The organism is Hafnia alvei (assembly GCF_964063325.1).
Taxonomy (GTDB): Bacteria; Pseudomonadota; Gammaproteobacteria; order Enterobacterales; family Enterobacteriaceae; genus Hafnia; species Hafnia alvei_B.
Genome location: NZ_OZ061315.1, coordinates 2242999 through 2300669, shown reverse-complemented (window position 1 = coordinate 2300669; position 57671 = coordinate 2242999). Strand labels below are relative to the sequence as shown.

Annotated in this window: 56 protein-coding genes and 1 other annotated feature (1 of these 57 running past the window's edge); of the genes, 26 read left to right on the top strand and 30 right to left on the bottom strand. The window is 48.8% G+C overall.

Annotation, left to right across the window (positions count from 1 at the left end):
- Nucleotides 1-501: 501 nt before the first annotated feature.
- Nucleotides 502-2877, bottom strand: coding sequence for a phosphoenolpyruvate synthase (ppsA, locus tag AB3Y96_RS10985; RefSeq protein ID WP_367299174.1), 2376 nt, complete (start codon nucleotides 2875-2877; stop codon nucleotides 502-504).
- Between the two features lie 528 nt (nucleotides 2878-3405).
- On the opposite strand from ppsA, the gene AB3Y96_RS10980 reads away from it, so the two are divergent.
- From AB3Y96_RS10980 to AB3Y96_RS10955, 6 genes are all read left to right on the top strand, one after another.
- The gene (locus AB3Y96_RS10980; protein WP_061554605.1) at nucleotides 3406-3753 is read left to right on the top strand and encodes a DUF3024 domain-containing protein; all 348 of its coding nucleotides are present in this window, start codon (nucleotides 3406-3408) and stop codon (nucleotides 3751-3753) included.
- 117 nt (nucleotides 3754-3870) lie between these two features.
- A complete protein-coding gene (locus AB3Y96_RS10975; RefSeq protein WP_367299173.1) occupies nucleotides 3871-4692 on the top strand; it encodes a pyruvate, water dikinase regulatory protein in 822 nt (273 codons plus the stop codon).
- 223 nt (nucleotides 4693-4915) lie between these two features.
- A complete protein-coding gene (locus AB3Y96_RS10970; RefSeq protein ID WP_367299172.1) occupies nucleotides 4916-7375 on the top strand; it encodes a type VI secretion system Vgr family protein in 2460 nt (819 codons plus the stop codon).
- The gene (locus AB3Y96_RS10965) at nucleotides 7372-7800 is read left to right on the top strand and encodes a hypothetical protein (protein WP_367299171.1); all 429 of its coding nucleotides are present in this window, start codon (nucleotides 7372-7374) and stop codon (nucleotides 7798-7800) included. Before AB3Y96_RS10970 ends, AB3Y96_RS10965 begins: the two co-directional genes overlap by 4 nt.
- 243 nt (nucleotides 7801-8043) lie before the next feature.
- Nucleotides 8044-8217: a hypothetical protein gene (locus AB3Y96_RS10960; RefSeq protein ID WP_367299170.1), complete on the top strand. Its 174-nt coding sequence runs from the start codon at nucleotides 8044-8046 to the stop codon at nucleotides 8215-8217.
- Nucleotides 8218-8330: 113 nt separating this feature from the next.
- Entirely contained in the window at nucleotides 8331-8780 is a 450-nt protein-coding gene (locus AB3Y96_RS10955; protein ID WP_367299169.1) for an NADAR family protein, read from the top strand.
- Nucleotides 8781-8871: 91 nt separating this feature from the next.
- Here AB3Y96_RS10955 and pnuC read toward each other — a convergent pair whose 3' ends face one another.
- Genes pnuC through AB3Y96_RS10940 form a run of 3 tightly spaced genes read right to left on the bottom strand, consistent with a single transcriptional unit; the run spans nucleotide 8872 to nucleotide 11068 of the window.
- Nucleotides 8872-9591, bottom strand: a complete 720-nt coding sequence (gene pnuC / locus AB3Y96_RS10950; protein WP_043493160.1) for a nicotinamide riboside transporter PnuC — start codon at nucleotides 9589-9591, stop codon at nucleotides 8872-8874.
- The gene (locus AB3Y96_RS10945) at nucleotides 9591-10343 is read right to left on the bottom strand and encodes a nucleoside phosphorylase (RefSeq protein WP_367299168.1); all 753 of its coding nucleotides are present in this window, start codon (nucleotides 10341-10343) and stop codon (nucleotides 9591-9593) included. Before AB3Y96_RS10945 ends, pnuC begins: the two co-directional genes overlap by 1 nt.
- A 23-nt stretch (nucleotides 10344-10366) precedes the next feature.
- Nucleotides 10367-11068, bottom strand: a complete 702-nt coding sequence (locus AB3Y96_RS10940) for a Crp/Fnr family transcriptional regulator (protein ID WP_367299167.1) — start codon at nucleotides 11066-11068, stop codon at nucleotides 10367-10369.
- A gap of 405 nt (nucleotides 11069-11473) precedes the next feature.
- Here AB3Y96_RS10940 and AB3Y96_RS10935 point away from each other — a divergent pair, with 405 nt between their 5' ends.
- The 10 genes from AB3Y96_RS10935 to AB3Y96_RS10890 all read left to right on the top strand — a co-directional run bounded on the left by AB3Y96_RS10935 (nucleotide 11474) and on the right by AB3Y96_RS10890 (nucleotide 21515).
- On the top strand, nucleotides 11474-12520 hold the full coding sequence (locus AB3Y96_RS10935; protein ID WP_367299166.1) for a 3-deoxy-7-phosphoheptulonate synthase: 1047 nt from the start codon (nucleotides 11474-11476) through the stop codon (nucleotides 12518-12520).
- 177 nt (nucleotides 12521-12697) lie between these two features.
- Entirely contained in the window at nucleotides 12698-14035 is a 1338-nt protein-coding gene (gene hutW / locus AB3Y96_RS10930) for a heme anaerobic degradation radical SAM methyltransferase ChuW/HutW (protein ID WP_367299165.1), read from the top strand.
- Complete coding sequence (hutX, locus tag AB3Y96_RS10925; RefSeq protein WP_367299164.1) at nucleotides 14032-14556, top strand: heme utilization cystosolic carrier protein HutX; 525 nt, start codon at nucleotides 14032-14034, stop codon at nucleotides 14554-14556. Before hutW ends, hutX begins: the two co-directional genes overlap by 4 nt.
- Nucleotides 14553-15170: an SDR family oxidoreductase gene (locus tag AB3Y96_RS10920; protein ID WP_367299163.1), complete on the top strand. Its 618-nt coding sequence runs from the start codon at nucleotides 14553-14555 to the stop codon at nucleotides 15168-15170. Before hutX ends, AB3Y96_RS10920 begins: the two co-directional genes overlap by 4 nt.
- A 113-nt stretch (nucleotides 15171-15283) precedes the next feature.
- Nucleotides 15284-15487, top strand: coding sequence for a hemin uptake protein HemP (gene hemP / locus AB3Y96_RS10915; protein ID WP_072307237.1), 204 nt, complete (start codon nucleotides 15284-15286; stop codon nucleotides 15485-15487).
- Between the two features lie 114 nt (nucleotides 15488-15601).
- Complete coding sequence (locus AB3Y96_RS10910; RefSeq protein ID WP_367299162.1) at nucleotides 15602-17719, top strand: TonB-dependent hemoglobin/transferrin/lactoferrin family receptor; 2118 nt, start codon at nucleotides 15602-15604, stop codon at nucleotides 17717-17719.
- A 110-nt stretch (nucleotides 17720-17829) separates the two neighbouring features.
- Nucleotides 17830-18867, top strand: a complete 1038-nt coding sequence (locus tag AB3Y96_RS10905) for a hemin-degrading factor (RefSeq protein ID WP_367299161.1) — start codon at nucleotides 17830-17832, stop codon at nucleotides 18865-18867.
- Nucleotides 18864-19703: a hemin ABC transporter substrate-binding protein gene (locus AB3Y96_RS10900; protein WP_367299160.1), complete on the top strand. Its 840-nt coding sequence runs from the start codon at nucleotides 18864-18866 to the stop codon at nucleotides 19701-19703. The genes AB3Y96_RS10905 and AB3Y96_RS10900 overlap by 4 nt, the downstream gene beginning before the upstream one ends.
- On the top strand, nucleotides 19700-20701 hold the full coding sequence (locus AB3Y96_RS10895; protein WP_072307233.1) for an iron ABC transporter permease: 1002 nt from the start codon (nucleotides 19700-19702) through the stop codon (nucleotides 20699-20701). The genes AB3Y96_RS10900 and AB3Y96_RS10895 overlap by 4 nt, the downstream gene beginning before the upstream one ends.
- Nucleotides 20694-21515, top strand: a complete 822-nt coding sequence (locus AB3Y96_RS10890; protein ID WP_367299159.1) for a heme ABC transporter ATP-binding protein — start codon at nucleotides 20694-20696, stop codon at nucleotides 21513-21515. The genes AB3Y96_RS10895 and AB3Y96_RS10890 overlap by 8 nt, the downstream gene beginning before the upstream one ends.
- 424 nt (nucleotides 21516-21939) lie before the next feature.
- On the opposite strand, the gene AB3Y96_RS10885 is transcribed toward AB3Y96_RS10890, so the two are convergent.
- The 3 genes from AB3Y96_RS10885 to AB3Y96_RS10875 all read right to left on the bottom strand — a co-directional run bounded on the left by AB3Y96_RS10885 (nucleotide 21940) and on the right by AB3Y96_RS10875 (nucleotide 25131).
- Nucleotides 21940-23382: a YdiU family protein gene (locus tag AB3Y96_RS10885; protein ID WP_367299158.1), complete on the bottom strand. Its 1443-nt coding sequence runs from the start codon at nucleotides 23380-23382 to the stop codon at nucleotides 21940-21942.
- An 87-nt stretch (nucleotides 23383-23469) separates the two neighbouring features.
- Complete coding sequence (locus AB3Y96_RS10880) at nucleotides 23470-24486, bottom strand: lipoate--protein ligase A (RefSeq protein WP_367299157.1); 1017 nt, start codon at nucleotides 24484-24486, stop codon at nucleotides 23470-23472.
- Nucleotides 24487-24666: 180 nt separating this feature from the next.
- Complete coding sequence (locus AB3Y96_RS10875) at nucleotides 24667-25131, bottom strand: NlpC/P60 family protein (protein WP_367299156.1); 465 nt, start codon at nucleotides 25129-25131, stop codon at nucleotides 24667-24669.
- Between the two features lie 227 nt (nucleotides 25132-25358).
- Here AB3Y96_RS10875 and AB3Y96_RS10870 point away from each other — a divergent pair, with 227 nt between their 5' ends.
- Entirely contained in the window at nucleotides 25359-25622 is a 264-nt protein-coding gene (locus tag AB3Y96_RS10870; RefSeq protein WP_040045005.1) for a DUF3811 domain-containing protein, read from the top strand.
- Here the strand turns inward: AB3Y96_RS10870 and arnF are convergent.
- From arnF to thrS, 18 genes are all read right to left on the bottom strand, one after another.
- Nucleotides 25619-26047: a 4-amino-4-deoxy-L-arabinose-phosphoundecaprenol flippase subunit ArnF gene (arnF, locus tag AB3Y96_RS10865; RefSeq protein ID WP_072307228.1), complete on the bottom strand. Its 429-nt coding sequence runs from the start codon at nucleotides 26045-26047 to the stop codon at nucleotides 25619-25621. The genes AB3Y96_RS10870 and arnF overlap by 4 nt on opposite strands.
- A complete protein-coding gene (gene arnE / locus AB3Y96_RS10860) occupies nucleotides 26047-26394 on the bottom strand; it encodes a 4-amino-4-deoxy-L-arabinose-phosphoundecaprenol flippase subunit ArnE (RefSeq protein ID WP_175421578.1) in 348 nt (115 codons plus the stop codon). Before arnE ends, arnF begins: the two co-directional genes overlap by 1 nt.
- Nucleotides 26394-28046 carry a lipid IV(A) 4-amino-4-deoxy-L-arabinosyltransferase gene (gene arnT / locus AB3Y96_RS10855; protein ID WP_367299155.1) on the bottom strand — a complete coding sequence of 551 codons (1653 nt, stop codon included), beginning with the start codon at nucleotides 28044-28046 and terminating at the stop codon, nucleotides 26394-26396. Before arnT ends, arnE begins: the two co-directional genes overlap by 1 nt.
- Nucleotides 28043-28963 (bottom strand): 4-deoxy-4-formamido-L-arabinose-phosphoundecaprenol deformylase, encoded by a 921-nt coding sequence (arnD, locus tag AB3Y96_RS10850; protein ID WP_072307225.1) that lies wholly within the window; start codon nucleotides 28961-28963, stop codon nucleotides 28043-28045. Before arnD ends, arnT begins: the two co-directional genes overlap by 4 nt.
- A complete protein-coding gene (gene arnA / locus AB3Y96_RS10845) occupies nucleotides 28960-30942 on the bottom strand; it encodes a bifunctional UDP-4-amino-4-deoxy-L-arabinose formyltransferase/UDP-glucuronic acid oxidase ArnA (RefSeq protein WP_072307224.1) in 1983 nt (660 codons plus the stop codon). Before arnA ends, arnD begins: the two co-directional genes overlap by 4 nt.
- Nucleotides 30942-31958 carry an undecaprenyl-phosphate 4-deoxy-4-formamido-L-arabinose transferase gene (arnC, locus tag AB3Y96_RS10840; protein ID WP_367299154.1) on the bottom strand — a complete coding sequence of 339 codons (1017 nt, stop codon included), beginning with the start codon at nucleotides 31956-31958 and terminating at the stop codon, nucleotides 30942-30944. Before arnC ends, arnA begins: the two co-directional genes overlap by 1 nt.
- Complete coding sequence (gene arnB / locus AB3Y96_RS10835) at nucleotides 31951-33099, bottom strand: UDP-4-amino-4-deoxy-L-arabinose aminotransferase (protein WP_367299153.1); 1149 nt, start codon at nucleotides 33097-33099, stop codon at nucleotides 31951-31953. The genes arnC and arnB overlap by 8 nt, the downstream gene beginning before the upstream one ends.
- Before the next feature lie 438 nt (nucleotides 33100-33537).
- Nucleotides 33538-34332 (bottom strand): vitamin B12 ABC transporter ATP-binding protein BtuD, encoded by a 795-nt coding sequence (btuD, locus tag AB3Y96_RS10830; RefSeq protein WP_367299152.1) that lies wholly within the window; start codon nucleotides 34330-34332, stop codon nucleotides 33538-33540.
- Nucleotides 34332-35357 (bottom strand): vitamin B12 ABC transporter permease BtuC, encoded by a 1026-nt coding sequence (gene btuC, locus AB3Y96_RS10825; protein ID WP_367299151.1) that lies wholly within the window; start codon nucleotides 35355-35357, stop codon nucleotides 34332-34334. The genes btuD and btuC overlap by 1 nt, the downstream gene beginning before the upstream one ends.
- Before the next feature lie 58 nt (nucleotides 35358-35415).
- Complete coding sequence (gene dsrB, locus AB3Y96_RS10820) at nucleotides 35416-35613, bottom strand: protein DsrB (protein ID WP_367299150.1); 198 nt, start codon at nucleotides 35611-35613, stop codon at nucleotides 35416-35418.
- A gap of 83 nt (nucleotides 35614-35696) precedes the next feature.
- A complete protein-coding gene (gene ihfA / locus AB3Y96_RS10815; protein WP_004089944.1) occupies nucleotides 35697-35993 on the bottom strand; it encodes an integration host factor subunit alpha in 297 nt (98 codons plus the stop codon).
- 4 nt (nucleotides 35994-35997) lie between these two features.
- Nucleotides 35998-38385 carry a phenylalanine--tRNA ligase subunit beta gene (pheT, locus tag AB3Y96_RS10810; RefSeq protein ID WP_367299149.1) on the bottom strand — a complete coding sequence of 796 codons (2388 nt, stop codon included), beginning with the start codon at nucleotides 38383-38385 and terminating at the stop codon, nucleotides 35998-36000.
- Nucleotides 38386-38399: 14 nt separating this feature from the next.
- Nucleotides 38400-39383 (bottom strand): phenylalanine--tRNA ligase subunit alpha, encoded by a 984-nt coding sequence (gene pheS, locus AB3Y96_RS10805; protein WP_025801267.1) that lies wholly within the window; start codon nucleotides 39381-39383, stop codon nucleotides 38400-38402.
- 217 nt (nucleotides 39384-39600) lie between these two features.
- Nucleotides 39601-39725 (bottom strand) — a sequence feature (Phe leader region).
- Nucleotides 39676-39720, bottom strand: coding sequence for a pheST operon leader peptide PheM (pheM, locus tag AB3Y96_RS10800; RefSeq protein WP_121626058.1), 45 nt, complete (start codon nucleotides 39718-39720; stop codon nucleotides 39676-39678). Its footprint overlaps the feature before it by 45 nt.
- A gap of 125 nt (nucleotides 39726-39850) precedes the next feature.
- Entirely contained in the window at nucleotides 39851-40207 is a 357-nt protein-coding gene (gene rplT / locus AB3Y96_RS10795; protein ID WP_004089950.1) for a 50S ribosomal protein L20, read from the bottom strand.
- A 42-nt stretch (nucleotides 40208-40249) separates the two neighbouring features.
- Nucleotides 40250-40447 carry a 50S ribosomal protein L35 gene (gene rpmI / locus AB3Y96_RS10790; protein ID WP_025801266.1) on the bottom strand — a complete coding sequence of 66 codons (198 nt, stop codon included), beginning with the start codon at nucleotides 40445-40447 and terminating at the stop codon, nucleotides 40250-40252.
- 98 nt (nucleotides 40448-40545) lie between these two features.
- Entirely contained in the window at nucleotides 40546-41088 is a 543-nt protein-coding gene (infC, locus tag AB3Y96_RS10785; RefSeq protein ID WP_025801265.1) for a translation initiation factor IF-3, read from the bottom strand.
- A complete protein-coding gene (thrS, locus tag AB3Y96_RS10780) occupies nucleotides 41084-43021 on the bottom strand; it encodes a threonine--tRNA ligase (RefSeq protein ID WP_072307217.1) in 1938 nt (645 codons plus the stop codon). The genes infC and thrS overlap by 5 nt, the downstream gene beginning before the upstream one ends.
- A 921-nt stretch (nucleotides 43022-43942) precedes the next feature.
- Between thrS and ompC the strand changes: the two genes are divergently transcribed.
- From ompC to AB3Y96_RS10765, 3 genes are all read left to right on the top strand, one after another.
- Nucleotides 43943-45091, top strand: a complete 1149-nt coding sequence (ompC, locus tag AB3Y96_RS10775; RefSeq protein WP_072307216.1) for a porin OmpC — start codon at nucleotides 43943-43945, stop codon at nucleotides 45089-45091.
- Nucleotides 45092-45622: 531 nt separating this feature from the next.
- Nucleotides 45623-45808 carry a GhoT/OrtT family toxin gene (locus tag AB3Y96_RS10770; RefSeq protein WP_072307215.1) on the top strand — a complete coding sequence of 62 codons (186 nt, stop codon included), beginning with the start codon at nucleotides 45623-45625 and terminating at the stop codon, nucleotides 45806-45808.
- A 187-nt stretch (nucleotides 45809-45995) separates the two neighbouring features.
- Complete coding sequence (locus AB3Y96_RS10765) at nucleotides 45996-46199, top strand: DUF1482 family protein (RefSeq protein WP_072307214.1); 204 nt, start codon at nucleotides 45996-45998, stop codon at nucleotides 46197-46199.
- Here AB3Y96_RS10765 and AB3Y96_RS10760 read toward each other — a convergent pair.
- Nucleotides 46196-47254, bottom strand: coding sequence for a methyl-accepting chemotaxis protein (locus AB3Y96_RS10760; protein ID WP_367299148.1), 1059 nt, complete (start codon nucleotides 47252-47254; stop codon nucleotides 46196-46198). The genes AB3Y96_RS10765 and AB3Y96_RS10760 overlap by 4 nt on opposite strands.
- A 315-nt stretch (nucleotides 47255-47569) precedes the next feature.
- On the opposite strand from AB3Y96_RS10760, the gene AB3Y96_RS10755 reads away from it, so the two are divergent.
- On the top strand, nucleotides 47570-47818 hold the full coding sequence (locus tag AB3Y96_RS10755) for a DUF1480 family protein (protein WP_025801259.1): 249 nt from the start codon (nucleotides 47570-47572) through the stop codon (nucleotides 47816-47818).
- 92 nt (nucleotides 47819-47910) lie between these two features.
- On the opposite strand, the gene mrdA is transcribed toward AB3Y96_RS10755, so the two are convergent.
- On the bottom strand, nucleotides 47911-49824 hold the full coding sequence (gene mrdA, locus AB3Y96_RS10750; RefSeq protein ID WP_367299147.1) for a peptidoglycan DD-transpeptidase MrdA: 1914 nt from the start codon (nucleotides 49822-49824) through the stop codon (nucleotides 47911-47913).
- A 345-nt stretch (nucleotides 49825-50169) separates the two neighbouring features.
- Nucleotides 50170-50559: a DUF805 domain-containing protein gene (locus AB3Y96_RS10745; RefSeq protein ID WP_040045017.1), complete on the bottom strand. Its 390-nt coding sequence runs from the start codon at nucleotides 50557-50559 to the stop codon at nucleotides 50170-50172.
- A gap of 293 nt (nucleotides 50560-50852) precedes the next feature.
- Between AB3Y96_RS10745 and AB3Y96_RS10740 the strand changes: the two genes are divergently transcribed.
- Genes AB3Y96_RS10740 through AB3Y96_RS10720 form a run of 5 tightly spaced genes read left to right on the top strand, consistent with a single transcriptional unit; the run spans nucleotide 50853 to nucleotide 55666 of the window.
- Nucleotides 50853-52442: an ABC transporter substrate-binding protein gene (locus AB3Y96_RS10740; protein WP_367299146.1), complete on the top strand. Its 1590-nt coding sequence runs from the start codon at nucleotides 50853-50855 to the stop codon at nucleotides 52440-52442.
- Between the two features lie 56 nt (nucleotides 52443-52498).
- Entirely contained in the window at nucleotides 52499-53452 is a 954-nt protein-coding gene (locus AB3Y96_RS10735) for an ABC transporter permease (protein WP_367300309.1), read from the top strand.
- Nucleotides 53452-54264 (top strand): ABC transporter permease, encoded by an 813-nt coding sequence (locus tag AB3Y96_RS10730; protein ID WP_367300308.1) that lies wholly within the window; start codon nucleotides 53452-53454, stop codon nucleotides 54262-54264. The genes AB3Y96_RS10735 and AB3Y96_RS10730 overlap by 1 nt, the downstream gene beginning before the upstream one ends.
- Complete coding sequence (locus AB3Y96_RS10725; protein ID WP_367299145.1) at nucleotides 54258-55076, top strand: ATP-binding cassette domain-containing protein; 819 nt, start codon at nucleotides 54258-54260, stop codon at nucleotides 55074-55076. Before AB3Y96_RS10730 ends, AB3Y96_RS10725 begins: the two co-directional genes overlap by 7 nt.
- The gene (locus AB3Y96_RS10720) at nucleotides 55076-55666 is read left to right on the top strand and encodes an ATP-binding cassette domain-containing protein (protein WP_072307209.1); all 591 of its coding nucleotides are present in this window, start codon (nucleotides 55076-55078) and stop codon (nucleotides 55664-55666) included. The genes AB3Y96_RS10725 and AB3Y96_RS10720 overlap by 1 nt, the downstream gene beginning before the upstream one ends.
- A gap of 174 nt (nucleotides 55667-55840) precedes the next feature.
- On the opposite strand, the gene AB3Y96_RS10715 is transcribed toward AB3Y96_RS10720, so the two are convergent.
- Together AB3Y96_RS10715 and AB3Y96_RS10710 are read right to left on the bottom strand one after the other, a co-directional pair.
- Entirely contained in the window at nucleotides 55841-56980 is a 1140-nt protein-coding gene (locus AB3Y96_RS10715) for an ABC transporter substrate-binding protein (RefSeq protein ID WP_367299144.1), read from the bottom strand.
- A gap of 184 nt (nucleotides 56981-57164) precedes the next feature.
- Nucleotides 57165-57671: the end of an HAAAP family serine/threonine permease gene (locus AB3Y96_RS10710; RefSeq protein WP_072307207.1), read on the bottom strand. 777 nt of this gene lie beyond the right edge of the window; only the last 507 of its 1284 coding nucleotides appear in the window; its start codon lies off the right edge, out of view; its stop codon occupies nucleotides 57165-57167.

Below are 57671 nucleotides of genomic sequence, written 5' to 3'. Positions count from 1 at the left end.
TATATTGCAACGGGGCCAATGGCCCCGTTTTTAATTAAGATTCCGCATAACGCTTATTTGCAACAGCAAGCGACACAATTAAGAATATCCTTAAGTTCTCTCTTAAATTAATCATAAATAAATATTTGTCTTTTTTATTTATGATTAATTTTCCAACCATTAGAGATTATTCTTAAATATGCCAAAAACAAACTATCGTAATAACTAAAAATGGGTTATATAATATAACCCATTCTGATTCAGATGATTCTTAAAGACGATCTAAGCCAGCATACCTATCATGTTCAGTAACTTAGATTGCTAAGTACCCCTAAAGGAGCCGCTTTGTTCAAGCGTAACTTCTTACCGAATTGCTGTGTGTAGTCTTTGCCCATCTCCCTATGATGGGCTTTTTTTTTATTATTTTCCCAGCCTAACAAATCATCAAAAACATCTTAAATTAAAAAAGCGACTGTATAAAACAGTCGCTCGATTTTAGATTCGTCTAATTTATAGCCGAATCTATTTCTCTGACAAATTAATCCAAGTTTGAACTACCGTATCTGGATTTAAGGATAAACTATCAATACCTTCATCCATCAACCAACGTGCGAAGTCTTCATGATCTGAAGGCCCTTGCCCGCAAATTCCAACATATTTCCCTTGAGCCTTAGCCGCTCTGATAGCCATGGAAAGCAATGCTTTAACAGCATCATTGCGTTCATCAAACAGCTCAGAAACCACACCGGAATCGCGATCCAACCCCAGCGTTAGCTGAGTCATATCATTGGAACCAATAGAGAAACCGTCAAAATGTTCAAGGAACTGATCCGCCAGCAGGGCATTTGATGGGATTTCACACATCATAATGACCTTAAGATCGTTCTCGCCGCGTTTAAGCCCTTCCGAAGCCAGCTGCTTAACCACCGCTTCGGCCTGCGCCACCGTACGAACGAACGGGATCATCACTTCAACGTTAGTCAGTCCCATCTCATTACGTACGCGTTTTACCGCTGCACATTCCAACGCAAAGCAGTCTTTAAAGCTCTCTGCAACGTAACGGCCAGCGCCACGGAACCCCAGCATTGGATTTTCTTCATGTGGCTCATAACGTTCGCCGCCAACCAGATTGGCATATTCATTGGACTTAAAATCAGACAGACGCACGATAACGCGTTTTGGCCAGAATGCAGCCGCCAGCGTCGCGATCCCTTCCGTCAAACGGCCGATGTAAAACTCGACTGGGCTATCATAGCCTTGCATCATCTGCTTAATTTCGGCCTGAGTCTCAGCGTCTTGCTGGTCAGACTCGAGCAGCGCACGCGGATGCACGCCAATCATGCGGTTGATGATGAACTCCAAGCGCGCCAGACCAACGCCCTCGTTAGGCAAACGAGCAAAGTCAAAGGCACGATCGGGATTACCGATGTTCATCATGATTTTCAACGGCAAATCGGGCATGGTTGAAACCTGAGAGCTATGCACCGTGAAGTCCAGCATATCGCTGTAAACATAACCGGTATCGCCTTCGGCACAGGAAACCGTGACTTTCTGGCCGTCACGCAGATGTTCCGTGGCATCACCGCAGCCCACCACCGCAGGAATACCCAGTTCACGCGCAATAATCGCCGCGTGACAAGTACGTCCACCACGGTTAGTGACAATGGCCGATGCTTTCTTCATGATCGGCTCCCAATCAGGATCGGTCATATCCGTCACCAGCACATCGCCCGGTTCAATACGGTTCATTTCACTGATGTCATGGATTACTTTTACCGGCCCAGCACCAATACGATGACCGATGGCACGGCCTTCGGTTAGCACTTCGCTGTGACCCGTCAGTTGGTAGCGCTCCATCACTTGTTCGTTGGAACGAACGGTCTCTGGCCGTGCCTGAACGATAAACAGCTTGCCAGTGTGCCCATCTTTCGCCCATTCAATGTCCATCGGACGGCCATAGTGCTGCTCAATCATCAGCGCCTGATGCGCCAACTGCTCCACTTCATGGTCGTTCAAACTAAAGCGATTACGTGCGTTTTCTTCAACATCTTCAATGCGAACCTGTTTGCCGTGCTCTTGGCTTGCGGCATACACCATCCGAATTTTCTTCGATCCCATCGTACGACGCACAATCGCCGGTTTGCCCTTTTGCAGCGTCGGTTTGTGAACGTAAAACTCATCAGGGTTTACCGCCCCTTGCACCACCATTTCACCCAGACCGTAGGCTGAGGTAATGAAAACAACCTGATCGAAGCCTGACTCGGTATCAATGGTGAACATCACACCCGCAGCCGCCAAATCGGAACGCACCATCAGCTGAACACCCGCCGAAAGCGCTACGCCGCGGTGGTCATAGCCTTGATGCACGCGATAAGAAATGGCGCGATCGTTAAACAGCGAGGCAAAAACATGCTTCACCGCGACCATCACCGCGTCGATACCTTGAACGTTGAGGAAAGTTTCTTGCTGACCGGCAAACGATGCGTCAGGCATATCTTCAGCCGTTGCAGATGAACGGACGGCAAAAGAGGCATCGGCATTGTCTTGTGCCAATTGCTGATAGGCACTGCGAATGTCACGCTCTAAGGCTGGAGTAAATGGCGTTTCTACTACCCACTGACGGATCTGTGCGCCCGCTTTGGCCAGTTGTGTCACGTCATCAATATCTGTCTTATCCAGCAAATCATAAATACGTTGGTTAACACCGCTTTGTTCCAGAAAATCATTGAATGCCTGTGCGGTAGTAGCAAAACCATTAGGCACCGAAACACCAAGTTCAGACAGATTGGTGATCATTTCTCCCAGAGAGGCGTTCTTGCCCCCCACCCGATCAACATCGTGCATGCCGAGCTGGTTGTACCAAAGCACGTTATGCAAGTCAGGGCCATTACTAGACATCGAGACAATCCTTTTCACATTCAAAGATGGGTACAGAAAATAATTGTGGCCGTAAATCCGGCGTTTTCAGACTAGCACAATGTGGGGTTTCGCCAAGACAGGTGAATCGATCCACCTATTGGTGAATATCATGAATTTTCTTCAAACCGCACTTTTATACTCAGGATGGCTGAAATCCGTCAGCAAAAAGCCATAGAAAGCTGAAGGACAATCGGTTTGATACAAGCAAACGATTTCCTTGGTTAATTAGTCCATATCCAAACAGATAAAACTGAAAAACCACAGGACAGATGGCTTTGGATAGCTATTAATCAATTTTAGTGTTAATTTACTGCGTGATTAGTCAATTTCAGTAATTAAACGCATTCAATAATTATCATCAGTGAATGAGTTCCTGACACGTTTTCCCCTCGAACGTTATCCTTCTGGCTGATCGGTCCGTCACCACCCGTATCTGTTTTTATCCCGTTCTATCGAGTTAGCTATTTAAACATCACAGCAAAAGATTTTACATTTAAGGTTATTGCCATGATTTTTACCGATTTAGAGCTCCAAGATATTAAACGCTGTATGGATTTATTTTTATCGAAGCGTCGCCCTGCAGAAAATTTGCGCCATGAAAACGACCTTTCATATCGGATTACGGGCCATGACATCGACATTTTTGAGCTACACGCCTCAGACGAAGGTAAAAAAACCAAAATGGTTGAACAGCCTTCTATAAAGGTGACCTATGTAGAAGACTCCAAACAATGGACCCTCTACTGGATGCGCCCTAATGCCGAGTGGCATCTTTATCAAGACGATGCCGTACCGTCTTTCAGCATTGCCATGCGTATTGTCGATCGCGATGAATTTGGCTGCTTCTTCGGTTAAAAGCCTCGCGCTAAAGCATGCTTTCGCACCCTGCAGTTTGAAATATAAAATATGTAAATAAAATGTGAGTGCGCTAGAGTAGGAACTACGTCAGAAAAGTCCCTACAGGAGCGCGGAGTGGAAAGAAGCGTATTTTATATTTCAGATGGTACGGCAATCACCGCCGAGGTTCTCGGACACGCAGTACTGTCACAATTTCCCGTCGACATCACCTCATTTACCTTACCCTTTGTAGAAACTGAAACTCGCGCCGAAGCCGTGTGCCAGCAAATTAACGATATCTACCAGCGCACCGGATCACGCCCGCTGGTGTTCTATTCCATTGTCTCACCCAAAATTCGCGAAATTATTCACAGTAGCAAAGGGTTTTGTCAGGACATCGTTCGGGCGCTGGTGGCGCCGTTGCAAGATGAACTAGGGATGAATCCGGTTCACGTCGCCAATCTCACCCACGGTCTGACTGAGCATAACTTATTAAAGTATGATGCCCGTATCGCCGCCATTGACTACACGTTAGCGCACGATGATGGCATTTCACTGCGTAATCTCGATCAGGCTCAGGTCATCTTACTCGGCGTTTCTCGCTGTGGAAAAACCCCTACCAGCCTTTATCTCGCCATGCAGTTCGGTATCCGCGCCGCAAACTACCCTTTTACCGCCGATGACATGGATAACCTCCAACTGCCGCCTGCAATTAAAGCCCATCAACATAAGCTTTTCGGCCTAACGATAAACCCTGACCGATTAGCTGCGATTCGCGAAGGCCGCCGAGAAAACAGCCGTTATGCCTCAATGCGCCAGTGCCGACTAGAATTAGCCGAAGTTGAAGCCTTGTATCGTAAAAATCAAATCCGCTACCTCAACACCACCAATCACTCGGTTGAAGAGATTGCCACCAAGATTCTCGATACGCTGGGGCTGAGCCGGCGGATGTATTAGTTCATCTATTCTATAAAAACGCCGAGGTTAGCTGCTCGGCGTTCCTGTCTTTGCCATCCCCTTCTTTAAATCTGTATTAAATAATCATTAATATTCATTACAATCAAATAGTTAAACTCATTAGCATAATTAATTAACTACATACAAAGCCCACCAAGCACGATATTTTCCCCCTCACGATTTTCTACTTCCCCAATAGAGTTTCTATAAGGAACGTTGCACCATGCCAATGGATACGGGTCTCTATTTTTCTTGTCAAATCGGCGACCTGCCGATTGAGACGTTTGACGTCGCTGAATTCAATTTGAGCGAGGGCCTATCTGAGCTGTTCACGCTCACCCTCACGTTGGTCAGCACGTCGGATAGCATCGATATGCAGTCACAACTGCTACAAAGTGCCGTGTTGACCATTACCGTAGATGGCGATGTTAAACGCATCGTCACCGGCGTGGTCACCAGCGCCGAACAGGGCGATTCTGGTTTTCGCCGCACCTATTATTATCTCACCGTACGCCCCGCCATGTGGGTGATGACGCTTGACCAAGACAGCCGCATTTATCACCAAAAATCCGTACCTGACCTGCTAACGGAATTACTCAAGCAGCACTGCGTTCAGGCCAGTTGCGTGATGATGAAGGATACCCATCCAGTTCATGAGTATGTGACACAAAAACGCGAGTCGGGCTTCGAGTTCTTCACCCGCATGGCAGCAGAAGAAGGTTTTGTCTTCTGGTTTGAACCCAAAGGGTTGTGCTATAGCGACAGCTATTTAGGCATGGTAACGGGCAGCACGCTGACCTATAACCCCCATCCCAAAGGCGCAGTTTCTGGCGATATCGTCTCTCAATGGCGCTTTGGGGCCCACATGCGCCCGCAAAAAACCGTGCAAAAAGACCGTAACTATCTCAACCCTGCCGACCGTTTGCAGCTCGATGGCTGGCCTAGCGGCAGCGCGCGTAAACCCACTTCGTTCTCAGTGTTTGAAAGCTATGGCCGTTTTCAAAACGACGGCGAGGCAACCCCGTTAACCAAATATCGTATTGAGCAGCTGCAAGCCGACAGCCGCACGGGAACCGGTCAGTCTAACTGCGCCGCCCTGATGCCCGGCGAAATCTTCACGCTTACCGAGCATCCCGTCGCTGCGATGAACGACAAATGGCAAATCATCGCCATTGAACATCATGGCAAAATGCCTGAAGCGCTTGAGCAAGATAACGGCGAGCGTCATCAAGGAACCACGCTGACGAATCATTTTCGCTTCATTCCGGGGAAAACTGATTGGCGCGCGCCCTACCGCTACAAACCCACCGCCGATGGCGATGAAGTGGCGACCGTGGTGGGGCCGGCCGGTGAAGAGATTTACGTTAATGAAGATGGCTGCATTCGCGTGCATTTTCACTGGGATCGCTACAACCCCGCAGATGAAAAAGCCTCGTGCTGGATACGCGTATCACAAGGCTGGAACGGCAGCGGCTTCGGCATGATGGCGATCCCGCGCATCGGGCAAGAGGTAATAGTTTCTTACCTTAACGGCGATGTCGATCGCCCTATCGTCACCGGGATGACCTACAACGCGCTCAATCATCCCCCGTATGCCTTGCCTGCCAATAAAACCAAAACGGTTTTGCGCAGTAAAACGCTAAAAGGCCAAGGCTATAACGAACTCTCTTTCGAAGATACCTCAGGCAAAGAAGAGCTCTATTTACGCGCCCAAAAAGACTTTCACGCCCGCGTTGAAAACGATGCGCAATGGCAAATTCTGCGCGACCAGCACCACAAAATAGAACGAGACCAGATCACCGAGCTAACCCGCGACCGCCATGAAATCATTCAAGGAGAAATGCGCAGCAAAATCAGCGGTGATGTTTCGCTTGAGATGGGGGCGAGCCTGCAACAACAAATCGGCAAATCACACATCGTGAAGGCCAGTAAAGAAATTCACTACAGCGCAGGCAGCAAAGTAGTCATTGACGCAGGAACCGAGTTAACCCTCAAAGCCGGTGGGAAATTTATCACGCTCAACCCGTCTGGGATCTATATGTCAGCAGGGGTACACATCGGCTCGGGCTCCGCGGGAAGCGGCTCTGCGCTCTCGATAAAATCCCCTCTCGAGGCGCTGAAATTAGCCGTGCCGCCACCGCTGACGCCGGCCCAGTTAGAAACATTTGAAGCCGAAGCCCCCTATTGTGAAGAGTGTAAGAATAGTGATGAGGATATTACTCAGTATGCGCAGAGCACCCCTAAAAAGGATGAGAGAAAATCATCAGTTATACTAATTACAACTTATGGCAGCTATGCTTTTATTGAAATGGCTGATCACTCAGCCCTTTATATATCAGTTATGGAGGATAATAAAATTAAGCAATATCTATACGACCCTGGCGGTAGTTATTTAGAAGGAAAAAGAGGTTCTGGAGCTATATTTTCAGATGAAGAAGCTGATATTTCTAAGTTTATTGCATACCATAAGCCTGTAAGTACAAAAGTAGAAAAAACCAATTTATCAGTGACCGATTCAGTTGCACAAGATATCTTGGACAGAGCCGTTGAGCAGGGTGAGCCAGGCAGCTTTAGTTGCGCAGAAAATGTTTCAACAGTACTAAGCACACCATATGGCATAAATATTTACAAAAAACCATCTAGTTTACACGATGCTGTTGAGGAAAAAGAGAAGGAAAAATGATGAAACTCAAGAAAGCTAGTGATGTAGTTTTTACACTTTTGATCCTGATTGCTATTTCCATCAATGGTATTTTCATTTGCATGGCAACAAAAACAACACAGTTTACTGCCGTTTATCATTTATATTGGTTTTCATTGCTTATATTCTCAGTGGTATTCTTCAAAGAGACTATTTTTCATAAGAACATCATTAAATTAATTATTATAGGAATAATACTAGGAGAAATTCTTTCTTTGATATCTATTAGCTTATCACTCTCTCATTTTCCACGTTGGAGAATGCTATACATGAATACAGTTGATCGTTATGGGCTTTGTTATTTCATATTAGACCAAATAACTTTATTTTGGGGTTGGTTGATAGCACCGTTAATTTTTCTATGGGTGAAGTTTGTTTTTATACGCCAACCGTCACAAAACAAATAAAATTAGTCCATTATTATCATATGGATAAGATTTATTCTTAGTGTTCAATAACACCTAAAAATATCAGAACTGAGCAGTGAATCAATATGTTGATTAAACTGAAACAACATATTTTCATCTTTTTTTTCTTATGTGTACTATCATCACAACCTCTAGCTGCGGAGGATGCCGGTATTGTAGGATTACTCATTATCGAAAATGATATGCAATCATTGATAACCACTAAAGAAATTAGTGCAAAAAATGACTCTATTACTTCAGATTATTCTTGAAAGAAAAATAGAGGAGTTTGCTCTAGAACAATTAGTTTGCTTTTTAGAAGAAAGCACGCGGGTTTTGAAAAATGATAGATTTATTGATAAAGAGATACTGCAAGAAATAGTATCTTCGTCAATTTCAATTAATGCAGAGGCATAACGTGTTGATAGCATTTTCCTCAAGGAAATTGGAAAAAAATTAGATAAATGCCTAAATCTTATTATCATAGGTGAATCTATTGACGATCGTAAACCTGGAGTACCAAGAATTATATGAGCCTGATAAAATTTTATCGAAACAATGATAGTTACGGCTATCTTTCTAATTTCGCTCCTTATGGATTTGCTTTAGGTGATGTTTTTTGGCCAACTGTTGAACATTATTTTCAAGCAGCTAAATTCCTAGATCAAACTGTAAAATTGTCGATTCTACAAACACAGTCTCCCATGGAGGCGGCGAAAATCGGACGAGATAGGAGAAATAAACTTCGTGATGACTGGGAAAGCATCAAAGATGATGTCATGCGTGCTGCTGTTTTTAACAAATTCAGTCAAAACAAAGAAATAGGACAATTATTATTAGCAACAAATGATGCTCATTTAGTAGAGCATACATCAAACGACGCTTACTGGGCGGACGGAGGCGACGGCTCAGGAAAAAACATGCTTGGGCTAATTTTAATGGAAACAAGAGAACTACTTAAAATACAATTGATAAAATAAAAACAGATTACATCATATAGAAAACAAAAAAGGCCCTATCCCTATAGAGCCTTTTCACTAAGATAAACTTTAATCAATTCAATTTAATCGTCTAAGAACTCAATGGCGAAGAGCCATGCGCTTTGGCGCTCTTAATCCAAGCCACTGAGCCCATGATGGCGATAGCAGTCAGTAGAATATATTCCAATGACATCGCGTAGACGCCTTGGATGGCGTAAATCACTACGCTAATCACGTCAATGAGCACCCACAATAACCAGTTCTCAACGTATTTCCGCGTCATCAATACCATTGCCGCAATAGAGAGGATCAGCATCGCAGAATCCCATAGCGGGAATGCATCCGGCTGGAGTTCTGGCATCACAACGGAAAGACCTAAGAATTGCATCAGGCTTATTGCAATGCGAGTGAGTACCGCAAATACCGGATCGATAAAGAACGTCATCAATGCAATAGCTACGATGCACACTAACGCCAGCGTTATGGCTTTATTGCGTGGCAGCCAGCGTATTTTTAATGCGGCTTCATTAGCCTCGTTCTGACGGCTCCATGCATACCAGCCATAGAGATTGGCGGCAAAGAAGAAAACTTGAAGCAATAAGCTTGCGTATAGCTGAATTTGGAAAAAGATTGCGGCAAATAACGTAACGTTAATTAACCCAAATAAGTAGTTAATGATTTTTTCTTTACTAGCAAACCAGATGCATAGCAAACCGAATATGGTACCGATGGCTTCAATCCATGAGAGCGCATAGCCACCCTCGCCCAGCGGGATATTAACCATCACATTTGTGATACTAAAAAAATCCATTATTGCCTCCCTTCGAGACTATCTTGATACACAGTTTCTAACGCAAGTAGGATCTCACGAGACTCACCCTGCTGTGCTGATTTTTCTTGTTGCTGGTAGTCATTAATCCCTTCAGTAAGACAGGCATTGTGTTCGACAACCACATTCAGGATCGATGCCGTTCGCATATGGCGCAGTGCGCCAACAACCATCAGCGCCGCGGTTTCCATATCAGCGGCTAAGATACCTTTATTTGACCAATAATGGTCTATTTCCTGCTCATGATCGGTATAAAAACTATCATGACTACGAACATAGCCGCAGTGGGCAGTATATTCCAACCGCTTGGCCTGCTGAACCAGCGTACTAACCAAGCTCACATCTGCGCAGGCGGGATACGCGGGTTTAACATAGGCACTACTGGTGCCTTCATCGCGTACCGCTGCGTGGGCGATAACCAAATCACCAAGACGCATGTGGTCCTGCATCGCGCCGCAGCTTCCGATACGAATTAAATTTGTCACAGCGATTTGGTTGAGTTCTTCAACCGCAATCGCCGTCGAAGGTCCCCCCATGCCGGTTGACATCACCAGCACTTCCACACCTCGAAACCAACCCCGCAATGCGCGGTATTCTCGATGACAGCCTAATTCCTCTACATTTTCAAGAAAATGCGCTGCGTGTTCTACGCGCTTTGGATCGCCAGGCAATAATGCATAACGCGCCTGCGTCATACTTTGGCTTAACTGAATATGGGGTTGCCGCTGAGTCATAATATATCCCTATGAATCACTCGTTATTGCTCTGACTGTTTTAGTAAGCGTTGAGGATCGATAATCTGAAGCTGCTCACCGTTAATCGCGATAATATTTTTTTCGCGGAGTTCAAACAAAATACGGTTGATGCTGCGTGGTGCAACCGCAAATTGTTCGCTCAGCTGTTGTTTATTAAATAGCATCCATTTGCTGCTATCGGATCCCTGGTGTTGGAACCGTTGTAGTAAATCTAAACAAATACGTTGATGTAACGAATAAAGCGTATCCTCGCCGGCCTTTTTAGACAGCTGATAGTACTGGCGACTAAATAACTGCAAGATTTTTTGATTAAAATAGTTATCTAACGTCAGCCAGCAACAAAACGCCTCTCGAGTTAACGTTAGCAAAGTCACATTGCCTATCGCTTCTACAGAACAGATATAAGGACGTTGCTCAAATATTTCTAATTCGCCCAACATATCGCCTTTGTTATACCGAGCCTGTGAATATTTGCGGCCATCATCAGCGGTGGTAAATACATCCACCTCGCCCTGTACGATTAGATGAAACTCTCCACAAATATCTCCTTGCCGACAAACTAACTCACCCGCAGAAAATTGGCTTAATTGCCAGCAGCGCAAAATTTCCAGAGGACAATACTTCAGCAACGAGTAAAGCGTTTGGTCGCTTGTCACCAACTCAATAACGCTCAACCACTGATTGTTTTTATTCTCGGTTTTCATGGTGATAACTATATTTCCTCTCATTGACTAAAGACAGGACACATGTCCTGAAACCGTTACTTATTGCACCGCAAACTGCCAACAGCCTCTAATAATAGAATACCTTGTTGGACATTTATCCTCGGCGCGTTGAAGTTCATGCTGGTGACGAATGAAACGCTTTTATCGTGGTCGTAATCCGCAAAGAAGTCATACTTTCAGCAGAACATTACGGCGTGTTTTTGTCGATAAAATAGACACTCAGACATGATGCACATCACCATGTACACATGTACTAGTAAAAAAGTACGTTATTTGTATATAAAACGAACAACACACTCTTGATTTGTCCGTCAATTGCTTTATTGTGATCGTCATCACTTCCCGGTACTCCTGCCGTAGCGAAGAACAGATTTAGAGATGGTTATGCATAAGACCGATGAATTGCGAACCGCGCGCATCGACACCCTTGTTACGCCTGAAGAACTGGCGCAACAACTGCCTGTTGGATCGACGGTTGCAGAAAACGTGACAGCGTCACGTAAGCGAATCGAAAGAATTCTGAGTGGTGATGATAAACGCCTGTTGGTTATCGTTGGTCCCTGCTCTATCCATGATACTAATGCTGCTGTTGACTATGCTCAGCGCCTAGCCGCTATGCGCGACAAATACCAAAACCGCTTGGAAATTGTCATGCGCACCTACTTTGAAAAACCGCGCACAGTTATTGGCTGGAAAGGACTGATCTCCGATCCCGATCTCAATGGTTCATATCGGGTTAACCACGGCATTCGCTTAGCGCGTGAACTTTTGTTGAAAGTGAACGAATTGGGCGTGCCAACCGCAACCGAGTTTTTAGATATGGTGACCGGTCAATATATCGCCGATCTCATCAGTTGGGGCGCTATCGGGGCACGCACCACGGAAAGCCAAATTCACCGTGAAATGGCGTCTGCGCTTTCCTGTCCGGTAGGCTTTAAAAACGGCACCGATGGTAATACGCGCATCGCGATCGATGCCATTCGAGCTGCGCGTTCTAGCCACATGTTCCTATCACCTGATAAACATGGGCAGATGACGATTTACCAAACCAGCGGCAATCCGTACGGTCACATCATCATGCGCGGTGGGAAAACACCAAACTACCATGCCGACGATATCGCTAGCGCCTGCGACAGTTTGCGAGAATTTGATTTGCCTGAGCATCTGGTTATCGACTTTAGCCACGGTAACTGCCAGAAAATGCATCGTCGCCAGTTGGATGTTGCGGCCAATGTTGGGCAACAAATTCGCGATGGTTCCAATGCGATAGTCGGCATCATGGCCGAAAGCTTCTTAGTTGAAGGCACGCAGAAAAATATTCCGGGACAAGCGTTAACCTATGGCCAATCGATTACCGATCCGTGCCTAAGCTGGAAGGATACCGAAACCCTGCTTGAGCTACTGGCTGATGCGGTAAGCGCCCGATTGTAGTCTTATACCGACATAAAATGCCGACCTTCGAGTCGGCTTTTTTTTAGCCATTTATTTGTATTAATTATCATTTCGTTTTGATTCAGATCATCCAAACGTAATTTTCTTATTGATCAAATGATTATTATTATCATTTAATGTTGGCCTTTATCAAAAAGTCACCAAGGAAATTTGCGCATGAATTTGGATCTAGCGCCCTATTTCGCCGCGGAAGAAGGCATCCCTTTCCGTGACCGATGGGCAATTATGCCGTGGCGAAACCAAAAGCCAGTCGCTGCAGAAAGCGTTGACCAACACTGGCAAAACATTCTTAACCATCGCGTTAGCGGCAACAAACGCCTGCTCTATCTGCACATCCCATTTTGCGCTACGCACTGCAAATTCTGCGGCTTTTATCAAAACAAACTTGAAGTAGAAGCAACGGAAGAGTACTGCGACTATTTGGTTCGCGAGATCGAGATGGAAGCATCTAGCCCACTACATCAATCATCGCCAATTCACGCCGTTTATTTTGGCGGAGGAACGCCGACCGCGTTATCTGCCGTTCAACTACATCGAATTATCAGCACGTTAAAACGTCTGCTACCGCTATCGCCAGACTGCGAAATTACGGTTGAAGGCCGCATTCTTAATTTTGACGATGAGCGCGTTGATGCCTGTCTTGAAGCGGGGGCTAACCGTTTCTCGATCGGCATTCAAACCTTTAATACGCGGATCCGTCAGCGTATGGGCCGTCGCGCAACCGGCGAAGAAGCCGTAGCGTTCATGCGCCAGTTGGCCGAACGCGATCGTGCCGCCGTGGTCTGTGATTTGATGTTTGGTTTACCCGACCAAACCATGCAGGATTGGCAAACCGACCTCGATATCGTCAGCGATTTGCCTTTAGACGGTGTCGATCTCTACGCCCTTAATCTTTTACCGTCCACCCCGCTCGGCAAAGCGGTCGAGAACGAACGCGTCACCCTGCCGGATGTTACCCAGCGCAGAGACTTTTATCTAACCGGCGAAGCATTTCTCGCCGACGAAGGCTGGCGCCAGCTCAGCAACAGTCATTGGGCTCGCACCACGCGTGAGCGCAACCTGTATAACCTGCTGATCAAACAAGGCGCTGACTGCTTAGCCTTTGGCAGCTGCGCAGGCGGCAACTTAGACGGTCAGTCATACATGATGGAACGGAGCCTTGAGCGCTATTATCAAAAATTGGATGAAGGCCGCAAGCCGATCATGATGATGACCTCGCGCAGCGATCAGTATCGCTGGCGCCTCACCTTACAGGGCGGTATCGAAGTGGGATATTTCGATCTGTCTCGCGTTCTTGCCAACCCTGCTCCGCTGGAGCCGTTGTTGCAACAGTGGCAAACATGCGGGCTGATGACCGTCAACGGTTCTCGTTTTCGCCTCACTCCGGCTGGCCGTTTTTGGGCGAGCAATATCATGCAGGCGCTACAAACGCTCGTGCCACAACTGTTAGAAACACAATCCACTCACTCTATTCAACTGGAGCCAACACCATGAGCCATACCTCTTCCGCCCAGCAGCACGACCTGATCGCTTTTCTGAGCACTAACCCAGATGGCACGGTCGAAGATATCGCCAAGCGCTATGACGTAACGCCTCTGGACGTTATCCGTTTAATTCCCACCGCGCAGGTTTTTGATGGCGCACAGTTTGATACGGTTTGGGATGATATTACCCAGTGGGGTGATGTGACTACGCTGGTGAATAACGATGACCTAATCCTTGAATTTCATGGTGAATTACCGAGCGGAACGCACCGTCATGGCTTCTTCAATCTGCGAGGCAAAAAAGGCCTGAGTGGTCATATTCGCGCCACTCACTGCGTGCATATTGCGCTGGTTGAACGTCAATTTATGGGCATGGATACCGCTTCCGTTTGGTTCATCAACGCCGCCGGTCTGGCGATGATGAAAATTTTTGTCGGCCGTGATAGCCATCGCGTACTGCTCGCCGATCAGCTAGCCGCTTTCCGCGCGTTACCGAGCAAAATGACGGCTCAACAGGAGACTACCGCATGACACCTTGGTTGATTTTCGGTGCCGGCAGCGGCGTTGGGGCGGAATTAGTCACATTGGGTCTGCGTGAGAAACGCCCGCTTTTTGCACTGGTGAGAAATCCCGAGCAAGCGCAGATATTGCGCGATAAAGGTGTGCAGGTTGTTGAGGGTGATGCCCTCAATGTAGAAAAGGTAGAACAGGTTTGTCGTTTAGCCGGTGAACATGCCCGCGTTGTTTCAACCCTTGGCGGCCGCGAAGGTGACTATCAAGGCAACCGCCTGATCATCGACACCGCTGAACATTGTGGCCTTACGCATATGATTTTAGTCACCTCTATCGGCTGTGGTGACAGCTGGCCGACGCTTTCAGAACGCGCGAAGAAAGCTTTTGGCCAAGCCGTGCGCGAGAAATCACTGGCGGAAAGCTGGCTACAAACCAGCCAACTTCGTCACTGTATTTTACGCCCGGGTGGACTTTTCAACGGTGACTCAACCGGAAATGCGCAGTGTATTCAAGGCGAAGCCCACGGTTTAATTCGCCGCGCCGATGTGGCTCTACTAATTCAAAAACTCATCGACGACGATAATTCATACGGGAAAACCTTCGCTCTGGTTGACCCGATGCTCAAAGCGTAAAAAGGTTCACATTTTTTGAAAAATTATCTTGCCGTGCCATGCACATTTCATGATAATGATTCTCATTGTGATAACAATTAACATTTACTTACTTCTTGTAAGAAAGAGCGCACATGGAAAAGCCGAATATTGATCCTCAATCTGTTGACCTGTTGAGTTTATCGACCCACCAAAGCCCCACGTTTTTTACCTCGGCTGCGGCAATCATCGATAGCCACACACTCCTAGGTGATGAAGGAAAAGTCATTATTCAGCATCAAGGTGAACAGTACCAACTGCGCCAAACAAAATCAGGCAAGCTGATCCTGACCAAATAATCAGTACATCATTCATTTAATTTAAACATTAACTTTGCCAGCCACCCAGCCTCATTGAGGCAAGGCAGCCAGCAACCCTGATGCTATGTTTTCGTACATACGGAGTGTTGCCCCATGTCTTGTTCTACCCGCGCCAGGCTGGCTCGTTCAACCTTTAGCCCTTCTCGCTTAAGCATTGCTGTTGCTTGCGCCCTACCGCTCTTTGCGCATGCTGAAGCCTTGGTTGAGACAACCTCAGGATCGACATCGCAAGAAATTGCCTACACGGGGAATACCCCGGCCGGTGGCAAAGACAGCAAACAGCAAAACACGATGACGGTCACCGCCACGGGTAACGAACGCGACAGCTTCGAAGCACCAATGATGGTATCCGTTCTCGAAAACAACGATCCTGAAACCCTGACCGCCAGCTCTGCACCCGACATGCTGCGCCATATCCCAGGCGTAACTATTTCCGGTGGTAGCCGTGCAAACGGACAAGACATCAGCATGCGCGGCTACGATCGTCGTGGCGTTTTGGTTCTGGTTGATGGTGTACGCCAAGGTACTGACACCGGCCACCTAAATGGCACGTTCCTCGATCCGGCGTTGATCAAACGCGTTGAGGTGGTGCGTGGCCCAGGGGCAATGCTGTATGGCAGCGGCGCATTGGGCGGCGTGATCTCTTATGAAACCGTTGATGCAGCAGACCTGCTGATGCCGGGTAAAACCACCGGTTACCGCGTGTTTGGCACCGCTGGCACACAGGATCACAGTCTAGGCATGGGCGCCAGCGCCTACGGTAAAACCGATGATTTAGACGGCATCATCTCATTCAGTACCCGCGATCGCGGCAATCTGCGCATGAGCAACGGTTTTGACTCTCCTAACGATGAAACCATCAGCAACGTGCTGACCAAAGGCACGTGGACCATCGATGAAAACCAGTCATTGTCTGGCGATCTGCGTTACTACAACAACGCCGCACGCGAGCCTAAAAACCCGCAGACTGAAGACGCGGGCACCGGTAACGTGATGACCGACCGCTCCACCATTCAGCGTGATGCGCAGGCGAGCTACAGCTTAAAACCGGTTGGGCAAGATTGGCTTGATGCCAAGCTGACCGGCTATACCTCTGAAGTCAAAATCAACGCCAGCCCAACCGGCACGTCTTATGAGAAACGTAAGCAAACCACCAACGGTGCAAAATTAGAAAACCGTAGCCGTTTATTTGCTGACAGTTTTGCGTCTCACCTGCTGACTTACGGCACCGAAGCCTACAAGCAGAAACAAACCCCGGGCGGCGCAACCACCGGTTTCCCACAGGCTGACATCAAATTTGCCTCTGGTTGGTTGCAGGATGAAATTACCCTGCGCGATCTGCCTGTTGATATCGTTGCCGGTACCCGTTACGACAACTACAAAGGCAGCAGCGACGGTTATGACGACGTCAACGCGGATAAATGGTCATCTCGTGCGGCCATGACCATTAATCCGACTGATTGGCTGATGGTGTTTGGTAGCTATGCACAGGCGTTCCGCGCCCCAACCATGGGTGAGATGTATAACGACTCCCTGCACTTCCAGATGGGCCCAGGCATGGCGAACTACTGGAAGCCAAACCCGAATTTGAAGCCAGAAACCAATGAAACTCAGGAAGTTGGTTTTGGTCTGCGCTTTGATGACGTGCTGATGGCGAATGACTCCCTGAAGTTCAAGTCCAGCTACTTCGGCACCAAAGCCAAAGACTACATCAAAACGCAAGTCACCATGGATATGGGCTTCGTCAACGGTGGATTTGGTTGTATCGACTGCAGCACCACGTCAACCAACATCGATCGCGCCAAAATCTGGGGCTGGGATGCCGCCTTGGAATACCAAACCGATTGGTTCGGTTGGAATCTGGCCTACAACCGTACTCGCGGTAAAGATCAGAAAACCGGCGAATGGCTCGACAACATCAACCCAGACACCGTCACCAGCCAGCTGAATGTACCTATCAGCAATACCGGTTTCTCTGTGGGCTGGGTCGGCACCTTCGCCGATCGTAACAATCAGGTTAACACTGGTACCGCACCGCAGGCTGGCTACGGCGTGAATGATTTCTACGTCAGCTACAAAGGTAAGGATTCGTTCAACGGCATGACCACCAGCGTCGTGCTGGGTAACGCCTTCGACAAAGAATATTACTCGTCGCAGGGCGTTATTCAGGACGGTATCAACGGCAAGGTACTGGTCAGCTATCAGTGGTAATGAACGCATCGCAACGATAAAAACCTCCCCCAATAAGGGGGGAGGTTTAGCACATATAAAACAGGCACAACCCGTTTGATTGATTTAAGCACCCTATAAAGGAAGACAAGATGAAACCTGCACTCTATGAGCAATACCTGACTGCCAAAGAGCAGAACAGTGGAAAATATGCCCGCGATCTGGCCGCTATCCTGAACGTGAGCGAGGCTGAATTAACCCATGCCCGCGTGGGCCATGACGCACGTCGTTTACATGCCGATGCTCGCACTTTGCTGGCGGCGCTTGAAGCCGTGGGCGAAGTTAAAGCGATTACGCGTAACGAATATGCCGTTCACGAACAACTGGGTCGCTACGAAAACCAACACCTGCACGGCCATGCGGGCTTGATCCTCAATCCGGGCAGCATCGATCTGCGCTTATTCTTGCAGCATTGGACCAGCGCCTTCACGCTAACCGAAGAGAGCCGCAACGGCGAGCGCCACTGCATCCAGTTCTTTGATGCTCAGGGTGATGCGCTGCATAAAGTCTATACTACACCGAACACCGACATTGCTGCTTGGAACGATCTGATTGGCCGTTTTGTCAGCGACGAAAACCCTGCGTTAGCGATCGTTCCAGCGTCCTCCGAAGCCAAAAATAGCAACGTGGATAATCAGGTTATCGACGCTGAATGGCGCGCTATGACCGACGTTCACCAATTCTTCCAGCTGCTAGGACGCCACAACCTGTCTCGCCAGCAGGCCTTTGCCGCCGTCGGTGACGATCTCGCATATCGCGTGGATAACAGCGCGCTGACCCACTTGCTGAACACTGCCAAAGCAGACCAAAACGAGATTATGGTTTTCGTGGGCAACCGTGGCTGTGTACAGATTTTCACCGGCCAAATCGAACGCGTGGTTCCACATCACGAATGGATCAATATCTTTAACGCCCGCTTCACGCTGCACTTAATCGAAACTGCGATTGCAGAAAGCTGGATCACCCGTAAACCAACCAAAGACGGTTTTGTCACCAGTCTGGAACTGTTTGCTGAAGATGGCACCCAGATCGCACAGCTGTTCGGCCAACGTACCGAAGGCCAGCCAGAACAAGAACAGTGGCGCACCCAGATTAATGGCCTGCCACGTCTAAATGGAGTTGCCGCATGACATTAGCCCGCCGCTTTGCGGCGGTGCTTTCTGCACCGCTGATGGTTGTATTCTCTCTGAACGCCGTCGCAGCCGACCGCATCGTTAGCGTCGGTGGTGACGTCACTGAAATTGTTTATGCGCTGGGCGCAGGCGACCGTCTGGTTGCACGAGATACAACAAGTACCCTTCCCGCTGCCAAAAATCTGCCTGACGTTGGCTATATGCGCCAACTCAACGCTGAAGGCATTCTTTCCCTAAAACCAACCATGGTGTTAGCCAGCGAGCTGGCTGAACCGTCTCTTGTTTTGCGTCAAATCGCAGATGTGGGTGTGAAAGTGGTTCCCGTCAGCGGAGAAGCTTCACTCGATAACGTACCGCATAAAATTCAGCAAGTCGCCAGCGCGCTTAATCTTGAAAAACAAGGCGCTGCGGTCACGCAAAAGTATGAGCAACAGCTGGCCGCCGTTCCTCGTACCCCGCTCAAAACTAAGGTGCTGTTTATCCTTAGCCACGGCGGCATGACCCCAATGGCAGCCGGTCAAGACACCGCCGCCGATGCGATCATCAAGGCCAGCGGCGCGCAAAATGCCATGCAAGGTTTCTCTCGCTATCGCCCGCTGTCGCAAGAAGGCGTCGTGGCCAGTGCGCCAGATCTCGTTCTGATCACCCGTGATGGTTTCAAAACCTTGGGCAATGTGGATAAAGTTTGGGCGTTGCCGGGTATGGCATTAACCCCTGCGGCTAAAAACAAACAGCTTCTGGTGGTTGACGATATGGCCCTGCTAGGATTTAGCTTAGAGACACCGGCGGCATTAGCGGCGCTGCGTGAAGCGGCGGAGCGAGCACAAAGATGACAAAAGTATCGCCACGCATTGCATTCAGCGTACTCATCGTCCTGTTGCTGGCGCTGGGTTTAGGCTCTGCCAACTTAGGCGCCCTACGCCTTTCATTTCATACTCTGTGGGAAACACCGCTAGATGATGCGATGTGGCAGGTTTGGCTGAATATTCGTCTGCCGCGCGTTTTACTCGCCACGGTAGTCGGCATTGCGCTGGCGGTGTCCGGTGCCATCATGCAAGGCCTGTTTCGCAATCCGCTCGCCGATCCAACCTTATTAGGCATCAGCAGCGGCGCATCACTGTGCGTTGCCCTAGTGATTGTGATGCCGATGACGCTAGCGCCTACGCTGGCACTGTATAGCCATATGCTAGCGGCCTTTGGCGGCAGCCTGTTTATCTCCCTACTCATTTACGGCCTCAGCCGTGGCGGACACGGTTCGCTGTCTCGCTTACTGTTAGCCGGTATCGCCATTAACGCGCTGTGCTTCGCCTTGGTGGGTGTTCTCAGCTATGTCAGTAATGACCAGCAGCTGCGCCAGTTCTCCCTCTGGAGCATGGGCAGTTTAGGACAAGCGCAATGGGGAACACTGCTCGCGGCGGCCTCGTTGATCCTGCCTGCCAGCCTTGCCGCCCTGCTGATGGCGCGCCGTTTGAATCTTTTACAGCTTGGTGATGAAGAAGCTCACTATTTAGGGATTAACGTGCCTAAAACCAAGCGTCAGCTTCTGCTACTAAGCGCGGTCTTAGTGGGCGCAGCCGTGGCGGTCAGCGGCGTGATTGGCTTTATCGGTTTGGTGATCCCCCACTTGGTACGCATGCGTTTAGGTGCCGACCACCGCTGGCTGCTTCCCTGCTCGGCATTGGGTGGCGCCTGTTTATTATTAACCGCAGATACGCTGGCTCGTACGCTTGTATCTCCAGCGGAAATGCCCGTTGGCATGCTGACCAGCTTGATCGGCGGCCCTTACTTTTTATGGCTGATTCTACGTCAAAAGGAGTTTAGCGTTGGATAAGCAATCTGAAATCTGTCTTACCCCCGCAGCGTTGCAGGCGCATAGCATCAGCTATCATCTGAGTCAGCGTCGTTTGATCAAGCAGGTTTCACTCGCTTTACACAGCGGTGAGATGGTGGCGATTATCGGCCCTAACGGCGCCGGTAAATCGACGCTGATGCGCTTGCTGACCGGCTTCTTGCCACCGAGCGAAGGCATCTGTGAACTGCAGGGGCAACCGTTGGCAGAATGGAGCCCGCGCCAGTTAGCGCGCACCCGTGCCGTTATGCGTCAGCATAGCGATCTTGCTTTTGCGTTTAGCGTACGCGAAGTGGTTGCGATGGGCCGTTCCCCCTATCCAAACCAAGGACGCGAAGGCGAGCACAATCAGCGTGCGGTTGAACACGTGATGGCGCAAACCGGCTGCGATGTATTAGCCGACCGTGATTATCGCGCCCTTTCCGGCGGCGAACAGCAGCGCGTTCAACTGGCTCGCGTATTGGCCCAGCTTTGGCAGCCAGAGCCGCAACCGCGTTGGCTATTCCTAGATGAACCTACCTCGGCGCTCGATCTCTATCATCAACAGCAAACGCTAAGATTGCTGAAGTCGCTTACCCGCAGCGAACCACTTGGCGTTTGTTGTATTCTGCACGATTTGAATTTGGCCGCGCTGTATGCCGATAGAATTCTGCTGCTGCATCAAGGCCAACTGGTGGCACAAGGCACACCACAAGAAGTGTTAAACGGTGAAACGCTAACCCGTTGGTATCATGCTGATCTGGGCGTTATGCCGCATCCAGAGTGTGGGGAACCGCAGGTATACTTGAGGCGCTAGCGCGCTACATTAACCCAGCGCAGGCGGCGTCGCCTTCATCTGAAACCTTCATATTAAGACGGTGAAGGTTTTCGTCCGCCAATCAACAAATACGTTTCTATGAAACGGCTGGCGTAGGCGTCCGAGTAGAGGTTGCCAGCGCGCAACCTCTACACTCTCGCGCTTTTGACTGAGCCGTTTGGCCGACCGGTCTCGGAGCGTACATCCTGTACGCCCTCGACCTGCCACCAGCGTCCCTGCTGGCGGCTCTAAAATGCATTTCATCTAACACGGAAAAGACAAAATATAATCTTGTCTTATTGATTGTTTAAGTATTGGCTGAGAGAGCCGCCGGTACAAGGATGTGCCGGCGGAGTTTGGGGCGAACGAAACCTTACACTAAATGAACATATCGTTATGTACTCGAAATTTTAATCCTATCCCCCTAACTCGAACACGATATCTCCAACGTCTTACCCCATTCCGGCGGCAGCGCGCTTAAATCATCAAACGCAGCATCGTCTTCATATGGATTTAACAGCCCCTGATGCAGACGGGTGAGCACGCTAATGTCATCCTTTTCCGCGGCTTCAATCGCGTTCTGTGCCAAATAGTTGCGTAAGATCCGTTTAGGGTTCACCGATTTCATCTGTGTCTGACGCGTTGCGTCGTCCACGCTGTCCTGTTGCAAACGTAAGCGCCATTTGCGGTGCCATGCATCAAAGGCGTCACGATCGAGAAAATCATCGCGCAGAGCCATTTGGTTTTCAGCCACTTCTACGTGGCTTAGCTGGCGGAATGTGCGCGTATAATCCCGCCCTTCTTTGGCCATCAGGCTGAGAAGTTCGGTCAACAGATCGTTATCTTGATTGTCTCGGCTAAAGAAACCCAGCTTGTTACGCATTTGCTCGCCAAAAGCCACCATCAGCGCGGGCTCATAGGCATCAAGCGCGCCACGAATTTGATCGGCAGTCATCAGGCCAGAAAGCGCCTGACCTAGGCGATGCAGATTCCAATAGGCCACCGCAGGCTGGTTATCAAACGCATAGCGCCCCTGATAATCCGAGTGGTTACAAATAAAACCGGGGTGGTAATCATCGAGGAAAGCATAGGGGCCAAAATCAATGGTCAGCCCCAGAATAGACATGTTGTCGGTATTCATCACCCCGTGCGCAAACCCTTGCGCTTGCCACAGCGCAATCAGCCGCGCCGTGCGCTCGGCGATATCGCGCAGCCAAAGTGCATAGCGATCTTTTTCATCCACCAGATGCGGCCAATGATGACGAATCGCGTAATCCGCCAGTTTTCGTACTTCATCAGGTTGTTCGCGATAATAGAAGTGCTCGAAATGGCCAAAACGCAGGTGGCTTTCCGCGATGCGCATCAGCATGGCACCGCGCTCTGGCTGTTCGCGGAAAACTGGCTGCTGGCTGGTGACTATACTTAGCGCTCTGGTCGTCGGAATGCCGAGATGGTGCAGTGCTTCGGAAGCAAGGAATTCGCGGATCACCGATCGCAATACCGCGCGGCCATCACCCATTCTTGAATAAGGCGTTAGGCCCGCACCTTTGAGATGCCAGTCATATTTGCGCCCGTCGGGTAGCTGTTGTTCGCCGAGCAAAATACCGCGACCATCGCCCAACTGCCCCGCCCAAACGCCAAATTGGTGCCCACTGTAAACCTGAGCGATAGGATTCATGCCCGGTAATAGCGCCTCGCCGCGCAAAACGGCGGCGGATTCACCGGTAAAAAAATCAGGGCTCAGGCCTAAATCATCGGCTAACGGCTGGCTGTAATACAGCAGGCGCGCATCTTTAAGCGGCGTTGGCTTTAGCTCGGTATAAAAACCCGCAAGCTCATCGTGGTAGCTATTAATAAACTGAGTCATGTGCCCTCTTGTTTTCACCGCATTTATTTACAGTGTAGAGGGCATGACTCGATATAAACACCGGCACTCTGTGCGGGTATGGCGGGTTTATTTCACTTGCTGCGATAGCCACTGCTTCAGTTCATGCAGTTCCGCCTGCTGTTCAGGGAATTCCTGCGCTAACTGTTCCACAACTGCACCCATTTCATCGCTACGATAAGCCACGTTGTGCAAACGCTGGGCAAGCATTTCTAGCGGCGCGGGATTTAAGCTGTCGGTAAACATTTGAGCGCGCGTAATCAGCCCGCGTTCAATGTCGAAGTGCAGCTCAACGCCGCCCCATACAAAGCGTTCATCCAACTGATGCGTGAACGATGGCGCTTGACCAAAGTTCCATGCCCAACTGCTTTGCTTCAGGAACTGTTCGCTGAAATTAGGCATATCTGGCTCATAGCGCGGTGAAATATGTTCAGCCTCAACGCGCTCGCCATAGTGTGCGAAGAACGCTTCGGCGATCGCCGTGCAGATTTTCTCATGGGTAATATCAGGCATCAGTTCTACTAGATTGGCCACGCGGGAACGCACCGACGTAATCCCTTTCGCCTGTAACTTCTTCGGATCGGGATGCAGGTAATTAGCCAAGCGGCTCAGATCGGCATTCAGCAGCAGTGTGCCATGATGAAAACCGCGATCCATGGTTTCACGGTAAGCTGAACCGGATACTTTGCGCTCGCCATCAGCGGTGGTGACCACTAAGTCATTACGGCCAGAGGCATCGGCAGCAAGGCCGAGGCTGCGCAACGCATTAAGAATAATGCCGGTTGAAATTGTTTTATCGTATTCGGGCTTACCTGCCATAAAGGTAAAGCAGGTATTACCTAAATCGTGGAATACCGCACCTCCGCCGCTGCTTCGGCGGGCTAATTTCACGCCATCCTCGCTCATGCGCCGGGTATTGCACTCTTTCCACGGATTTTGCGCCCGTCCAATCACCACGGTGTCGTTATTACGCCACAAAAATAACACCCGCTGCGTGGGTGCCATTTGACGAAATATGCACTCCTCCACCGCCAAATTAAACCAAGGGTCATAAGAGTCTGAAATCAATAAGCGTAAAGTGGTCATCCGTCAATTCCGGTTATTCTTTGCATAGTCAATATAATAACATCCCGCTGCGCTGGCTGCGGTAGGAATATATCCGTCATATTTTAAGCAGTTTGAAGTATGACGGATATAAAATAAACGCCCATAAATGGGCGCTTGTGAATAATTAGGATTATAACTAAAAAACTAGATGGCTAATAACTATAAGCGCCGTGCCTGCCAATAGACTTTACGCCAATAAACATTATCTAATGAAGAACGGGTAACGCCCTTACTGGTTGAGGCGTGAATAAACGTTTCATCGGTATCGTAAATACCCACATGCAAACCGCTTTCACCGCTGCCGGTTTTGAAAAAGACCAGATCGCCAGGCATTAATTCATCGCGATCGACCTTCGTACCCAGCGACGTTTGCTGCTTGGTGGTACGAGGCAGCTGCATTTCAAAACGGTCGCGGAAAGTGCGATAGACAAACCCCGAGCAGTCAACGCCGTTACGCTCTAACCCGCCGTAACGATACGGCGCACCGTTCCATTGGCGTAGCTGATCGTTCAACTGCGCCACCACGGCGATTGAATCAGATAATTTTCCGCTTGGCGGCGGCGCATTATGGCTACAGCCTGCCAACACCAAACTTGCCACTACCATTAAAAAGCCAAGACGCATAATTTCCCTTTTGCTTATCTTATTTACCTAGCCATAACCTAGGTTCGTTCTCATTGGTAAATTGTACGAATTATCTACATATTTACGTGCTAAGTCAGAATTATGCAAATTTAGCGTGATTTTTTTGCTACGTCAGCGGGAATTTTAGAATATCCGCATTTATTAACTGTAAATACGCATGTCTGTGTAATACTGACGCTAATGAAATCTGACTCAAGGTGCGCACGATGAAAAAACTGACTTTAAAAGACCTGAATGAAAGCCAACTACAACGAGTACAAGTAAGACAGGCTCAGGCCAGAAAAAGTTTAGATCGCCCGCTAACCAATGCCGAAAAAGGCAAAATCAAAGATGAGATGCTGAAAGAAATTGCGTTAGAAATGGATAAAGAAGCTAAGAAAGTGCGCGCAGAGAAGAAAAAACAGAAAGTTGTGCCTAGCGACGAAACCTTTAGCTGGTCTAAAAACAACCATTCTCGCGGTTTGCGCTAATCGCTTTTCGACCCGACTCCCTGCTCATGCGGGTGGGGAGTCTCCTGTTTGCCGCTAGTAATTAACCAAACGCCCGCCAATATCGCGATCACGCCTGCCGTTTTCGTCCAGCTCACGGTTTCATTCAGCCAAGGTAACGCAATAGCCGCCACGTAAACCAATGCATAGCTTAAACTTAAAAGCGGATAAGCTCGGCTAAGCGGCAAATAGCGTAGAGCGCAAAACCAGCACACCATCGACATCACATAGCCCAAAATCCCTAGGCTCACCACCAGCAAGGGGGTTGCATAGGCAATGAGTAAAGTCAGCGGCTCAATCTCTAGCGACGAAAGAATAGGAATATCCGCCATGCCTGACTTCATTAGCACCTGTGCCACACTGACTAAAACAATGCTGCACGCGGCCCAAACATAGCCTTTTTTCATCACAGTCCACGACTCATTAGATAAATGCCCAGCATAATTAACGCCACCCCACACCAATGCCGCACACCCGCTTTTTCACCAAACCAATAGTGCGCGCACAGCGTGATCAGCACGAAGTTAATACTCAGCATCGGATACGCAACGCCCAGCGGCAGCCGCTGTAGAACCAGCAGCCATAGCAGCATTGCGATACCGAGCGAGCAACAGGCAGCGAGTAACCAGCGTAACGTTGTGGCTAGGCGTGAAGACGGTGGGCGCTGTTGCCAGCACACCACCGCTTGTTTTTGGCAAAGTTGCCCGCCGCAGGTAAAAACGCTGGCGAGCAGAAGGAGCAAATAACTCATTATTAGCTTTTCTTGTAGAACAGCACGACGTAACGACCTCGTTGTTCAACGCTATCGGCCTTAGGTAAGCCTTCGTGATCGAGCGTTTCATCTCTGGAGAGATGGATCATCAAGCTCACGTTGCCCTCTTTGCGCGCGTTGGTTAACCACCCAGCAAATTCGTTTTTATTGATGCGATGGCCTTTAGCGTCAGGATACCCTAGGCCGTATCTCAACTCACCCGAATAATCAAACATCAGAATATCACTGCGTTTGAGTTCCCACGCCAGCCCAGCGGCAATACCCACCTCATCGCTTAATACATAGCGACTGCTGGCTAACTGCGGCATCATATCGTCAATAAAAGCCTGAGGGTTTTTGCTATTCTCGATCTTCTGGGGAATAGCCTGCGCGATAAGCAATCCTAACACCAACGGACACACTGCCGACCAGAGCCAGTTTTTGCCGCCTCGCACCAGCGCAATCACACCAAATATCGACCAGCCAGCAAAGCACACCACGCCGATCAAGATGGTGCTCAACTCACCGAACTCACCGGTTCCATACAGTGGCGACTCAAAGTGGCCGAGCGCCATAACCGATACGGCAATCGCACCCACTACGCCAAACAGGATGTTAATCACCGCGTTGACTTTAAACGTTCGCCATTGCCCTTTTGCCACCAGCTCGGAAGCATAATGCGCCATCAGCAAGGCCAGCGGAGCCATGCAAGGCAAAATGTACGTGGGCAGCTTGCCTTTCGCGATGCTAAAGAACAGGAATGGCATTACCAGCCAGCTGAGCAGGAAGAATCTATCCGGATGGAAACCGCGCCAGCCGTGACGAATGGCTCCCGGCAATAGCGCTAACCACGGCATTACACCGGCCACCAGCACCGGGAAATAGTACCAGAACGGCGCTTTATGCTGAGCATCCGACTCGGCGAAACGCTGGATATGCTCAACCCAGAAGAAGTAATTCCAGAAATCAGGCTCGCGCAGATAAATACTCCACGCCCACGGAGCGCTCAGGATCGCCGCCACCACCACCGCGATAGGCCCAAACAAAAACAGCTCTTTCACCCGCTTTTGTTGGATAACAATCGGCAGAACGCTGATAACAGGCAACGCCAAGGCTAAGAACCCTTTGGTCATAAAGCCCATGCCACACGCAATACCGAGCAGCACGTAGGCACCGACTTTGGCTTTCGGCGTAGTTGCCTTCAAGGTGAGATAGAAACTCACCATCGCCGCCGACATCCACAGCGTGATCATCGGGTCTAGCACGCTATAGGTGCCAACCGCGTATACCAAGAACATGCTGAAATAGATGACCGCCGCCAAAATCGCCGTGCGGCTGTTTTTCCAAATAAGCATGGCCAGCCAATAGACTAACAGCGTGCTTAGCGCGGTACAGAATACTGAACCAAAACGCACGGCAAAGTTATTGTCACCAAACAGCCATTGGCTGATGTTGTTAATCCAATATCCTGCAACAGGCTTTTCAAAATAGCGAAGCCCCAGTAAATGCGGCACGGTCCAATCGCCGCGGGCAAGCATCTCGCGGCTGATTTCTGCATAACGGGTTTCATCTGGCTGCCAGAGCGGACGCCAGTTCAGAGGTAACAGGTACAGCAAGGCGAACAATAAGCCGGACAGTGTTTTAATCACTCTCACAAAGACGTCTCCGCTGGGTTTTCTACAGCAGGAGCCTGACAACCAAGCCAGCCTTCCCGCCCTTCAAATGATGAACGAACGATACGTCCCGTTGGGAGCTGTGCCCTATCGTTTGGCAACAGCACAGACAACGGGCAAAATTCAATGTTTTCGGCTTTTAATCGGATCAACAGCTGCTCAAACATCTCAGCTTTTACGATCCCTTCCACTTCGGCATGAATGGTATAGACCGGAGTGCCTTTGTCGTTTTTGATCGCATCAATGATGAAATCATTAAACTGAGCATCGGTGGTTAACGTCCCTACCGCTTCATCGTAAGTCGGTAACGTAACGGGGATTTGCACCGTGCCGTGTTGACCATTACTAAGTTGAGGAATAAACGGCTGTGTCCCGCGGCAATCGCTGTTGTAGCGCATGCCGTAGGATTGCTTCATATCCACAACGCGCTGATCGGCACGCCAGCCCGCCACCGCAGAGCAATCTACCGCATAGCCTAAAATGCGCTGCATTTCCGCTAAACCGCGTTCAAACTCACGCTTGAGTCGCGCATCAGACCAACGACCCACGTTCTTTTGCCAGCCGTGGTGGTCCCATGAATGCAGCCCCACTTCGTGTCCCGATGTTGCGGTATGACGAATGATAAGCTCGTGAGGCTTGCCAATTAATTTGCCTGGCCAGCAGGTGCCGGCCAGTAAAATATCCCATCCATACAGCGAAGCGGCCTGAGAACGAAGCATCTTCCACAAAAAGCGCGGCTTCAGTAGGCGCCATAAATGGCGTCCCATATTGTCTGGCCCCACGCTAAAGAAAAAGCTCCCTAAGACGTCATGCTTTTGTAGCATGGTTAATAACTGCGGCACCCCATCACGGGTACCGCGAAACGTATCAACGTCAATTCTCAGGCCAACCCGTTTCATTGTGCCTCGCCGCTGAGATCTACGGTACGCAGGAAGTAATCCAGCGTTTCTTCAACGGTTTGTTGCATTTCAACCGTTGGAGCCCAATGCAGCAGGCGTTTCGCATTGGTGATGCTTGGTTTACGATGCTCAACGTCCTGATAGCCTTTACCGTAGTAGCTGCTGCTTTCAATCTCTTTGAAACCGGCAAATGGCGGGAAGTGAGAACGCAGTGGGTGACGCTCAAAGCAATCCAACAGCATTTCACCCAGTTCACGAATACTGGCTTCGTTATCAGGGTTACCGATATTGATAATCTGCCCGTTACAGTTGTCGTCTTTGTTCTCAATAATGCGGAACAGCGCTTCGATACCGTCGCTGATATCGGTAAAGCAACGCTTCTGCGCCCCGCCGTCTACCAGCTTAATCGGAGAACCTTCAACCAGATTCAGGATCAACTGGGTGATCGCACGTGAGCTACCGATACGCGCCGCATTCAGGTTATCCAAACGTGGTCCCATCCAGTTAAACGGACGGAACAGCGTAAAGTTAAGCTCGTTCTTCGCACCGTAAGCCCAAATAACTCGGTCTAACAGCTGCTTAGACACCGAGTAAATCCAGCGCTGTTTGTTGATCGGGCCAACAATCAGGTTAGAGGTATCTTCATCAAAGTCTTTATCGTTGCACATGCCATACACTTCTGAAGTGGATGGGAACACGATACGTTTTTGATATTTCACGCAGTCACGCACAATCTTCAGGTTTTGTTCGAAGTCTAACTCGAACACTTTCAATGGATTGCGGGTATATTCAATCGGTGTAGCAATCGCGACCAACGGCAGGATCACGTCACATTTTTTGATGTGATATTCGATCCACTCGTTATGGATACTGATGTCGCCCTCAACGAAGTGGAAACGCGGATTGCCAATAAAGCGCTCAATGGCATCAGAGCCAATATCCAACCCGTAGATATCGAAATTATCATCTTGCAGCAAACGTTCTGTCAGATGGTTACCGATAAAGCCGTTTACGCCCAGGATCAGTACACGCGTGCGGCGCTTGATCAGGCTGTTCGGCTTATCCCACAGGCGAACTTTCGCCACAATGCCCATCTCGTTGGCAAGTTGAGAACCCTGCGCATACAAGCCTGCATCGCTTTGCCCGGTGACGATCTCCAGCGCGTTTTCACCGCAGGCGATAACCAGAGGTTTGGCCGACAGCACCGTACCCGGCTTGCTGCCTGATTTATCTTCGATCACTCGGCTACGCCACACGGTAATTTTTCTATCACCTAAGTAGCTAAATGCACCAGGGTAAGGTTCGGTTACCGCACGGACCAAATTGTGAACCACTGTTGCAGACTTATTCCAGTCAATTAGGCCATCTGCGGCAGTACGACGCCCAAAGTAGGTCGCCTGAGACTCATCTTGAGCCGTTGTTTCTACACCACCATTTTTGATTAATGGCAACTGCTGGCCTAACAGAGTAACCGCCGCGTCGCGAATTTTTCCATGCAGCGTCAGTGCTGTGTCGTCAGCAGCAATATCCACCGCTAACTGTCCGGCGATATCGCCGGCATCCGCTTTACGCGTCATTTGATGCAGTGTTACGCCCGTTTGCGCTTCACCATGAACCAGAGCCCAGTTTACCGGTGCACGACCACGATATTTAGGCAGCAGTGAACCATGCAGATTCCAACTGCCGCGAGGTGCGATATCCAGAATGTCCTGGCACAGCATGTTGCGGTAGTAGAATGAGAAAATAACGTCCGGCTTCAGTGCCTTAATGCGATCGATCCACAGGGGATGATTGACGTTATCTGGTGCATAAACAGGCAGTTCCATTTCGGCAGCAACACGTGCAACTGAACCATAGAAATGGTTCTCACCGGGTTCGTCAGTGTGGGTAAACACGGCAGAGATTTCATAACCCGCATCTTTCAGCGCTTTCAGTCCTGCACAGCCGATATCATGGTAAGCAAATACAATGGCTTTCATTACTCTTCTTCCTGTTGTTCAACAGATTCATGGGTCTTCAACGCGTCTGCGGAGACAATTTTTTGCACAAAATAGCGTGGACGTGCGCGCACATCGTTGTAGATACGACCGATGTACTCGCCTAATAATCCCAGCCCAACGAACTGAGCGCCGATGAAGGTAAACAGCACGGCAAACAGCGTGAATACCCCTTCAGCGGCCCATGTTGGACCAAAAATCAAACGCATCGCGATAAGTAAGACCGCCAGAGTGAAGCCTGAAAGCGCAATCACGCTGCCGACAATGCTCAAAAGGCGCAAAGGCGTGGTGGTCAAGCAGGTCACGAGGTCATACATCAGATTGATGAGTTTTAAGAAGCTGTACTTCGATTCCCCAAATTCGCGCTCATCGTGGCGAACATCAATTTCAATGGTTCGACGGGCAAACGTATTGGCCAGAATTGGAATAAAGGTGCTGCGTTCGTGGCAATGCAGCATGGCTTCAATAATAGGGCGACGGTAGGCGCGCAGCATACAGCCGTAATCGCCCATTGATTTGCCGGTGGCCTTTTGAATCATCATATTGATCATCTTCGAAGCCGTTTTGCGGAACCAGGTGTCTTTGCGTTTGGCACGAACGGTGCCGACCACGTCATAGCCCTGCTCTGCCGTTTCAACCAAGCGCGGGATCTCTTCCGGTGGATTTTGTAAATCCGCATCGAGGGTAATAATTAGATCGCCGGAAACCTGATTGAAGCCAGCCATAATAGCCGAGTGCTGACCATAGTTACGGTTTAAAAGCACAGCAACAATATGGTTTTCTGGGATCTCAGCCGCCTGCGTTAATATTTCCGCAGAAGCATCATGGCTACCGTCATCAATCAAAATAATTTCATACGGCTTATTTAACAACTCACAGGCCGCATGGGTACGTTTAATTAAAATAGGCAAACTTTCCTGCTCATTAAAGACAGGAATAACCACGGACACTTTTTTTATTGTGTTATCCGTATTTTTATTCACTTCACTATTACTCACTACAGGACTCCAGAATGTCAGATATTGCCTTCACAACGCGATCCACATCGCTGTCTTGCATATCAGGGAACAGAGGTAAGGTCATCAAACTTGCCGAGTTCCATTCGGTATTAGGTAAACAAAGTTCGGGGTATTTTTCCCGATAATATTTTTGGGTATGCGCAGCACGGAAATGCAGGCCGGTGCCGATGCCATGCTCTTTCAGCTTTTCCATCATGGTATTGCGATCGACTCCGCACAGGTCTTTATCCACACGTACCATAAACAGGTGCCATGCATGGTGATGTGGATATTCCGGAACGGTTAGCGGCAACAAAGCTGAACCTTGAAGCGCCTTGCGATAACGAGCAACCAGCTCTTGGCGGCGAGCATTCATCGCAGGAAGTTTTTCCAGCTGAACTAACGCAATCGCCGCATTGATATCCGCTAAGTTATATTTATAGCCTGGGGCGACAACTTCGGCCTGAGGTTTGCGCCCCAGAGCCTGACGATCGAACGCATCAACCGCGAGTCCGTGAAACTTAAAGCAACGAACTTTATCAGCCAGCTCATCATCATCGGTTACCACCATGCCGCCTTCGGCACAGGTCATATTTTTAATGGCGTGGAACGAGAAAATCGCGGTTCCCTGCGATCCAATCATTTCATCACCAAAACGCGTGCCGACCGCATGGGCCGCATCTTCGATCAGTGGAATATGGTGTCGCGCCGCAATCTCTCTTAACGCCGTTAAATCTGCTGGGGCACCCGCATAGTGAACCGGGATAATTGCCTTGGTTTTTTCAGTAATGGCCGCTTCAATCTGAGCGGGCTGAACCATCAAGGTATCCCGATCAACGTCAACCATCACCGGCTCTGCGCCTAGCAGAGTAATAATATTGATCGTCGACACCCAGGTTTGGGATGGCGTAATGACCTCATCTCCCGCGCCAATGCCCAGCGCCATTAGCGTCACGTGCATCCCGCCGGTAGCAGAGCTCACGGCAATGGCGTGTTTCGCACCAACGTACTGGCTGAAAGCAGATTCGAGCTGCTGGCATTTAGGGCCCGTGGTGATCCATCCTGAACGTAATACCTCAGCAACCGCAGCGATTTCATCCTCCCCCATTGAGGGGACAGAAAATGGGAGAAACTCTTTCATCCGTTACCTTATATTTGTTCTATGCCGAGGCATCCAATTTGAAGCACATAATCAAAGCGACTAGAAATACCAAAGCGTGTCTTAGCGCTTGTCTATGCTGAGAATAAGTATAAAAGCTTAGATTAACATTAAGATAAACGCAGTCTAAACATAGCGGATGATGGGGAAAAAGTATGGGATTGGTTGAAGGAATATTGATTTAAGTGAATTAAATCGAAAATTTAACGTAATAGTTAATTAAATATTTACTTACCCTGCTATTAATTTGCTTAACTATATTTAATATTAAGTCTGTTATACCCAAAATAATTGGAGTTGCTTCACAAAAGGCTCCAGACTTTTGAACAGCGATTGCGCTGGCACCAACGGGGCGAGGCATCGCCGAGTAACGCGGCAAGTGAGTAAATCCCGATGAGCGTAGCCAACACCGAAGCAGCTTCAAGTATGAAGGGTATAAACAAACCAGCGTTGCCCCTCGCTTTCTAATTCACGAAAGTCTATTTCAAACAGCGCAGAAAGATTTTGCACCGTCATCACGTCCCTTGCAGCACCTTGTTGTGATACCACCCCAGCCTTGAGCATCCAAACCTGCTGTGCGTGTCTCTGGGTATGATTCAAATCATGCGCACTGACGATGACGCAAATCCCAAGTTGAGTAAGCTGCTTGAGCAACCGATCCACCGCCGCCTGCTGGCTAATGTCCAGACTGTTCATCGGCTCATCCAGCAACAAAAGCGATGCTTGGGGATTGAGCGTTGGCCATATCTGCAAACACACGGCAGCGATACGCACCCGCTGCCACTCACCGCCAGAAAGATGGGTTAGTGGACGTGCCAGTTTATCGCTTAAGTTAAGCGTTTCTGCCAGATAGTCGACCACGCCATCAGCCAGCTCCCCATCACAGCCTGCGGGCTGGTGCAGCGCCAGAAACTGAAAAACAGGCATCACTGCGCTAGGCTGTTGCTGCTGATGTAGATAGGCGCGATAGCGGGCCAGCTCGGTCGCGGTGAGTTTTTCAATATCGATCTGATTAAGCATAATCGCGCCTTCACCGGGTAAAATACCGGCGATGCGCGATAGCAACGTGCTTTTACCTGCGCCATTCGGCCCAATGATATGAATAAGCGCCCCACGCTTCACCTGCGCACTAAAAGGTAATAGACGCGTCCCGGCGGAGACGTTGTTTAACGAAAGACAGTTCAGCGGAAGAAAATCTCTGTTTTGATTCACCATTAGGCTTTGACACTCCGTGGTCGCAGCAACATCCAGATAAAAATAGGGGCACCGAGCGACGATGTCACCACACCAATCGGCAACTCGGCGGAGAAAAGTGCTACGCGCGCCACCACATCGGCAAACAGCAACACACCGGCACCACCCAGTGCACAGGCAGGTAAAAGTGCACGATGATCGGTGATCCCCATCAGCCGCAGCATGTGCGGCACAACTAATCCGACAAAGCCAATCACGCCCGCCAGCGCAACGCTTACGCCAACTAGCCAGCCAATCGCCACCACCAGTAAATTGCGCCACACCACCAGCGAGAGTCCAAGCTGTCGCGCTTGGATATCGCCCAGAGACATCAAGTTAAGTACTTTTCCCTGATACAGCAGCCAAACGAATACCGGAATGAGCGCGGCTACCAGCCATTTCTGCCGCCAATCAACGCCGCTGAATCCGCCCATCAGCCAATACATCAGTTGGCGTAAATCCAAGCTGGAGCTGAAATACACCGCCCACGTCATCACGGCGCTACAGGCAATACCTAGCGCCACACCAATCAACAGCAGCCTAGAATTTGTCAGCGATTTGCGATGTGCAAATATCATTAGTAAAGCGGTAATCGCCAGCGCACCGATAATCGCACAGGTGCTGAGCACCCACACGGGGAGCAAACTCTGACCGAGTAATACTGCTAATACAAGCGCGACACCTGCGCCGTTGGAGACCCCTAAAAGCCCCGGTTCAGCCAGCGGATTATCAAACAGCGCCTGCATCACCGCACCAGATATAGCCAGCGCAGCACCGACGGCCATCACCGCTAACACCCGTGGTAAGCGGAGCTGCCAGACAAAAAGCTGGGCACTTTCGCTTAACCATTGCGAGGGCCACATCCAGAGATCGCCCGCGCACAAGCTGACTATCACTGCGAACAGCAAAAATAGCGTTAGGAACCACAATTTTCGGCGATCGTGCTGCTTCTGGCGCTGCTGCAATAGGGAGAAATATGAAAGTGTTGGCGTGTCGGCGTTTGGCATAGGGCTAATTAAAGTGATCTAATAAAACATCGGGTGTGGGTACAATAATGAATTTCGGCTATTCATCACCGTGATAAGGCTCAACAAATGTACCATCATGGCTATCTATTTCGTTAAAAAACCATACGCCATTTGGATAACCATCCAGAGTAACTAAATACATCACCCCTTCACTGAATTCTTCAACTTCAATAATTTTACCAATTCGGCGCGGGCCACCATCGGTTTTAACACTAACGAGGTCATTCACTTTCATCTATAGATTATCTCGCAATATCAGAGTTAATGGACGTTAGATAAGAAAAAGGCCACCCGCAGGCGGCCTTTTTGTTTTGCGTATTACTCTTTCGGTGTCGCGTTCTCGACCCGGCTCTTGAGCTTCTGCCCCGGACGGAAAGTAACAACACGGCGCGCCGTAATCGGGATATCTTCCCCGGTTTTCGGGTTACGTCCCGGTCTCTGGTTTTTGTCGCGCAGATCAAAGTTACCGAAACCGGACAACTTAACCTGTTCACCATTTTCCAGAGCGCGGCGAACCTCTTCGAAAAATATTTCTACGAGGTCTTTGGCATCCCGTTTGCTAAGCCCAAGCTTCTCAAACAGGTGTTCAGACATTTCAGCTTTAGTAAGCGCCATAAGTTCAATCCCTCAAGGATGCTTGGAATCGCTGTTTTAATGCCTCTACACATTTTGCGACGGTAGCGGCAATCTCCTCTTCTTCCAGTGTACGGGTGGTATCTTGCAATACCAGACTGATTGCGAGGCTCTTATAACCCTCGGCAACACCCTTACCACGGTACACGTCAAACAAGTTTACGCCAACTACCTGATTTACGCCAACTTTCTTACACTCTGCCAAAATATCTTCTGCAGGGACATTTTCAGCCACCACAACGGCGATATCACGACGGTTGGCAGGATAGCGTGAAACCTCGCGAGCCTGCGGAATACGGCGCTCTGCAAGGGCTTCCCACTCAATTTCAAACACCACGGTGCGACCATTCAGATCCAGTTTACGTTCCAGATCAGGATGAACAACACCAATGAAACCAACGCGTTTGCCTGCTAAATAAATTGCCGCACTCTGTCCCGGATGTAAAGCAGGGTTAGTTTCTGCTTTAAATTGGACGTCATCCAATTTACCGGTCAAATCTAAAATAGCTTCTAAATCACCTTTCAGATCGTAGAAATCGACAACCTGACGTTCCAAATTCCAGTGCTCTTCGTAACGGTTACCCGCGATCACACCGGCCAGCATGACATCCTGACGGATACCCAGATTAGCTGCAGTATCAGGAACAAAGCGTAGACCCGTTTCGAACAAACGTACACGTGACTGTTGACGATTTTGATTATAGACCACCGCAGACAGCAAACCGCTCCACAGAGACAGGCGCATCGCTGACATTTCTACCGAGATTGGGCTTGGCAAAATCAGCGCTTCTTCCGCCGGATGCAACAGCGCCTGAACCTTAGGATCAACAAAGCTATAGGTGATCGCTTCTTGATAGCCACGATCGACCAGCATTGTTTTCACGCGCTTAAGCGGCAAGTTAGCTTCACGATGAGCGGTCATGATCAGATCAGCTTTCACCGGCACGTTTGGAATATTGTTGTAACCGTAAACACGGGCAACTTCTTCCACTAAATCTTCTTCGATTTCCATATCGAAACGCCAGCTTGGTGCAACTGCCTGCCAAGTATCGTTGGCAAAGCTGACCTTACAGCCTAAACGTTCAAGGATATCGGTAACCTGTGCGTCTTCAACGTGATGACCAATTAAACGATCCAATTTTTCACGACGTAGCGTGATCGTGGCGCGCTTAGGCAGCGTTGCTTCGTTGGTGACATCAATGACTGGGCCAGCTTGACCACCGCAGATATCAATCAGCAAACGCGTCGCACGTTCCATCGCCGCGGCTTGCAATGCCGGATCCACGCCGCGTTCGTAGCGGTGAGAAGCATCGGTATGCAGACCCTGACGGCGTGCACGACCGGTGATAGACAGCGGGTTGAAGTATGCGCATTCCAGCAGAACGTCTTGTGTTTCTTCGTTCACGCCAGAGTGTTCACCACCGAAGATACCGCCCATCGCCAGCGCTTTTTGCTGATCGGCAATCACTAAGGTATCAGCCGCCAGCGTGGCTTCATTGCCGTCCAGCAGAGTCAGCTTTTCGCCCTCTTTCGCCATGCGCACAACGATGCCACCTTCTAGGCGGTTTAAATCAAACGCATGCATCGGCTGACCCAGTTCCAACAGAACATAGTTGGTTACATCAACCACCGGATCGATTGAACGGATCCCACAACGACGCAGTTTTTCACGCATCCACAATGGCGTTGCGGCCTTAACCTTGATACCTTTCACCACACGGCCCAAATAGCGTGGGCACGCATCGGTCGCTTCAACCGTAATTGGGAAGGTGTCATGAATTGCCGCAGGAACCGCATCCATCGCTGGCACGTTCAAAGCTAGCTTATTCAGCACGGCAACATCACGTGCAACGCCAATAATCCCTAAACAGTCTGCACGGTTAGGCGTTACGCTGATTTCAATCGCGTTATCATTGAGCTTCAGGTATTCACGGATATCGGTGCCGATAGGCGCATCTGCAGGCAATTCAATAATGCCGTCGTGATCTTCGGAAATACCCAGCTCAGAGAACGAGCACAGCATCCCTTCTGAAGGCTCACCGCGCAGTTTCGCCGCTTTAATTTTAAAATCACCAGGCAATACCGCACCAATAGTCGCAACAGCGACTTTCAGGCCTTTACGACAGTTTGGTGCACCGCAAACGATATCTAACAGACGCTCACCGCCCACGTTAACTTTAGTGACACGCAGTTTGTCTGCGTTTGGATGTTGGCCGCACTCAACCACTTCACCCACAAAAACGCCGTTAAATTCGCCAGCAACCGGTTCTACGCCGTCAACTTCCAGACCGGCCATTGTAATTTGTTCGGATAATGCTTCGCTGCTAATGGCAGGATTAACCCACTCGCGCAACCAGAGTTCACTGAATTTCATGTGATAATCCCGCCTTACTTAAACTGTTTGAGGAAACGCAGATCGTTTTCGAAGAATGCACGCAGATCGGTTACGCCATAGCGCAGCATGGTTAAACGCTCCATGCCCATCCCGAATGCAAAACCAGAGTAAACTTCTGGATCGATACCTACGTTACGCAGCACGTTTGGATGCACCATACCGCAGCCTAATACTTCCAGCCATTTGCCATTTTTGCCCATCACGTCAACTTCGGCGGAAGGCTCGGTGAACGGGAAGTAAGAAGGACGGAAACGAATCTGCAAGTCTTCTTCAAAGAAGTTATTCAGGAAATCGTGCAACGTGCCTTTCAAGTTGGTAAAGCTAATATCTTTATCAACAATCAGGCCTTCCATTTGATGGAACATTGGCGTGTGGGTCTGATCGTAGTCGTTACGATAGACACGGCCCGGCGCAATGATGCGAATTGGCGGCTGCTGTTCTTTCATGGTGCGGATCTGCACACCCGAAGTTTGGGTACGCAGCAGGCGTTTTGCATCGAACCAGAAAGTATCGTGGTCTGCGCGCGCTGGATGATGAGCAGGAATATTTAAAGCGTCGAAGTTGTGATAGTCATCTTCGATTTCTGGGCCAGTTTCAACGGCAAAACCCAATTCGCCAAAGAACGTTTCAATACGTTCAATAGTGCGGGTCACTGGGTGGAGGCCACCGTTTTCCATACGGCGACCTGGCATAGATACATCGATGGTTTCCTCGGCCAGACGGGCATTGAGCGCTGCCGATTCCAGATCTGATTTACGGGCATTCAGAGCTTCCTGAACTTCCTGTTTAGCCTGGTTAATCACAGCACCCGCAGCGGGACGCTCTTCTGCTGGCAGTTCGCGCAGTGACGTCATCTGCAGCGTCAAATGGCCTTTCTTACCCAAATATTCAACACGCACGTTATCTAGCGTGGCAATATCCTGAGCATTCTCTACGGCTGCCTTTGCTTGGGCAACCAACTCTGCGAGATGTGGCATTGCTTTCCTCTTCTTCCAGCCTGTTAGGCCCGATTGTCGATGGTGAGAGTCTCCCCTTCGCACTTGAAGTTGCTGCTATAGAAACCGCCACTTCAAATGCTCTGGGTATATACCCTTCATGCTTGACGCTGCCCTGGCGCAACTTCACGCATTTGGGGGTATCGATCGTCTTAAGTGCGCTCATGAATAAACCTAAATCGGTAAACCATGTTAAAGCAAAAAAAAAGCCTCCACGAGGGAGGCTTTCAGCGCTATTTTTCGTTTCTTTTCTTACGCGCAAAGCCTCCTGAATTCAGGCGCTAAAGTAAAAAAAGAAACGGAAAATAGCAGCGTGCATGCTTGCATTACCTTAAAAAAGTGAAAAAACTGATTCTATTGAAAAACTTAGCGGGCCGAATGTCAAGCCAAACACAAGCCAAACAACAAAAAGCAAAAGAGGGAGCAAGCTCCCTCTTTTATCTGATGGCTTACGCCAGAGCAGATTTCGCTTTTTCTACCAGAGCAGCAAACGCTACTTTGTCGAATACAGCGATGTCAGCCAGGATCTTACGGTCGATTTCAACAGAAGCCTTTTTCAGACCATTGATGAAACGGCTGTAAGAGATGCCGTTCTGACGTGCAGCAGCGTTAATACGTGCAATCCACAGCTGACGGAACTGACGTTTACGTTGACGACGGTCACGGTAAGCGTACTGGCCTGCTTTGATTACTGCCTGGAAGGCAACACGATAGACGCGCGAACGGGCACCGTAGTAGCCTTTCGCCTGCTTCATTACTTTTTTGTGACGTGCGCGTGCAATTACACCACGTTTTACGCGAGCCATATGCTCTCCTTAAGTCTTAATCTTGATTCAAAAAATGTTTACTTATGCGTACGGCAAGCACGCTACGACCAAGCCCAGATCCCCTTTGGAAACCAGACCTTTTGGACGCAGATGACGCTTACGCTTAGTAGATTTTTTGGTCAAAATATGACGCAGGTTAGCATGTTTACGCTTAAAACCACCACCGGCGGTTTTTTTGAAGCGCTTGGCAGCGCCACGCACAGTTTTAATCTTTGGCATTTCGATTTCCACTTCGCATTGTTAATTACATGAATCAGTGAGGCGAATAACGCCAGCGACAGACCGAAACCCATCGCTGGCAGTATTACTTGAGAGCCTTACTGTTTCTTCTTAGGTGCGAGCACCATGATCATCTGACGGCCTTCGATCTTCGTAGGGAAGGATTCGACTACTGCCAGTTCACTCAGATCTTCTTTCACGCGGTTAAGCACTTCCATACCGATCTGTTGGTGCGCCATTTCACGTCCACGGAAACGCAGAGTGATTTTGGCTTTATCGCCATCTTCCAGAAAGCGAACCAGGCTGCGGAGTTTTACCTGGTAGTCGCCATCGTCGGTTCCAGGTCGGAATTTGATTTCCTTAACCTGAACAATCTTTTGCTTCTTCTTCTGTTCTTTGGTGGCCTTACTCTTCTCATAGAGGAATTTGCCGTAATCCATGATTCGACAAACTGGCGGCTCGGCATTTGGGCTGATTTCTACTAAATCAACGCCCGCTTCCTCAGCCTTTTCCAAAGCTTCATTCAGACTGACAATACCAATCTGCTCGCCATCAACGCCTGTTAAGCGAACCTCTTGGGCGCGAATTTCTCTGTTGATGCGATTAGGACGCGCCGGTTGAACTCTTTTTCCGCCTTTAATAACTCGATTCCTCTAATTGGTGAAGACTACGGCTGCGAATCTCTTTTTGCAGCTTTTCGATCACTTCATTTACATCCATGGTTCCCAAGTCTTTGCCGCGGCGGGTACGAACGGCTACTTTGCCAGATTCGACCTCTTTGTCGCCACAAACCAACATGTATGGGACACGACGTAAAGTGTGTTCGCGGATTTTAAAGCCTATCTTCTCGTTTCTCAAGTCTGATTTCGCACGAATACCAGCAGCTTGCAGCTTTTTGGTTAATTCATCGACATAATCAGCCTGTGCATCGGTGATATTCATCACCTGTACCTGTACTGGTGCGAGCCAAGTTGGGTAGAACCCAGCATACTCTTCAGTCAGGATACCAATGAAGCGTTCCATCGAACCAAGAATAGCACGGTGAATCATCACCGGAACTAAACGTTCGTTGTTTTCACCCACGTAAGACGCGTTTAAACGGCCTGGTAACGAGAAGTCGAGCTGCACAGTACCACATTGCCATGCACGATCCAAACAGTCATGCAGAGTAAACTCAATCTTAGGTCCGTAGAAAGCGCCCTCACCCGGCTGATATTCAAACGGAATGCCGTTTTCTTTCAGCGCTGCGGCCAAGTCTTCTTCCGCACGATCCCAGATTTCATCGCTGCCGATACGTTTTTCTGGACGAGTAGACAGTTTCACCACGATTTTTTCAAAGCCGAAGATGCTATACATGTCGTATACCATCTTGATACAGCTGTTTACTTCATCGCGGATCTGCTCTTCAGTACAGAAAATATGCGCATCATCCTGAGTGAATCCACGCACGCGCATCAGGCCATGCAGTGAACCCGAAGGCTCGTTACGATGACAGCTACCGAACTCACCCATACGCAGTGGCAAATCACGATAAGATTTCAGACCTTGGTTGAAGATCTGAACGTGACCTGGACAGTTCATTGGTTTAATGCAGTACTCGCGGTTTTCCGAAGACGTGGTGAACATTGCATCTTTATAGTTCTCCCAGTGCCCTGTTTTTTCCCACAGTACTCGGTCCATCATGAACGGACCTTTTACTTCCTGATAATCGTATTCTTTCAGTTTAACGCGAACGAACGCTTCCAACTCACGGAAGATAGTCCAGCCGTCGTTATGCCAGAACACCATACCCGGCGCTTCTTCCTGCATATGATACAGGTCGAGCTGCTTGCCGATTTTGCGGTGGTCGCGTTTTGCGGCTTCTTCCAGACGCTGCAGATAGGCATTTAACTGCTTTTTATCTGCCCATGCGGTGCCGTAGATACGCTGTAAAACGGTATTATTGCTATCGCCGCGCCAGTAGGCACCAGACGACTTCTGCAGTTTGAAATGGTGGCAGAAACGCATATTTGGCACGTGCGGTCCACGGCACATGTCGATATATTCTTCGTGGTGATACAGACCCGGCTGGTCATCGCGACTGATGTTCTCATCCAGAATCGCCACTTTATATGGTTCCTGACGTGCTTCAAAAGCGTCACGGGCTTCTTGCCAGCTCACTTTTTTCTTAATCACGTCGTAATCTTTATCTGCCAGCTCATGCATACGCTTGTCGAGCAGCTCAAGATCTTCCTGCGTCAGGGTATGATCAAGGTCTACATCGTAGTAGAAACCATTGTCGATCACCGGGCCAATGGCCATTTTAGTGTTCGGCCACAGCTGTTTGATCGCATGACCCAAAAGATGCGCGCAGGAATGGCGGATAATTTCCAAGCCTTCCTGATCTTTTGCGGTAATGATGGAAACACTGGCGTCTTGTGTAATCGGATCGCAAGCATCAACCAGCTCACCGTTAACGCGACCCGCAATGCAGGCTTTCGCCAAGCCAGGTCCGATGTCCATAGCAATATCCATTACGGATACAGGTTTGTCGAACTGGCGCTGACTACCGTCAGGAAGTGTAATAACAGGCATTTATATTCCTTATCTACAGTGGTGACCCACACGACAGGCCACATATAGAAAACAATTTGTATTTAAAATCATCGTTTTATGGGCGCCATCCTGCTGTACTTTGCAAGATATGTACGCAGCGTGATACATAAAACGCTATGCACCCCTGAATACTCACACCCACTACCGCCGATATTAACACCCACAGAGAATGGGTTAAACAAAAACACGGCTACACAGCGATTCTTACCTGCTCTCAACTTGGCAGATGTTACGTTAGATCAAATAACAGCGGGTTAAAGAAAAGGCATTTCCAAATTTTTCAAACAGATCACACTCAGTGAAAGTTCATAGTGATGACGGGCTGTTCAACTTCGTAGGTCCATATTTTGCTGTACCTGATGACCATTGACTGAAAACTGACTAGACAACGGCGGCTATGGTTGCATATTTATGCCATCCAATAAAATAACGCACGGGTCATTAATAAATATAACGAGGCTGCATAAAAGGAATTATATTTTTTAATCTTTAAATATAAAAATAAAGCGCCGGGAAGAATCCCGGCAATAAAAATAATGAAAAGAATGAATATTCATAGTAAGACATACTACGTAATCTGCATTGGCATGCAGTGGCCTAAAAATAGTATTCCTATGATTAGAAATCAAATTAACAAAAGGTGCTTAAGCCAATAAAACTATTAACGGTGATTGACGATATAGTTCAAAAGCTAGATCTTAACGTAAGTAAACCAAACAAGTGAGAGTTATCATATTCAAACTTTTATTTAATTCCGCATTTTTTGCGCTTTTACTCCATCTGCAAAGCCGACAATATCGACAGCACTTAGCTTATTTAGTTCATAAAAATGAGTTAATATTGTTGAGTATAAAAAAAGCAATTGGCATCAATGCAATAATAAAGGTTAAGGAAAATAAAATGAAACGCAAAGTTCTCGCAGTGGTAATACCAACATTAATGGCATTAGCAGGAGCAGCCCATGCTGCCGAAATTTATAATAAAGATGGCAATAAACTAGACTTACATTTCAAAGTCGATGGCCTTCACTATATTTCAGATAATGATAACTCCGATGGCGATCACTCTTATGTCCGTGGTGGTTTCAGTGGCGAAACGCAAATTACGGATATGCTGACCGGCTATGGCATGTGGGAATATCAAGCAAACCTAAACCATACTGAAGGCGAAGATAATAGAAACTTTAGCCGTTTCGGTTTCGCCGGCCTTAAATTCGGGGATTATGGCTCTTTGGATTACGGGCGTAATTCTGGGATTATTTACGACATCATGGCTTGGACCGATATGCAGCCAGAGTTTGACGGTAGCACCGTTGGCGCTGATAACTTCATGTTCCAACGCGCTGGCGGCGTGCTAACCTACCATAACCGTGATTTCTTTGGCTTGGTCGATGGCCTAAACTTCGGCATTCAGTATCAAGGTAAAAATGACGACCCAACCGAAAACAAAGATGGCCGTGATGTATTAAGCCAAAATGGTGATGGTTACGGTTTATCACTCTCTTACGATCTGGGCTATGGTTTTAGCCTCGGTGGCGCCTACTTCCAATCTGACCGAACCAACGACCAGAACAGCGGCGGTAAAGGTGGTCGCTATAATGATATTATGGGTAATGGTGATAAGGCCGAAGCTTATACTGTGGGCGTGAAATACGAAAACAGCGGTTATTATGCCGCGGCAAACTATACACAATCCTATAACGCGATTCGTTTTGGTAACTCTAATGACCATAACGAAGCCTATGGTTACGCAAACAAAGCGCAAGGCGTAGAAATGTATACTGGTTATACCTTTGATTTCGGCTTGCAACCTTTCGTTGGCTGGAACTATGTTGAAGGTAAAGACTTAGGCAGCAATGGCGCATCTCGCGATTATGGCGATCAGAAATTGGTTAACTTTATCGATATTGGTGCAACCTACTTCTTTAATAAAAACATGTCTACGTATGTAGATTATAAAATTAACATGATCGATGATAACGACTTTACTCGTTCAGCGGGCATTGACACTGATGATACCGTAGCATTAGGGATTGTTTACCAGTTCTAAGCGCAGCATCATGATCAATAAAAAATAATAAAGTAAATATTAACAGCCTTTAGCTCGGTATTATACCGGGCTTTTTTTATTTTAAGAGCAGGAAAATAAAATTTAAAAACACATAACTTTCAGCGCTAGATGAAATACCAGCATCCGCAGATAAGCAGAAAGAACTGTTGTCATAAAAAGCGATAGCCTCATCGATGCATAGAAACATCCACATATAATAACCCGCCGGTAATAAAAGGCTTTAAGGGCGCATCGCGCATGAATATTCATTTTTTATGCATTATAATAAGAAAAAGACGAGATGATTTTTATCTATTACGTGTATAAATAAATGAACAGCGCTGCTGAGTTTCGTTCGTATTTTTCAGTTTAGATATCGATGTTTTTTCAGTCATAATTTGTTACACTAGCTAACGTTAGTTTTCGATATCTCAATATCCCATTTTATGTTCCGATTGAGGCATTTGTCTTCACTCGCAGTGAGTTGTTTTTTTTTGATTTTATAGCTACTTCACAAACCAAGGTAATTAGATGTATCCAGCAGCATGGGCCTTTATAAAAACGGTATATTTGATCGGCTCAATCATCTCCGCGTTACTGACTTTCAAAGCCTGCGCTGACCCCTCGCTCAAAATCAGGATCTTCACTGCCATACTGATTGGATTAACATGGCCAATGAGTTTTCCCATTGTTTTGTTATTTTGGGCATTTATGTGATGTAGCATAGCCTTGTAGCAGCATTATTTTATAAGGATAGTGAGTAGGTTAATCGCTCAGAACTTAATAAATGCTGTTGTTATAAGATTTATCTTAGATTAAGTATCATACGAGAAAATAAAAAATTCCTTGGGTAGAATTGAATAAAACACCCGAATGAATTCCGCTGAATGAATAAAGGTTTGTTATGTACGCACTCGTTATGATGGTCTGTTATCTGAGCGGCCCTTGTGAAAGCTTGTACCTTGGTGGTTTTGATACGGAAGAGCAATGTGTACGCGAGATGAATGTGCAGCGAATTCAACGCGGCGGATGTATCCCGCTTGAAAATGTACTAGACGATTTTTGGCAGCCAGCAACCCGCGCTGCTGACTTCCCTCACCTGTTCTAATGTGGACCGATTTGCAGCAAGAGTTCGTCAATCCGCTTAATCACTAACGTGCTGGCGTGCTCCATAGTGGCTAAACTTGCCTTTAAATGCTGATCGTCACCTGCCCTAAATGCCACCAATGCCTCTCGGCCAGAACGATGCACTTCGGCGTGTGGAGCTTCAAGCTGAGCAAAGCTGCTAAGGTGCGAAAACTCCCGCCCCGCGTCGCCATAGAACCATTTCCCTAAGCGGCAATCCGTATGGCTGTTAACTTCAGCAACTTCATCTTGTTGTAATATCAGTTCATAAACTTTGACTTTCCAAATAACGTGATCGAGTTTAACCGTATTCAGAAACTGTTGGGTGGCGATAAAGCGAATGATTTCCTGCATATGCGCTGAAAGTTCAATAACCTGCTGTAACATCTGGCAAGCCTGTTCTGTCGCGTGACGAATATCGTGTGTGGACTGATTATTTTCCCCAACGCTCGCACTCACGCTTTTCGCATGCTGGTTAATATCCTGAGTCAAGGCGGTAATATTTCCCGCCTGAAGTTGAATCTCCGAAGAGAGCTGTTTGATCTCTTTCGCAATAACGGAGAATCCAGCCCCTCGTCCACCAACATGGGCAGCCTCGATGGCTGAGTTGATCGCCAACAGATTGGTCTGTTTAGAAAGCTTATTAATCGCATCGATATTGTTATTAATACCTTTGAGTACAGCAATTAATTCGTCAATGTAGCCAATACTCTCACCGGAATGCTGTTCAATGAGGCTAACCAATTCAGCAAGCCGCCCCATTCCCAGACGAGCCTGTTCATTTTTTTGGTTAAGCTCATCAACCGTCACTAATTCTTCCATCAAGCTTTGGCTAGAGTGCAGCAATGAGTCTCGAATAATTTCTATCGCGCCGATGCCAGAAAGAAAGCTATGACACAGCAATTCACCATATGACTTCTGAGTAACATCAACGTCTTCTATCAACACGGCTTCCGATGTTGGCGCTAAGTCTGTCGTTATTTGCCTTACCGGCCGCTCATGTTTATGCCCAAACCACCGCTTTAATTGCGTATACATTGCCTAAACCCCTCCTTACCTCTGATAGGCCAACCTATTGTGCATGACCATTCAAATCACACTTGACCGCTCCGCACGACATATAAGGGTTATCGACAGAAGCCGCGAAATATTTATGGTTATTATGCTTCGGTAAAAATTTTGTATTTTTTATGTGACAGATAAATCCCAGAAAAATAAAGAGTTAACACTGCGCTAAAAATTAAAATGGAAATGAATTCCGTTTATTTGTGGAAAAAAACCTATCCCCTTCTATGCTAAATAACGGGCCATCTGGTAACCGCACACGTATATGAATCAATCAGGAGAGAAGTTATGGGAAAATCATTCGTTCGAATCGGGATCTTTGAAGTGGAAGATGCAGAACTGTCGAAAACGCCAGATAGCCAGTTGAAGAGCCATACGCTCAGCATACCTTGCAAATCAAACACCGATCTTTGCATGCAGCTTGACGGCTGGGATGAGCAAACCACCGTTCCCGCGCTGCTAGATGGCAAAAACGCCCTGCTTTACCGCAACCATTACGATCGCCAGAGCGATGCTTGGGTCATGCGTTTTGCATAATGGGAAAGCCCTAGGCAAGGATAATTTGATAACCTTGTCTAGGTGTATCAACAAGTTTGAAAAGAATTGGAAATGAAATCCATTTTTAATGATTAATGCGCATCGCGTAACTGCGTGGCATCAAGCGTAGGTAATACCGGCGGTTCAACGGGTTTAGTTTTAGCAAAGATATAATCCAGAATGGCACGCGTTGTCGGTGCTGCAGATACACCATTCCCACCACCGTTTTCTAAAATGACGGCAATCGCAACCTTAGGGTTTGAATACGGCGCAAACGCCGTGTAGAAAATATGATCGCGCAGCTTCACCGGGATCATTTTGGCGTTGTAAACCTGATCTTGTTTCAGCCCAAATACTTGAGAGGTGCCTGACTTGGCGGCAATTTCATAAGGCGCAGTGTGGAAATACTTGTAGCCAGTGCCGTTAGGATAGTTTGCCATACCAAACATGCCTTTTTTCACAATACCCCAGATCGGCGATTTCGGATCGGCCACCTGCGAATGTTCTTCCTGCTGATAGCGCTCGACATGGTTCCCTTGTTTCATCGAATACATCAAATGCGGCGTTTTCGTTGTGCCATTATTGATGAGCGTACTCAAGGCCTTAACCATTTGAATCGGGGTGGCGGTCCAATACCCTTGCCCAATGCCTACAGAAATAGTATCGCCTTGATACCACATTTTTTTGTGGACTTTCTGCTTCCATGCTCGATCGGGCAAAACGCCCTTGGCCTGTTCCATTAAATCGATGCCGGAATATTGCCCGTAGCCAAATTTACTCAACCATTCATGGATGCGATCGATCCCCATCTCATAGGCCACCTGATAGAAAAACGTATCCGCTGATTCTTCAATCGCCTTGGTCACGTTTAACATGCCATGACCGGTTTTCAGCCAGTCTCGATAATGGCGATTAGTGCCGGGAAGCACCCAAGTAGGTTGGCCAAAAAACGTGGTCTGCGGCGTGATAACACCGGCAAAGAGTGCAGATGTGGCCATGAACGGTTTCACCGTGGATGCAGGCGGGTAAATCCCTTGAGTGACACGGTTAATCAATGGTAAGTCAGAATTATCGAGCAAAGCCTGATAAGACTTATACGATATACCGTTCACGAAGGGATTCGGGTCATAGCTTGGGCTAGAGACCATCGCCAAAATACCACCATCGCGCGGATCCATCACCACCACGGCCGCACGCTGTCCCTTCAGCAGTTTCTCAATATATTGCTGAAGCGGTAGATCTATCGTCAGATAAATATTCTTTCCGGCCTGCGGCGGCGTCTCGGTTAACTCTCGCACCACGCGCCCATGGCTATCGACCTCAACCTCCTGCGAGCCCGTGGTACCGTGCAGTTGGGATTCGTAATAACGTTCGATTCCCTGCTTGCCAATGTCATGATCCGCCGCATAGTTTTCACCTTCACCGGCCTCATTCAGCCGTTTGGCATCGCGATCGTTAATCTTTGAAACATAGCCAACAACGTGGGCTAGCTCAGCGCCGTATGGATAGTAACGCTGCTGATAGCTGCTAATCGACACGCCGGGAAATTCAAATTCATTGACAGAAAAGCGCGCAACTTCAACGTCGGTCAGCGCTTCTTTGAGGGGCACTTCAGCAAAGCGTCGAGAGGACTTCATCGCCTCGTGGAAGTTATTAATATCATCCGCTGTTAAATCCACTATCGGCGTCAGCGCTTTGATCGTTTCGTCTAAGTTAGCGACTTTCCCAGGAATCAGTTCAATTTGATACAGCGTTTGGTTTTCTACTAACGGCGTTCCGTTGCGGTCATAAATCAACCCGCGTACCGGCGCAATGGGCAGGGTTTTAATGTCGTTGGCGTTCGAGCGTGTTTGATACTGATCGTGCTCTTCTACCTGAAGGTGATACAGATTAAGCACTAATACGCCGAAAAGCAGCACAACCATCACCGCGGCAATAATTGAACGGCGGATAAACAGCGTCTCTTCAGCACTGTGGTCGCGAAATGGCTCTAGCAAACGGCTCATGACTGGAGATACAGGTGCAAAACGACCTGTCGGATTCACTCAATAATTAAACGGACGCTAAGGCTAAACGCAATCTGCAGCGAGTGAAACCACGGTGATGCTAATGAGTCATCATCATTGTTTCAGGATGTGAATATATTCGTGAAATGTGACAAGACAAGTGTAATTAAGAGGAAAATAGCCAATTGATGTGTAATGCACGCCGCTAAAGTCACATTTTAGGGGGACCACACCGATGGAGTCGTAGCGGCGTAAGCCGCCTGAGCGCCCCGCGGTGTGGTAGACCCGTGTATCTCGATCTCTTAAACCAACGTCATTACTTCCTAAAAACCATGTTTTTTCAGGCTAGCTAATAATCGACGATGTCGGCGCGGCAACATCTTTTGGGTTAGCACCGAAACGGTTGCTGCCTGGTTGGCTATCGAAGACGGCGAAGATAAACAACACAAACCAGCCAACGATCGGGATAAGACCGATCAACACCCACCAGCCGCTGCGGTCAGTATCGTGGAGACGGCGAACCATAACCGCAATCGAAGGAATAATTAACAGCAGGCCGTAAACCACGGTCAGCACGCCTTCGCCACTCTCATTGCTCCAGCCTAATGCATCCTGTACGAACCCCAATAGAATTGTGATGATGGCGTTTATCAGTACGAACCACCAATACTCTCTACGTCTAGCGCGGTCACGAAAATTGAAATAGTTCTTCAGAACCTTCAGATACCAATCCATCGTTCTTCCTTTTATCCAGAGCCATAAATCTCACCTGATTGTATTCTGCCCACCAAGTGATAATTCCGTATATTGATAACAATCAATTATGTCTCGTCACAAACATTTCAGCCAGAAATGTAGGCTAAATGAGCGCAAAAAAAATCTGGTCATGCGTAAAGTATGCAAAAAAAGTATAAAGTGCATACTTTGCCGGTTCGAGTTGACACAAATCATGTTTGCGCAGATAGGCGTCTGCTATAAATCCCAGCGTTTTATGTCATACAAAAATAATGGGACGATCAGGAATCCACATGCCACTAAAACTAAAAGCGCTGCCCTACGCACTCGCCTTCATTTTTGGCGCACTGCCACTTATTTCTCACGCCAGCGCGCAACCAGCCACGCAGCACACGCTTAAACTGGCCATTGGCGAAGAGCCGACTGAAGGTTTTGATCCGCTACTTGGCTGGAGCCACGGTAGCTACTTGCTGTTACATAGCCCACTGTTAAAACAAAAGGCCGATCTTAGCTGGGATAACCTGCTGACAGAAAAAGTCACCAACAGCGAGGATGGCAAAACGTGGACGCTAACGCTAAAGCCTAACTTAAAATTCTCTGACGGCTCACCGCTCACGGCCAAAGATGTCGCCTTCACTTACAACCAAGCCGCACGCGGCGGCGGCAAGATCGATATGGGCAACTTTGCTTCGGCAAAAGCGCTAGATTCGCGCAGCGTAGAAATGACGCTCTCCGCACCGCAAAGCACTTTCGTTAACGTATTAGGCTCACTGGGCATCGTTTCCGCAGAAAAATATGATGCTAAAACCTACGCTCAGAAGCCTATCGGTGCGGGCCCTTATCGACTGGTAAGCTTTGAGCCGGGTCAACAGCTCATCGTTGAAGCAAACCCTTATTACGCCGGCCACAAAAATGATTTCAATAAATTAGTTTTTGTCTTTTTAGATGAAGACAGTGCCTATGCGGCAGCACAAAGCGGTCAGCTTGGCTTGGTGCGTATTGCGCCATCTATGTCGGTAAGCGGACAAAATGGCCTGAAGCTGTGGGTGCGACCAAGCGTAGAAAATCGAGGCATCGTATTCCCAACCACGCAGGCAGGGAAAAAAGACGCCAATGGTTATCCGATTGGCAATAACGTCACCGCCGATGTCGCCATTCGTCGTGCCATCAACTACGCCATTAACCGCCAACTGCTCGCCGATCAACTGATGGAAGGCCACGCGATCCCTGCCTACAGTGCGGTTCAAGGATTACCTTGGGACAGCAAAGCCGCAGCGTTTAAAGACGGTGACATTGCCAAAGCCAAGCAGATTTTAGACGACGCGGGCTGGAAAGTCGGCAGTGACGGCGTGCGGGTGAAAAATGGTCAGAAAGCCGAATTAACCCTGTGGTACACCAGCGGCGACAGCACCCGCCGCGATCTGGCGCAGGCCGTCCGTTCCATGCTTCAACCACTGGGTATCAAAATGGATTTGCAGTCCGGTAGTTGGGAAACCGTCGAACGCAACATGCATGCAAACCCAACGCTGTTTGGCTGGGGCAGTTTAGATCCGATGGAGCTGTATCATCATTACAGCAGCAAAGCGGCCGGGGTGGAGTATTACAATCCGGGCTATTACAGCAACAAGATCGTCGATCAGCACCTGCAGCAAGCGCTCGATGCGCCAACGTGGCAAAAAGCGGTACCGTTCTGGCAACAGGTCGAATGGGATGGCAAAACGGGTGCGGGCGTACAAGGCGATGCGGCTTGGGCTTGGTTGCTCAATGTGCAGCATACCTACTTAGCCAACCCCTGCGTCGATTTAGGTAAAGCGGCACCTGAAATTCACGGTAGCTGGTCCGTTCTCAATAATCTGCAAGATTGGAAGTGGACGTGCCATTAAAACGCTTCGCCGATCTCAGCCTGATACTCACGCGTTTACGCGGTTTGCGTCAGGCTGTGTATACCCTCTTTCGTTTAGCTTGCCTGCTGACGCTGGTGTCGGCGGGCACGTTCACGCTGCTCAGTTTTTCCCCCATCGATCCCATTCGTGCCTATATCGGCAATGACTTGCTGCATGTTCCCCCGCAGCAATACCCGTTGATTGCCGCCCGTTGGGGATTAGATCAACCGCTGTGGCTGCGCTTTTGGCACTGGTTCTCACAGGTGCTGCACGGCGATCTTGGCTACTCGATGCTGTATAACGCGCCCGTAGCCGACGTGATCGGCGAGCGATTCGCCACCTCTTTCGCCTTATTGGCCAGCGCATGGTTGTTATCCGGTTTTTTAGGCATGTTGCTAGGCTTTAGCGCGGGCCGCTATCTCAACCGTTGGCCCGACCGCTTGATTTGCCGTATCAGCTATCTGTTGTCATCGCTGCCCACTTTTTGGGTTGGGCTTTTACTGCTGGTTGTTTTTGCCGTCCACTGGCCATGGTTTCCGGTATGCTGCGCTTGGGAGCCGGGTAGCAGCGCACAGGATGCAACGATCGTTGAACGCATTCGCCACCTGATTTTGCCCATGATTGCGCTCAGTCTGATGGGCTTGGGACAGATCGCATTGCATACCCGCGAGAAAGTCGCCGAAGTTATGCACAGTGACTTCGTACGCTACGCGCAGGCACAAGGTGATTCAGGCTGGTCCCTATTACGGATTCAGGTATTTCGCCACGCGCTGACGCCCGCGCTGTGTCTTCAATTTGCCTCGGTAGGTGAATTACTCGGTGGTTCTCTGCTGGCAGAGAAAATCTTTGCCTATCCCGGACTGGGGCAAGCCACGATTGATGCGGGCCTGCGCGGCGATATTCCTTTGTTGATGGGCATCGTATTATTCAGCACCCTGTTAGTCTTTGGCGGAAATACGTTAGCCGCGGTGCTGTTGGCAAGAATGAATCGAATTTTGGAACGTCAATGATGCTGCATAACCCCGCGCCGTCGCTGTTACGCTTTGTGCTTTCGGCCCTCGTGCTGGTGACTCTCACGCTGTATGGGATTTCGTTGCTCTCGTCAGATATCCCATTGGATCTGCTGGCACGCTATCAGGCGCCTAGCGCCGTACACTGGTTTGGTACTGATAATCTGGGGCGCGATCTGTGGTTGCGCTGCTTTCAAGGCGCGCTAACGAGCCTGCAGATTGGTATCGGCGCTTCGCTGTGTAGCGGGATCATCGCCATGCTGGTTGCCAGCCTGACACTGCTGCATCCTGCGCTCGATCATATGCTGCGGTTACTCGTTGATACCCTGCTGTCGTTGCCGCACCTGCTGTTATTAATACTCATCTGCTTTACCGTTGGCGGTGGCAAACACGGCGTTATTTTGGCCGTGGCGTTAACCCACTGGCCGAAGCTGTCATTGATTCTGCGCGCCGAAGCACAGCGTATCCGCACCAGTGACTATATGACTCTCGCCCAGCGTTTGGGAAATAGCCGCTGGTATTGCTGGCGAGCGCATTATTTGCCTGCTCTAGCGCCTCAATGGTTTGTTGGCACGCTATTAATGTTTCCGCATGCGGTGTTACACAGCGCGGCACTTAGCTTTCTCGGCTTCGGCCTAGCGCCGCATGAGCCTTCGTTAGGCATTTTGTTGTCTGACGCACTGCGTTTTCTCAGCAACGGTTGCTGGTGGCTGGCGGTATTTCCGGGGCTAATCCTTCTGCTGATCGTGTTGCTGTTTGATCAATGCGCTCGCGCGATTCAACAGCTATGGCTAAGGAATCAATCATGCTGAATTTCGACAACGTGACTATCGAGAGCGCTCGCTATAGCTGGTTTGGTCGTAAAAGATGGTCGCCCATCCTGAGCGATATTAATTTTACGCTACGCCGTGGCGAAGTGGTCGCGTTGGTGGGCGGCAGCGGCGAAGGAAAAAGTTTATTGCTGCAGAGCGCCTTAGCCCTACTGCCGCAGAACCTGCGCAAACGCGGCGATATTCGCTTAAACGGCGAAGCGCTTGATGCGCTGCAATGCCAAAAGTTACGCGGTAACACCTTATGTTATGTGCCACAGGGCGTGAGCTCTCTCAATCCACTGCTCAACGTTGGCACTCAACTCTCTCGCAGCCTGCACCTGAGCGGCAGCCATACCTGTGCGCTTGCTCTCGAACAGCAAATTAAACATTACCAACTGCAAGCCGACGTTTTGCTGAAATATCCTCGTCAGCTATCTGGTGGAATGGCCAAACGAGTGCTCGCCTGTAATGCCGCATTGGGCGGCGCGCACTATATTCTGGCCGATGAAATCACCGCGTGGCTCGACGAGCCGCTGGCCTGCCAGCTGTTGCAGCAGCTACGCGATCTCAGTGCACAAGGCGCCGGTGTTTTGTGGGTGACTCACGATTTGTCATTAGCCGCTCGCTTCGCCGATCGTATCGTCGCCCTCAACGAAGGGCGGGTCAGCGATGACATCACGATCGACGCTCTAAAAAACGGGCACGGCAGCCCTACGCTACAAAAACACTGGCTCGCCCAGCCGGAGCACCATCCGTTATTTACCCACGTGCCCGCTGATGATCTCGCAACCTGTAAAATGAGGCGCGTTTAATGTTGCGTATTTCAGCGCTCAGCATAGAACAAGATAAGCGCCAGCTATGGCATGACTTTTCGCTCAACGTTTTGACCGGAGAGCGGGTAGGAATTTCAGCCCCTAGCGGCTACGGAAAAACAACATTAGGACGGGTATTAGCCGGCTGGCAGCCTTATCAGCAAGGGAGTATTACGCTTGACGATGCGGCGTTACCTTGCAAGGGGTATTGCCCTGTTCAGCTCGTTCCTCAACATCCTGAACTGACGTTCAACCCTTACCGCACCACGGGGCAAGCATTGCGCGATGCTTGGCACCCAGATGCTGAACAACTTTCTCGTTTTCACGTCAAAGCAGAATGGTTAACCCGTAAGCCCAACCAACTTTCTGGCGGCGAGCTGGCGCGTATTGCGCTGTTAAGAGCGTTAGATCCCCGCACGCGGGTGTTAATTGCCGATGAGGTCACCGCACAGCTCGATCCTCATATTCAGCGGGATATCTGGCAGCAACTGATCATTGAGTCGCAGCAGCGCCCGCTGAGCATGATTATTTTTAGTCATCAGCGGGCATTGTTGGAGCAGATTTGCACGCGCGTCGAGGTGATAGCGTAGTTATTGGGTTATGGATAAAAACACCAAAACTCGACCAACATCGTTTGCTTATACGACCGAGATACACGGGGCTTGCACCCCGCGGGGCGCTCAGGCGACTTACGTCGCTACGACCCCATCGGTGTGCTCTCACTAAAATAAGACTCTGGTAAACAACACCATAAACTCTACAACTTATTTTTTATTCACTGGAGCCTGTGCGCCAAAAACAGCGTCGGACTGTGGGATCTGGGTAAATTTCGCAATGATGGTGCGGTAGGTTTGTGCAGGCTCAAGGTCGGTAAACTGCTGCGGATAAATAAACTTGGCTAAATAATCCAATCCTACAATGTTGTAAGGATGGTTATAGAAATTGTGGTACAAGCCATACAGATGGTTTTCCTGCACGGCTTTTATTTGGTTGAATCCATTGCGGGCTTTCAACTGACCAAAACGGTCATCCACCTGCTGAGACTTGACACCGTAACCGAATGGAATAGCAATACTGTCTTTATTTTTCCAGCGAGCACCGGAAACCACGTAAACATCCGGCTTCAGGCTGATCACTTTCTCCATCGATATTTCACCGGTCGCGCCCGGTAATAACCCTGACCCGAGATTCTCCGCGCCGATCGCCTCAACCATACCGCCAAAACCAACGTGCGCATGGGTAAAGCAGCACGCTTGCGCCCCGCCAACGCCCGCTTTTGCTTCAACAAATACGCGCGGTTTTGGCGTGACTTTGGCGGTTATCGACGTTATTGCCTGCAAGTGCTGCTGATAAAAATCGGTATATTCTTTTGCTTCCTGTTCGCGATTAAGTACTTCACCTAACAGTTGGATGCTTTTCGGCGTATTGGCGATAGGCTGTAAAAAGGTATCCACGAACACCACGGGAACGTTCAGTGCCGCTAGCTGTTTCAGCACTCCGGTATCGGCTAGCGCGGGCTTGGCACGCAGTTGAGCTATCATTAAGTCCGGTTTACGTGCTATCACGCTTTCTAAATTCACCTCGCCCTTATCGCTAAAGCCCATATCAGGAATTTTATCTGCCTCTCCCGGCCACTTTTGGTTCAGCACCGCAAGCGTTTCAGGATCGCTTTTTTTCAGCAAATTGTTCCACGCCACAATTCGGCTAAACGGATCGGCACGATCGAGCAATGCCAGCGTCATGATGTCACGCCCATCCTGCACCACAATGCGCTTCGGCTCATGCTGCAAGGTAATACGCTGGCCGGATGTGTCTGTGATGGTCAGAGGATAAGTCGTTGCGATAACGGGGGCAGATACCGCCAGCGCACATACCAGCGCTAATCGATTGAAAGAACGTGCCATAAAGCTCTCCTGGAATGACCAAAATGGTCAATTGGTAATGATAATAAGTTTTATTTGCACGTAAAAATAAAGAATCTTGCCCGTAATTACAAACGAAATGCTTTTCTAAGTATGAATAGGCTCGATAAAAACAAAAAAAGCCGCGCTTCACAGCACGGCTTTTCACTTGAGCATTTTCGTAAGATTAGATCAGGCTGTAGACCAGCGCTGACAATGCAATCAGGCCCATTATCAACACAAAAGGATTGGTGATTGAACGGTATTTTTTCATCGCTGGCACTTTATGAATGGCATAAATTGGCAGAATGAACAGGATAACCGCAATCAGTGGTCCACTGATGGTTTCAATAATATGCAACGCGCTTGGGTTCAAGAAGGTCACCAACCACGTTACAGCAAACAACAACACCGCAGAGATCTTGTGAGTCACATTGGACGACACTTTCTTACCCACGCTGCGGAACGCGCCGTCAATCAAGCTAGTGGCACCTTCGGTCACGCCCAGCGAGGTTCCCAAATAGGATTTCGACATCGCCAAAATCGCCATCACCGGTCCTAAGTAGGCGATTAATGGATTTGAGAATTTATTCGCCAAACTCGACAGCACGGTAATATTTTCATCGCGTGCCGCCAACATTTCAGCATGCGACAGGCTCATCACACAGCTAAAGACAAAGAACAAAATGCTGAC

Excerpts from the sequence above, each read along its gene's own strand:
- AB3Y96_RS10720 (WP_072307209.1), top strand. The coding sequence starts at position 55,076 with ATGTTGCGTATTTCAGCGCTCAGCATAGAACAAGATAAGCGCCAGCTA.
- AB3Y96_RS10880 (WP_367299157.1), bottom strand. The coding sequence starts at position 24,486 with ATGACCACTTTACGCTTATTGATTTCAGACTCTTATGACCCTTGGTTT.
- pheS (WP_025801267.1), bottom strand. The coding sequence starts at position 39,383 with ATGCCACATCTCGCAGAGTTGGTTGCCCAAGCAAAGGCAGCCGTAGAG.
- AB3Y96_RS10935 (WP_367299166.1), top strand. The coding sequence starts at position 11,474 with ATGCATAAGACCGATGAATTGCGAACCGCGCGCATCGACACCCTTGTT.
- arnA (WP_072307224.1), bottom strand. The coding sequence starts at position 30,942 with ATGAAAGCCATTGTATTTGCTTACCATGATATCGGCTGTGCAGGACTG.
- AB3Y96_RS10980 (WP_061554605.1), top strand. The coding sequence starts at position 3,406 with ATGATTTTTACCGATTTAGAGCTCCAAGATATTAAACGCTGTATGGAT.
- ppsA (WP_367299174.1), bottom strand. The coding sequence starts at position 2,877 with ATGTCTAGTAATGGCCCTGACTTGCATAACGTGCTTTGGTACAACCAG.
- AB3Y96_RS10715 (WP_367299144.1), bottom strand. The coding sequence starts at position 56,980 with ATGGCACGTTCTTTCAATCGATTAGCGCTGGTATGTGCGCTGGCGGTA.
- hemP (WP_072307237.1), top strand. The coding sequence starts at position 15,284 with ATGGAAAAGCCGAATATTGATCCTCAATCTGTTGACCTGTTGAGTTTA.
- btuD (WP_367299152.1), bottom strand. The coding sequence starts at position 34,332 with ATGGTGAATCAAAACAGAGATTTTCTTCCGCTGAACTGTCTTTCGTTA.
- ihfA (WP_004089944.1), bottom strand. The coding sequence starts at position 35,993 with ATGGCGCTTACTAAAGCTGAAATGTCTGAACACCTGTTTGAGAAGCTT.
- AB3Y96_RS10745 (WP_040045017.1), bottom strand. The coding sequence starts at position 50,559 with ATGGATTGGTATCTGAAGGTTCTGAAGAACTATTTCAATTTTCGTGAC.
- btuC (WP_367299151.1), bottom strand. The coding sequence starts at position 35,357 with ATGCCAAACGCCGACACGCCAACACTTTCATATTTCTCCCTATTGCAG.
- AB3Y96_RS10740 (WP_367299146.1), top strand. The coding sequence starts at position 50,853 with ATGCCACTAAAACTAAAAGCGCTGCCCTACGCACTCGCCTTCATTTTT.
- rplT (WP_004089950.1), bottom strand. The coding sequence starts at position 40,207 with ATGGCTCGCGTAAAACGTGGTGTAATTGCACGCGCACGTCACAAAAAA.
- thrS (WP_072307217.1), bottom strand. The coding sequence starts at position 43,021 with ATGCCTGTTATTACACTTCCTGACGGTAGTCAGCGCCAGTTCGACAAA.
- AB3Y96_RS10725 (WP_367299145.1), top strand. The coding sequence starts at position 54,258 with ATGCTGAATTTCGACAACGTGACTATCGAGAGCGCTCGCTATAGCTGG.
- AB3Y96_RS10955 (WP_367299169.1), top strand. The coding sequence starts at position 8,331 with ATGAGCCTGATAAAATTTTATCGAAACAATGATAGTTACGGCTATCTT.
- hutX (WP_367299164.1), top strand. The coding sequence starts at position 14,032 with ATGAGCCATACCTCTTCCGCCCAGCAGCACGACCTGATCGCTTTTCTG.
- AB3Y96_RS10965 (WP_367299171.1), top strand. The coding sequence starts at position 7,372 with ATGATGAAACTCAAGAAAGCTAGTGATGTAGTTTTTACACTTTTGATC.
- dsrB (WP_367299150.1), bottom strand. The coding sequence starts at position 35,613 with ATGAAAGTGAATGACCTCGTTAGTGTTAAAACCGATGGTGGCCCGCGC.
- AB3Y96_RS10885 (WP_367299158.1), bottom strand. The coding sequence starts at position 23,382 with ATGACTCAGTTTATTAATAGCTACCACGATGAGCTTGCGGGTTTTTAT.
- AB3Y96_RS10940 (WP_367299167.1), bottom strand. The coding sequence starts at position 11,068 with ATGAAAACCGAGAATAAAAACAATCAGTGGTTGAGCGTTATTGAGTTG.
- AB3Y96_RS10770 (WP_072307215.1), top strand. The coding sequence starts at position 45,623 with ATGTATCCAGCAGCATGGGCCTTTATAAAAACGGTATATTTGATCGGC.
- rpmI (WP_025801266.1), bottom strand. The coding sequence starts at position 40,447 with ATGCCAAAGATTAAAACTGTGCGTGGCGCTGCCAAGCGCTTCAAAAAA.
- AB3Y96_RS10900 (WP_367299160.1), top strand. The coding sequence starts at position 18,864 with ATGACATTAGCCCGCCGCTTTGCGGCGGTGCTTTCTGCACCGCTGATG.
- AB3Y96_RS10945 (WP_367299168.1), bottom strand. The coding sequence starts at position 10,343 with ATGACTCAGCGGCAACCCCATATTCAGTTAAGCCAAAGTATGACGCAG.
- arnF (WP_072307228.1), bottom strand. The coding sequence starts at position 26,047 with ATGAAAAAAGGCTATGTTTGGGCCGCGTGCAGCATTGTTTTAGTCAGT.
- AB3Y96_RS10910 (WP_367299162.1), top strand. The coding sequence starts at position 15,602 with ATGTCTTGTTCTACCCGCGCCAGGCTGGCTCGTTCAACCTTTAGCCCT.
- AB3Y96_RS10920 (WP_367299163.1), top strand. The coding sequence starts at position 14,553 with ATGACACCTTGGTTGATTTTCGGTGCCGGCAGCGGCGTTGGGGCGGAA.
- AB3Y96_RS10755 (WP_025801259.1), top strand. The coding sequence starts at position 47,570 with ATGGGAAAATCATTCGTTCGAATCGGGATCTTTGAAGTGGAAGATGCA.
- AB3Y96_RS10970 (WP_367299172.1), top strand. The coding sequence starts at position 4,916 with ATGCCAATGGATACGGGTCTCTATTTTTCTTGTCAAATCGGCGACCTG.
- pnuC (WP_043493160.1), bottom strand. The coding sequence starts at position 9,591 with ATGGATTTTTTTAGTATCACAAATGTGATGGTTAATATCCCGCTGGGC.
- AB3Y96_RS10870 (WP_040045005.1), top strand. The coding sequence starts at position 25,359 with ATGAAAAAACTGACTTTAAAAGACCTGAATGAAAGCCAACTACAACGA.
- mrdA (WP_367299147.1), bottom strand. The coding sequence starts at position 49,824 with ATGAGCCGTTTGCTAGAGCCATTTCGCGACCACAGTGCTGAAGAGACG.
- pheT (WP_367299149.1), bottom strand. The coding sequence starts at position 38,385 with ATGAAATTCAGTGAACTCTGGTTGCGCGAGTGGGTTAATCCTGCCATT.
- AB3Y96_RS10960 (WP_367299170.1), top strand. The coding sequence starts at position 8,044 with ATGACTCTATTACTTCAGATTATTCTTGAAAGAAAAATAGAGGAGTTT.
- AB3Y96_RS10765 (WP_072307214.1), top strand. The coding sequence starts at position 45,996 with ATGTACGCACTCGTTATGATGGTCTGTTATCTGAGCGGCCCTTGTGAA.
- AB3Y96_RS10730 (WP_367300308.1), top strand. The coding sequence starts at position 53,452 with ATGCTGCATAACCCCGCGCCGTCGCTGTTACGCTTTGTGCTTTCGGCC.
- AB3Y96_RS10760 (WP_367299148.1), bottom strand. The coding sequence starts at position 47,254 with ATGTATACGCAATTAAAGCGGTGGTTTGGGCATAAACATGAGCGGCCG.
- AB3Y96_RS10905 (WP_367299161.1), top strand. The coding sequence starts at position 17,830 with ATGAAACCTGCACTCTATGAGCAATACCTGACTGCCAAAGAGCAGAAC.
- hutW (WP_367299165.1), top strand. The coding sequence starts at position 12,698 with ATGAATTTGGATCTAGCGCCCTATTTCGCCGCGGAAGAAGGCATCCCT.
- arnB (WP_367299153.1), bottom strand. The coding sequence starts at position 33,099 with ATGAAAGAGTTTCTCCCATTTTCTGTCCCCTCAATGGGGGAGGATGAA.
- AB3Y96_RS10895 (WP_072307233.1), top strand. The coding sequence starts at position 19,700 with ATGACAAAAGTATCGCCACGCATTGCATTCAGCGTACTCATCGTCCTG.
- ompC (WP_072307216.1), top strand. The coding sequence starts at position 43,943 with ATGAAACGCAAAGTTCTCGCAGTGGTAATACCAACATTAATGGCATTA.
- arnD (WP_072307225.1), bottom strand. The coding sequence starts at position 28,963 with ATGAAACGGGTTGGCCTGAGAATTGACGTTGATACGTTTCGCGGTACC.
- AB3Y96_RS10875 (WP_367299156.1), bottom strand. The coding sequence starts at position 25,131 with ATGCGTCTTGGCTTTTTAATGGTAGTGGCAAGTTTGGTGTTGGCAGGC.